The 57,671-nt window shown below is 58.7% G+C and carries 53 protein-coding genes (2 of these 53 running past the window's edge); 41 read left to right on the top strand and 12 right to left on the bottom strand.

The window, feature by feature from the left end; all coding sequences use genetic code 11:
• From cheA to ACUW6V_RS02945, 18 genes are all read left to right on the top strand, one after another.
• On the top strand, window positions 1-1,224 hold the 3' portion of the coding sequence (gene cheA, locus ACUW6V_RS03030) for a chemotaxis protein CheA (RefSeq protein WP_007868792.1). It extends 780 nt beyond the left edge of the window; the window shows 1,224 of its 2,004 coding nt (coding positions 781-2,004); its start codon lies off the left edge, out of view; the stop codon is at window positions 1,222-1,224.
• Between the two features lie 28 nt (window positions 1,225-1,252).
• Entirely contained in the window at window positions 1,253-1,756 is a 504-nt protein-coding gene (cheW, locus tag ACUW6V_RS03025) for a chemotaxis protein CheW (RefSeq protein WP_004384891.1), read from the top strand.
• 396 nt (window positions 1,757-2,152) lie between these two features.
• Window positions 2,153-2,719 (top strand): Csu type fimbrial protein, encoded by a 567-nt coding sequence (locus ACUW6V_RS03020; protein ID WP_004384892.1) that lies wholly within the window; start codon window positions 2,153-2,155, stop codon window positions 2,717-2,719.
• A gap of 62 nt (window positions 2,720-2,781) precedes the next feature.
• Window positions 2,782-3,291, top strand: a complete 510-nt coding sequence (locus tag ACUW6V_RS03015) for a Csu type fimbrial protein (protein WP_007900802.1) — start codon at window positions 2,782-2,784, stop codon at window positions 3,289-3,291.
• 16 nt (window positions 3,292-3,307) lie between these two features.
• Complete coding sequence (locus tag ACUW6V_RS03010) at window positions 3,308-4,066, top strand: fimbrial biogenesis chaperone (RefSeq protein WP_454037981.1); 759 nt, start codon at window positions 3,308-3,310, stop codon at window positions 4,064-4,066.
• Entirely contained in the window at window positions 4,045-6,435 is a 2,391-nt protein-coding gene (locus ACUW6V_RS03005; RefSeq protein WP_454037980.1) for a fimbria/pilus outer membrane usher protein, read from the top strand. Before ACUW6V_RS03010 ends, ACUW6V_RS03005 begins: the two co-directional genes overlap by 22 nt.
• The gene (locus ACUW6V_RS03000; protein WP_069681998.1) at window positions 6,432-7,385 is read left to right on the top strand and encodes a Csu type fimbrial protein; all 954 of its coding nucleotides are present in this window, start codon (window positions 6,432-6,434) and stop codon (window positions 7,383-7,385) included. The genes ACUW6V_RS03005 and ACUW6V_RS03000 overlap by 4 nt, the downstream gene beginning before the upstream one ends.
• 96 nt (window positions 7,386-7,481) lie before the next feature.
• The gene (gene tar, locus ACUW6V_RS02995; RefSeq protein ID WP_038880165.1) at window positions 7,482-9,152 is read left to right on the top strand and encodes a methyl-accepting chemotaxis protein II; all 1,671 of its coding nucleotides are present in this window, start codon (window positions 7,482-7,484) and stop codon (window positions 9,150-9,152) included.
• A 280-nt stretch (window positions 9,153-9,432) separates the two neighbouring features.
• Complete coding sequence (gene cheR, locus ACUW6V_RS02990) at window positions 9,433-10,299, top strand: protein-glutamate O-methyltransferase CheR (RefSeq protein ID WP_004388324.1); 867 nt, start codon at window positions 9,433-9,435, stop codon at window positions 10,297-10,299.
• Entirely contained in the window at window positions 10,296-11,345 is a 1,050-nt protein-coding gene (locus ACUW6V_RS02985; RefSeq protein ID WP_004388325.1) for a protein-glutamate methylesterase/protein-glutamine glutaminase, read from the top strand. Before cheR ends, ACUW6V_RS02985 begins: the two co-directional genes overlap by 4 nt.
• 17 nt (window positions 11,346-11,362) lie before the next feature.
• Window positions 11,363-11,752: a chemotaxis response regulator CheY gene (gene cheY / locus ACUW6V_RS02980; RefSeq protein ID WP_004388326.1), complete on the top strand. Its 390-nt coding sequence runs from the start codon at window positions 11,363-11,365 to the stop codon at window positions 11,750-11,752.
• 10 nt (window positions 11,753-11,762) lie between these two features.
• Window positions 11,763-12,404 carry a protein phosphatase CheZ gene (gene cheZ / locus ACUW6V_RS02975; protein WP_004388327.1) on the top strand — a complete coding sequence of 214 codons (642 nt, stop codon included), beginning with the start codon at window positions 11,763-11,765 and terminating at the stop codon, window positions 12,402-12,404.
• Between the two features lie 132 nt (window positions 12,405-12,536).
• On the top strand, window positions 12,537-13,685 hold the full coding sequence (flhB, locus tag ACUW6V_RS02970) for a flagellar biosynthesis protein FlhB (protein ID WP_015386598.1): 1,149 nt from the start codon (window positions 12,537-12,539) through the stop codon (window positions 13,683-13,685).
• Window positions 13,678-15,756 carry a flagellar biosynthesis protein FlhA gene (gene flhA, locus ACUW6V_RS02965; protein ID WP_004387398.1) on the top strand — a complete coding sequence of 693 codons (2,079 nt, stop codon included), beginning with the start codon at window positions 13,678-13,680 and terminating at the stop codon, window positions 15,754-15,756. The genes flhB and flhA overlap by 8 nt, the downstream gene beginning before the upstream one ends.
• Entirely contained in the window at window positions 15,756-16,157 is a 402-nt protein-coding gene (flhE, locus tag ACUW6V_RS02960) for a flagellar protein FlhE (RefSeq protein ID WP_007900770.1), read from the top strand. Before flhA ends, flhE begins: the two co-directional genes overlap by 1 nt.
• A 274-nt stretch (window positions 16,158-16,431) precedes the next feature.
• Window positions 16,432-18,018: an MFS transporter gene (locus ACUW6V_RS02955; protein WP_032988434.1), complete on the top strand. Its 1,587-nt coding sequence runs from the start codon at window positions 16,432-16,434 to the stop codon at window positions 18,016-18,018.
• Window positions 18,018-19,157 carry a beta-galactosidase BglB gene (bglB, locus tag ACUW6V_RS02950; RefSeq protein ID WP_012124448.1) on the top strand — a complete coding sequence of 380 codons (1,140 nt, stop codon included), beginning with the start codon at window positions 18,018-18,020 and terminating at the stop codon, window positions 19,155-19,157. The genes ACUW6V_RS02955 and bglB overlap by 1 nt, the downstream gene beginning before the upstream one ends.
• A gap of 602 nt (window positions 19,158-19,759) precedes the next feature.
• Window positions 19,760-20,386 carry a helix-turn-helix domain-containing protein gene (locus ACUW6V_RS02945; protein WP_014728628.1) on the top strand — a complete coding sequence of 209 codons (627 nt, stop codon included), beginning with the start codon at window positions 19,760-19,762 and terminating at the stop codon, window positions 20,384-20,386.
• A gap of 66 nt (window positions 20,387-20,452) precedes the next feature.
• On the opposite strand, the gene argS is transcribed toward ACUW6V_RS02945, so the two are convergent.
• Window positions 20,453-22,186, bottom strand: coding sequence for an arginine--tRNA ligase (gene argS, locus ACUW6V_RS02940; RefSeq protein ID WP_454037979.1), 1,734 nt, complete (start codon window positions 22,184-22,186; stop codon window positions 20,453-20,455).
• Between the two features lie 185 nt (window positions 22,187-22,371).
• On the opposite strand from argS, the gene ACUW6V_RS02935 reads away from it, so the two are divergent.
• The 3 genes from ACUW6V_RS02935 (at window position 22,372) to ACUW6V_RS02925 (ending at window position 24,796) form a co-directional block, all read left to right on the top strand.
• A complete protein-coding gene (locus ACUW6V_RS02935) occupies window positions 22,372-22,935 on the top strand; it encodes a VOC family protein (protein ID WP_012124449.1) in 564 nt (187 codons plus the stop codon).
• A 148-nt stretch (window positions 22,936-23,083) separates the two neighbouring features.
• Entirely contained in the window at window positions 23,084-23,626 is a 543-nt protein-coding gene (locus ACUW6V_RS02930) for an SRPBCC family protein (protein ID WP_004387404.1), read from the top strand.
• A 3-nt stretch (window positions 23,627-23,629) separates the two neighbouring features.
• Window positions 23,630-24,796, top strand: a complete 1,167-nt coding sequence (locus ACUW6V_RS02925; protein ID WP_007900750.1) for a zinc-dependent alcohol dehydrogenase — start codon at window positions 23,630-23,632, stop codon at window positions 24,794-24,796.
• Here ACUW6V_RS02925 and ACUW6V_RS02920 read toward each other — a convergent pair.
• Window positions 24,786-25,937, bottom strand: coding sequence for a MalY/PatB family protein (locus tag ACUW6V_RS02920; protein WP_454037978.1), 1,152 nt, complete (start codon window positions 25,935-25,937; stop codon window positions 24,786-24,788). The genes ACUW6V_RS02925 and ACUW6V_RS02920 overlap by 11 nt on opposite strands.
• Before the next feature lie 85 nt (window positions 25,938-26,022).
• Here ACUW6V_RS02920 and cutC point away from each other — a divergent pair, with 85 nt between their 5' ends.
• From cutC to lysM, 4 genes are all read left to right on the top strand, one after another.
• Window positions 26,023-26,763: a copper homeostasis protein CutC gene (gene cutC, locus ACUW6V_RS02915; RefSeq protein WP_454037977.1), complete on the top strand. Its 741-nt coding sequence runs from the start codon at window positions 26,023-26,025 to the stop codon at window positions 26,761-26,763.
• 199 nt (window positions 26,764-26,962) lie between these two features.
• On the top strand, window positions 26,963-28,663 hold the full coding sequence (locus tag ACUW6V_RS02910) for an Hsp70 family protein (RefSeq protein ID WP_454037976.1): 1,701 nt from the start codon (window positions 26,963-26,965) through the stop codon (window positions 28,661-28,663).
• The gene (locus ACUW6V_RS02905) at window positions 28,663-30,312 is read left to right on the top strand and encodes a DnaJ domain-containing protein (protein ID WP_454037975.1); all 1,650 of its coding nucleotides are present in this window, start codon (window positions 28,663-28,665) and stop codon (window positions 30,310-30,312) included. Before ACUW6V_RS02910 ends, ACUW6V_RS02905 begins: the two co-directional genes overlap by 1 nt.
• 136 nt (window positions 30,313-30,448) lie before the next feature.
• The gene (gene lysM, locus ACUW6V_RS02900; protein ID WP_004386298.1) at window positions 30,449-30,895 is read left to right on the top strand and encodes a peptidoglycan-binding protein LysM; all 447 of its coding nucleotides are present in this window, start codon (window positions 30,449-30,451) and stop codon (window positions 30,893-30,895) included.
• A gap of 36 nt (window positions 30,896-30,931) precedes the next feature.
• Here the strand turns inward: lysM and cmoB are convergent, their stop codons facing one another.
• The 5 genes from cmoB to ACUW6V_RS02875 all read right to left on the bottom strand — a co-directional run bounded on the left by cmoB (window position 30,932) and on the right by ACUW6V_RS02875 (window position 34,528).
• Complete coding sequence (gene cmoB / locus ACUW6V_RS02895) at window positions 30,932-31,903, bottom strand: tRNA 5-methoxyuridine(34)/uridine 5-oxyacetic acid(34) synthase CmoB (RefSeq protein ID WP_454037974.1); 972 nt, start codon at window positions 31,901-31,903, stop codon at window positions 30,932-30,934.
• A complete protein-coding gene (cmoA, locus tag ACUW6V_RS02890) occupies window positions 31,900-32,643 on the bottom strand; it encodes a carboxy-S-adenosyl-L-methionine synthase CmoA (protein WP_007794444.1) in 744 nt (247 codons plus the stop codon). Before cmoA ends, cmoB begins: the two co-directional genes overlap by 4 nt.
• Before the next feature lie 40 nt (window positions 32,644-32,683).
• Entirely contained in the window at window positions 32,684-33,079 is a 396-nt protein-coding gene (locus ACUW6V_RS02885) for an MAPEG family protein (protein WP_004386301.1), read from the bottom strand.
• Window positions 33,080-33,146: 67 nt separating this feature from the next.
• Window positions 33,147-33,965, bottom strand: coding sequence for a DUF72 domain-containing protein (locus tag ACUW6V_RS02880; protein WP_097565737.1), 819 nt, complete (start codon window positions 33,963-33,965; stop codon window positions 33,147-33,149).
• Window positions 33,962-34,528: a hydrolase gene (locus ACUW6V_RS02875; RefSeq protein WP_004386303.1), complete on the bottom strand. Its 567-nt coding sequence runs from the start codon at window positions 34,526-34,528 to the stop codon at window positions 33,962-33,964. The genes ACUW6V_RS02880 and ACUW6V_RS02875 overlap by 4 nt, the downstream gene beginning before the upstream one ends.
• A gap of 266 nt (window positions 34,529-34,794) precedes the next feature.
• Here ACUW6V_RS02875 and aspS point away from each other — a divergent pair, with 266 nt between their 5' ends.
• From aspS to ruvB, 6 genes are all read left to right on the top strand, one after another.
• Complete coding sequence (gene aspS, locus ACUW6V_RS02870; RefSeq protein WP_454037973.1) at window positions 34,795-36,573, top strand: aspartate--tRNA ligase; 1,779 nt, start codon at window positions 34,795-34,797, stop codon at window positions 36,571-36,573.
• A 1-nt stretch (window position 36,574) separates the two neighbouring features.
• Window positions 36,575-37,018, top strand: a complete 444-nt coding sequence (gene nudB / locus ACUW6V_RS02865; protein WP_454037972.1) for a dihydroneopterin triphosphate diphosphatase — start codon at window positions 36,575-36,577, stop codon at window positions 37,016-37,018.
• A gap of 27 nt (window positions 37,019-37,045) precedes the next feature.
• On the top strand, window positions 37,046-37,786 hold the full coding sequence (locus tag ACUW6V_RS02860; protein ID WP_004384823.1) for a YebC/PmpR family DNA-binding transcriptional regulator: 741 nt from the start codon (window positions 37,046-37,048) through the stop codon (window positions 37,784-37,786).
• A gap of 88 nt (window positions 37,787-37,874) precedes the next feature.
• Window positions 37,875-38,396 (top strand): crossover junction endodeoxyribonuclease RuvC, encoded by a 522-nt coding sequence (ruvC, locus tag ACUW6V_RS02855; RefSeq protein WP_007900724.1) that lies wholly within the window; start codon window positions 37,875-37,877, stop codon window positions 38,394-38,396.
• A 145-nt stretch (window positions 38,397-38,541) separates the two neighbouring features.
• The gene (gene ruvA, locus ACUW6V_RS02850) at window positions 38,542-39,153 is read left to right on the top strand and encodes a Holliday junction branch migration protein RuvA (RefSeq protein WP_004384824.1); all 612 of its coding nucleotides are present in this window, start codon (window positions 38,542-38,544) and stop codon (window positions 39,151-39,153) included.
• 8 nt (window positions 39,154-39,161) lie between these two features.
• The gene (gene ruvB / locus ACUW6V_RS02845) at window positions 39,162-40,172 is read left to right on the top strand and encodes a Holliday junction branch migration DNA helicase RuvB (protein WP_007794420.1); all 1,011 of its coding nucleotides are present in this window, start codon (window positions 39,162-39,164) and stop codon (window positions 40,170-40,172) included.
• 84 nt (window positions 40,173-40,256) lie between these two features.
• On the opposite strand, the gene znuB is transcribed toward ruvB, so the two are convergent.
• Both znuB and znuC read right to left on the bottom strand, forming a co-directional pair.
• On the bottom strand, window positions 40,257-41,042 hold the full coding sequence (znuB, locus tag ACUW6V_RS02840) for a zinc ABC transporter permease subunit ZnuB (RefSeq protein WP_063264501.1): 786 nt from the start codon (window positions 41,040-41,042) through the stop codon (window positions 40,257-40,259).
• Window positions 41,039-41,794, bottom strand: a complete 756-nt coding sequence (gene znuC / locus ACUW6V_RS02835; RefSeq protein ID WP_007868653.1) for a zinc ABC transporter ATP-binding protein ZnuC — start codon at window positions 41,792-41,794, stop codon at window positions 41,039-41,041. The genes znuB and znuC overlap by 4 nt, the downstream gene beginning before the upstream one ends.
• 78 nt (window positions 41,795-41,872) lie before the next feature.
• Between znuC and znuA the strand changes: the two genes are divergently transcribed.
• The 3 genes from znuA (at window position 41,873) to lpxM (ending at window position 45,258) form a co-directional block, all read left to right on the top strand.
• The gene (gene znuA, locus ACUW6V_RS02830) at window positions 41,873-42,817 is read left to right on the top strand and encodes a zinc ABC transporter substrate-binding protein ZnuA (RefSeq protein WP_134871596.1); all 945 of its coding nucleotides are present in this window, start codon (window positions 41,873-41,875) and stop codon (window positions 42,815-42,817) included.
• Between the two features lie 15 nt (window positions 42,818-42,832).
• Window positions 42,833-44,164: a murein DD-endopeptidase MepM gene (gene mepM / locus ACUW6V_RS02825; RefSeq protein WP_007850827.1), complete on the top strand. Its 1,332-nt coding sequence runs from the start codon at window positions 42,833-42,835 to the stop codon at window positions 44,162-44,164.
• A 125-nt stretch (window positions 44,165-44,289) separates the two neighbouring features.
• The gene (gene lpxM, locus ACUW6V_RS02820; protein WP_454037971.1) at window positions 44,290-45,258 is read left to right on the top strand and encodes a lauroyl-Kdo(2)-lipid IV(A) myristoyltransferase; all 969 of its coding nucleotides are present in this window, start codon (window positions 44,290-44,292) and stop codon (window positions 45,256-45,258) included.
• Between the two features lie 67 nt (window positions 45,259-45,325).
• On the opposite strand, the gene pyk is transcribed toward lpxM, so the two are convergent.
• Both pyk and ACUW6V_RS02810 read right to left on the bottom strand, forming a co-directional pair.
• Complete coding sequence (pyk, locus tag ACUW6V_RS02815) at window positions 45,326-46,768, bottom strand: pyruvate kinase (protein ID WP_007868646.1); 1,443 nt, start codon at window positions 46,766-46,768, stop codon at window positions 45,326-45,328.
• 129 nt (window positions 46,769-46,897) lie between these two features.
• A complete protein-coding gene (locus tag ACUW6V_RS02810) occupies window positions 46,898-47,764 on the bottom strand; it encodes a MurR/RpiR family transcriptional regulator (RefSeq protein ID WP_004384831.1) in 867 nt (288 codons plus the stop codon).
• A gap of 353 nt (window positions 47,765-48,117) precedes the next feature.
• Between ACUW6V_RS02810 and zwf the strand changes: the two genes are divergently transcribed.
• The 3 genes from zwf (at window position 48,118) to ACUW6V_RS02795 (ending at window position 52,336) form a co-directional block, all read left to right on the top strand.
• On the top strand, window positions 48,118-49,593 hold the full coding sequence (gene zwf, locus ACUW6V_RS02805) for a glucose-6-phosphate dehydrogenase (protein ID WP_004384833.1): 1,476 nt from the start codon (window positions 48,118-48,120) through the stop codon (window positions 49,591-49,593).
• 234 nt (window positions 49,594-49,827) lie between these two features.
• Window positions 49,828-51,639, top strand: a complete 1,812-nt coding sequence (gene edd / locus ACUW6V_RS02800) for a phosphogluconate dehydratase (RefSeq protein ID WP_007868644.1) — start codon at window positions 49,828-49,830, stop codon at window positions 51,637-51,639.
• Window positions 51,640-51,697: 58 nt separating this feature from the next.
• Window positions 51,698-52,336, top strand: coding sequence for a bifunctional 4-hydroxy-2-oxoglutarate aldolase/2-dehydro-3-deoxy-phosphogluconate aldolase (locus tag ACUW6V_RS02795; RefSeq protein ID WP_007775914.1), 639 nt, complete (start codon window positions 51,698-51,700; stop codon window positions 52,334-52,336).
• Window positions 52,337-52,389: 53 nt separating this feature from the next.
• Here ACUW6V_RS02795 and purT read toward each other — a convergent pair whose 3' ends face one another.
• The gene (gene purT, locus ACUW6V_RS02790) at window positions 52,390-53,568 is read right to left on the bottom strand and encodes a formate-dependent phosphoribosylglycinamide formyltransferase (protein WP_454037970.1); all 1,179 of its coding nucleotides are present in this window, start codon (window positions 53,566-53,568) and stop codon (window positions 52,390-52,392) included.
• A 132-nt stretch (window positions 53,569-53,700) separates the two neighbouring features.
• Between purT and ACUW6V_RS02785 the strand changes: the two genes are divergently transcribed.
• From ACUW6V_RS02785 to ptrB, 4 genes are all read left to right on the top strand, one after another.
• Window positions 53,701-54,051: a YebG family protein gene (locus ACUW6V_RS02785; protein WP_004386660.1), complete on the top strand. Its 351-nt coding sequence runs from the start codon at window positions 53,701-53,703 to the stop codon at window positions 54,049-54,051.
• Between the two features lie 376 nt (window positions 54,052-54,427).
• Window positions 54,428-54,775: a protein YebF gene (yebF, locus tag ACUW6V_RS02780; RefSeq protein WP_007900694.1), complete on the top strand. Its 348-nt coding sequence runs from the start codon at window positions 54,428-54,430 to the stop codon at window positions 54,773-54,775.
• Window positions 54,776-54,889: 114 nt separating this feature from the next.
• Window positions 54,890-55,570, top strand: a complete 681-nt coding sequence (locus ACUW6V_RS02775) for a tellurite resistance TerB family protein (RefSeq protein WP_012124466.1) — start codon at window positions 54,890-54,892, stop codon at window positions 55,568-55,570.
• Between the two features lie 89 nt (window positions 55,571-55,659).
• Window positions 55,660-57,671, top strand: the 5' portion of a protein-coding gene (gene ptrB, locus ACUW6V_RS02770) for an oligopeptidase B (protein WP_080320613.1). Its footprint extends 52 nt past the window's final position; only the first 2,012 of its 2,064 coding nucleotides appear in the window; the start codon lies at window positions 55,660-55,662; its stop codon lies beyond the right edge, outside the window.

The raw sequence follows: 57,671 nt of genomic DNA, 5'->3' as shown, positions 1-57,671 counted from the left end.
CCACGCGCCGAGCAGAACAAACCGGCCCGCGAAAAAGAAAACACCAGTATTCGTGTAGCGGTGGAGAAAGTTGACCAGCTGATAAACCTGGTGGGCGAGCTGGTTATTACCCAGTCGATGCTCCAGCAGCGCTCCAATGAGCTTGACCCGGTCACCCACGGCGACCTGATCACCAGCATGAGTCAGTTACAACGTAACGCCCGCGATCTGCAGGAATCGGTGATGTCCATCCGTATGATGCCGATGGAATACGTCTTCAGCCGCTTCCCGCGTCTGGTGCGCGATCTGGCGAGCAAACTTGGCAAGCAGGTTGAATTGACCCTGCAGGGCAGCTCCACCGAACTCGACAAGAGCCTGATTGAACGCATTATCGACCCGTTAACGCACCTGGTGCGTAACAGCCTCGACCACGGTATCGAATCGCCGGAAAAACGCGCCGCTGCGGGTAAATCCCCGGTGGGCAACCTGATCCTCTCCGCAGAACATCAGGGCGGCAACATTTGCATTGAAGTGACCGACGACGGCGCTGGCCTCAACCGCGAGCGTATCCTTGCGAAAGCGATGTCTCAGGGCATGGCCGTCAGTGAAAGCATGACCGATGACGAAGTGGGCATGCTCATCTTCGCGCCGGGCTTCTCCACGGCAGAGCAGGTGACCGATGTTTCCGGTCGCGGCGTCGGCATGGACGTGGTGAAACGTAACATTCAGGAGATGGGAGGCCATGTTGAAATCGCCTCCCGTCAGGGCCAGGGCACGACGATTCGTATCCTGCTGCCGCTGACGCTGGCTATCCTCGATGGCATGTCGGTTAAGGTAAACGAAGAAGTCTTTATTCTGCCGTTGAACGCGGTCATGGAGTCGCTGCAGCCGCGTGAAGAAGATCTGCATCCGCTGGCAGGCGGCGAGCGCGTACTGGAAGTGCGTGGCGAATATCTGCCGCTGGTGGAGTTGTGGAAAGTCTTTGATGTGCAAGGGGCGAAAACCGAAGCGACGCAGGGCATTGTCGTTATCCTGCAAAGCGCCGGTCGCCGTTATGCACTGCTGGTCGATCAGCTGATTGGTCAGCACCAGGTCGTCGTGAAAAACCTTGAGAGTAACTATCGCAAGGTGCCGGGTATTTCGGCCGCCACGATCCTGGGCGATGGTAGCGTGGCGCTGATTGTTGATGTATCCGCGCTGCAAAGTTTAAACCGTGAGCAACGTCTGGCGCCGACCGCCGCCTGAAGCCACTATCGTAGAAAAGGTAAGTAATATGACCGGTATGAGCAACGTCACTAAACTGGCCGGCGAGCCGTCTGGCCAGGAGTTCCTGGTATTCACTCTGGGCGACGAAGAATATGGTATCGATATTCTGAAAGTGCAGGAGATCCGCGGTTACGATCAGGTAACCCGTATCGCCAACACGCCGTCTTTCATTAAAGGCGTCACCAACCTGCGCGGTGTTATCGTGCCTATCGTTGACCTGCGCGTGAAGTTTGAGCAGGGCGATGTGGAATATAATGAAAACACCGTGGTTATCGTACTGAACTTCGGCCAGCGCGTGGTCGGTATCGTGGTGGATGGCGTCTCTGACGTGCTGTCTCTCACGGCCGAGCAGATCCGCCCGGCACCGGAATTCGCTGTGACGCTCTCCACAGAATACCTGACAGGCCTCGGCGCTATTGGCGAACGCATGCTGATTCTGGTACACATTGAGAAGCTGCTCAACAGCGAAGAGATGGAGCTGATTGACAGCGCAACCGCCCGCGTGGCGTGACAACAAGAAAAGCAGTGGCACGGGGCGCGAAAGCGCCCCTTTTTTTCGCCTGTTCACAGGCGAAGGAGGAGCCTGACGACATCGCACCGACAGAGAAAAGAGCCGCACTACCCGCTAAGCAGGGGGGCTTATAATGTGACGTAAATCACATACCAATTAATATATCATTTACCGTTTACATTCTGAAACGTTCAATAAAATCTAAATCTCTGTAATAAAAGGTTTTTCTCTTCTCCTCAGACGCCTCGTTGATGTTTTTAACAACTTTTGTGATGTTTTGAAACATAAACTAAATTTCAGATTAGCGTCTCGTCTGACGCGCTGCGCTTTATGGCTAAGGCCACTTGCCCGGCCTGCCAGCGCGTCACTTCCGTTTTGAGTTTGAGGGGATCCACGATGAAAACACGTCTGTTAGCGGTTATCTTCGGTGCCGGTGTCATGCTGAGCGCGCCGGCAAGTTATGCGGTCACCAGCAGCGGGACCATCGGCGCAACCTTAACGCTGACTAATGGTTGCCTGATCAACGGCTCCCCAAGCCAGAACGGGATCAACTTCGGTACGCTGAACTTCGGGACCAGCCCGGCGACATTCTCCACGCTGACCACCCAGTTAACGGGCGCGGGTGGCGGCAACACCTTCTCCATTCAGTGCACCACGCCGGAATACACCGTGCAGATAACCGGCAGTACCAACCAGGCACCGGGCACGGTTGTTGGCACGCCGGGCACGCCGGGGCGTTATCTGGTCAATACCACTAACACCGCGCAGGGCGTAGCGTACAGCCTCTACAGCGACAGCGCCTTCCAGAACGTGATCGCGAACAACGCCTCCATTCCGGCCGCGTCGACGACCGGTGGCGTGAGTAACTACACCATCTATGGCCGTATTCAGGGCGGCGGTAACAGCGTGACCGTCGTACCGGGCACCTACACCGACACCATTAACGTCAGCGTCACCTACTAAACGCCAGCAGGGCCGCGATGAGGATGAAGGGCAACCGGCAGCGGTTGCCCCTGGGGAGCGCTGTGCGGCGCATTCTGTGGGGGACGGCTGGCCTGTTAGCGGTGAGCGGCAACGCGCAGGCCGTCACGACGCAGTCGTTTCAGGTAAGCGCCACTGTCGCCGCCGGGTGTTCGGTCACGACCGGCACGGGCGGCGTCATGGGATCGCTCAACTTCGGCACCCATACCGGCGTCGAAAGCACGCGCGTCAGCACCAGTTTTGTGCCGTCTTCCTCGTTATTGCTCGCCTGTACGCCAGGCGTGGCGCTCAGCATGAGCATCAACGGCGGCCAGAACTACGGCTCATCGGTGCGCAACATGGTGCGCGGCGGCGGTACCGAACGGGTGCCGTATCGTCTCTATACGTCGAGCTCGCTCAATGCGGCGAGTGAAATCGGCGTCAACCAGGCGGTTTCCATCGCCTACAGCAACAGCAATAACATTTCGCTGCCTCTCTTTGGCGCAGCGCAGCTCACGGGCTTTAGCCCCGCCGGCAGCTATACCGACACGCTGACGGTGACATTATCATGGTGATACAGGGAGAGCAGACATGATGCAGTGCGCAACGTCTCTCAGGCGGCTCGGACTGGCCGCCGCGTTTTGGCTGACCACAGGCAGCGCCTGGTCGGCCGGCAATATGCTTATCTGGCCCATCGATCCTTACCTCGCGCCCGGCGACAACGCGGCGGAGTTGTGGATTCAAAATCAGGGCGCCACGCCGATGACCATGCAGGTGCGCATTGTGCGCTGGCGGCAGGAGGGCGGCAACGAGCGCTACCAGCAGCAGCAGGATGTGGTGGCAAGCCCACCGATTGTACGTATCGACGGCGGTAAAAAGCAGCTCATCCGCCTGATAAGCCAGGCGCAGATCCCGACGGGCGTCGAGCAGGCGTACCGTATCGTGGTGGATGAGATCCCACAGCCCACCGAGCCTGGCAAACCGCAGCTCGGCCTGAAACTGCAAATGCGCTATTCGATTCCGCTTTTCGCGTACGGCCAGGGCGTCGCCACCGAGCGCGCGGGCACGCATCACGCTTATTTACAGCCGGAAAATCTCTCCTGGCGGGTCGTCAGAGATAACGGCCAGCCCGCGATTGAAATTGCCAACCGGGATCAGATCCACGCGCGCATTAGCAAAGTGACGGTACAGCAGGGCGGCAAATCCCGTGTGCTGGCGGAAGGATTGCTGGGTTATGTGTTGCCAGGCCAGACGCGCATCTTTCCGCTGTCAGCGGGCGTGTCGCAGCCGACGCAGCTTAGCGCCTCCGTCAACGCCCGCGAGGGGACATGGCAGGCCGCCGCCCGGTGAGTCGTCGGGGGGTGATAATCAGCCTGCTGTGTGTCGTCTCTCCCGCCGTTTATGCGCTGGAAGGCGACGACGCGCTGCCGCCGCCGCCGGACGCGCAGGCCATTGACCGCCAGGCGGTGTTTCATCTGTCGGTGGTGGTCAACTATTACGATACCGGGCTGGTGGTGCCGGTAACGCGGCGCGGCGGCGCGATGTGGGTCTCGTCGGCCGATTTGCAGCGCGCCGGGCTGCCGGGCGATAAACTCCCGCAGGGCGAGGTTAACGTTGATGCGCTTCCGCAGGTGAAAAGCCGCTACGACAGCACGGGTCAGCGGCTGTTGCTGACGGTGCCCACCGACTGGGTGCCCGCGCGTACCGTGGCGCTCGGCGAGCAGGAGCGACGGGTGCGCCCGCGCGCCAGCAACGGGGCGGTGCTCAATTACGATTTTTACGCCAGCGACACCAATCACGGTCTGCGTCAGGCATCGCTCTGGCATGAGATGCGTCTGTTTGGCAATGCGGCCTCGTTTTCCACGACCGGGGCGTTACGGGAAGTGTTCCGCGGTTATCCGGGGCAGGATGAAGGCTATATGCGCTACGACACCGTGTTTAACAGCACCAACGATGACAGCGCCTGGAGCTGGTCGCTGGGCGATGTTATCAGCGACAGCCTGAGCTGGAGCAACAGCGTGCGCATGGGCGGCATTTCGGTCGGTCGCGATTTCTCGCTGCGTCCCGATCTCATTACCTATCCGCTGCCCGCATTCTCCGGCGAGGCGGCGGTGCCCACCACGGTAGACGTGTTTATCAACGGCTACCGCTCCGGCTCGACCGATCTCGCCCCCGGCCCCTTTACGCTCACCAATCTGCCTTATATTAACGGCTCGGGTGATGCGGTGCTGGTTACCACCGACGCCCTGGGCCGCCAGGTCTCCACTACGCTGCCGTTTTACGTGGCAAGCGAGCTGCTGAAACCAGGCTTAAGCGATGGCTCGTTCAGCGCGGGCGCGCTTCGCCGCAACTACGGCGTGAAAAATTTCGATTACGGCCCGGCGGCGGCAAGCGGCTCCTGGCGCTACGGGGTGACGGATTTCTGGACGCTGGAAACCCACGGCGAAGCGGCGGAAAAGCTTAAGCTCGGCGGCGTCGGGTCGCTGGTGAAGCTCGGCCGCTTCGGTGTGATCAACGGCGCGGGAAGCTGGAGCAAGATGCGCGATAACAGCGGCCAGCAGTGGAACTGGGGCTATCAGTACAACACGGCGGGTTTCAGCATTTCTACCCAGCAGACCCGCCGCACGCGCGGGTTCGGCAACCTGGCGCTCTACGATCAGCCCGTGCGCTACGATCAGTATCAGGAGCCTATCATCACCTTAAGCCGCTCCAGCGCCCAGTATGCGCTGACGCTTAATATGGGCGCGGCGGGCAGCGTCGGCGCGGCCTGGATTGACGTGCAGTCCTTTAACCGCGACCACACCCGGCTGCTGAACCTCTCGTGGAATAAAACGCTGTGGAATAGCAGCCTTTATCTGGCCGCGAGCCACGATTATGAAGAGCGCGACTGGACGTTCGCGCTCTCGCTGCAAATCCCGCTCGGCGAGCAGAGCTCGGTGGCGCTCAGTGCCGAGACCACGCCGGAGAGCGGCTCAACCCAGCGCGTTAACTTCAACCAGGCGATGCCAAGCGACGGCGGATTCAGCTGGAACCTCGCTTACGCCAGGCAGTCGCGCGATGACAACTATCAGCAGGCGACGCTCGGCTGGCGCAACAACCACATTGAGACGCAGGGCGGGATCTACGGCCAGACGAAAAACCTCACGCGCTGGGCCGAGGCCACCGGGTCTGTGGTGACGATGGACGGTGAACTGTTTGCGGCAAACCAGATCAACGACGCCTTCGCGGTGGTCAGCACTGACGGCCAGCCGGGTGTAACGGTGAACTTTGAAAACCAGCCGGTCGGGGAGACCGACGAGGAAGGCTATCTGCTGGTCAGCGGCGTAACGTCCTATTACCCGGCCACCTACAGCATCGACGCGCTGAATCTGCCTGCCGATACCCGCATCCGTGATACCGAACGACGCATCGCGCTGCGGCGTAACAGCGGTTATCTGGTGACCTTCCCGATGGAGCAGGAGCGGGTGGCGAGCGTGATTTTGCATGACGAAAACGACCAGCCGCTGCCGGTATCAAGCCAGGTGTTTCGTGATGATCGCCCCACAGCGGTGGTGGGGTACGACGGTATCGCCTGGCTTGAGGATATTGGCGGGGTGAATCCGCTGCGCGTCACGAAACCCGATGGCAGCACTTGCCGCGTCACGCTGACGGTGAGCTCGTCACGCTCGCATCGTCTGGAAACCTATGGTCCGCTCATTTGTCGCGAGGGTACGCCATGATTCGTCTGCTGCTGATGATTCTCCTTGTTGTGGCAAGCCTGCCTGCGCTGGCGGATTGTCGCGTCAGCGGCACCGGCGCAGCCTACGGCAGCCAGACGTCATTTGTGATTAACAGCACCGTCCAGACCACAACGGCGACGCTGACGCTGGACTGCGACTCGGTGTTGAACGTGCTCAATAATGACTTCGTGACCCTGACGCTGACCGGTGCCACCACAACCGCCGGCACCCGCGCCACGCTCGGGCGTAGCGGTGATACCACCGACCGCATTCCCGTTCAGGTTTGCGCCCAGAGCGGCTGCCCGTCCGGCAGTGAGCTTGCCATTAACGGCAGCTACCGCTGGACCGGGCAGTCGCTGCTGAATCTCTTAACCAGTAAACGTTACACCTTCCCGATCTATATCCGCACGTTACAAGGGCAGAACGTCGCGGCGGGTGCCTATCAGGTGACGCTCAATTTCAGCGTGAACTACAGCATCTGCGCGGTCGGCATTGCGGTCTGCCTGACGCCGCAGAACGGCACGTCAGCCTTCACAAGCCTGGTGACGCTCACCGTCACCAACGATTGCAGTACGATCACCGCGCCGAATCTGAATTTCGCCAGCGCGCCGCTGGTGAAAGACTTCGCGCCAGTCTCGCAAACCATCGCCATCACCTGCACCAAAGGCAGCACCTATACCGTTGGCATCAATAACGGCAACTATGCTGTCGGCAGCGTGCGCAATATGGCGAGCGGCACTAACCGTCTCAGCTATGAGATTTATAAAGGCAGCACCGCGAACCGCTGGGGCGTCAGCGGCACCGAACGCTGGGCCAGCGACACGCCCACGCAGGTCAGCAGCGATGGCCTGCTGAAATCCTATCAATACACGGCGCGTATCCTTGCGACCCAGAACACGCCGCCCGCAGGCAGTTACACCGATACGCTGGTGGTGGACGTGGCGTTCTGAGTCCGCCGCCGACTAACGCAAATTTCCTTTACACAACGATAAAGTTCCCCCAGGCCATGCCGATAACCCCTTCAGGAACCAGAAGGAAGGTGTCGCATGTTGAATCGTATCCGCGTTGTCTCACTGTTGATGATGGTGCTGGTGGTCTTCGCACTGCTGCAATTCATTTCCGGTGGGATGTTTTTTTCGTCACTGAATGAAAACCAGCAAAGTTTCGCCGCGTCGCACCAGCTGCGACTGCAACAGGCGCAGCTCAACCAGTCGTGGAACCTGCTGCTGCAGACCCGCATCAACTTAAGCCGCTCAGCGGCGCGGATGATGATGAATGCGAACAACCAGCAGAGCAGCGCGAAAACCGATCTGCTCAACACGGCGAAAAAAGTGCTGGCTGAAGCGGATACCCACTTTAACGCCTTTAAAGCCGTGACGGTGGATGTACCGGAGATTAACGCCGCCGCGGGCGACGTCGAGCAGAGCTATCGCGATTACTACCAGGCGCTGAGCGAACTGGTGCAGTACCTGGAAACCGGCAACATGGACGCCTACTTCGCGCAGGCGACGCAGGGCAAACAGAACGCGCTGGAAAAAGCCGTTATGCGCTATGACGACGTCAACGTGCGTCTGGCACAGCAGGCCTGGGACGAGAGCCGCAGCGATTTCCGTGTGGCCCAGTGGCAGACCGGCATTCTGGCGGTTCTGGTGGTGCTGGTTATCGCGCTGGTGTGGTACGGCATCCGTCACGTTCTGCTCAAACCGCTGGCAGGGGTTATCCACCATATTCGCGAGATTGCGGGCGGCAACCTGACCGAAACCATTACGGTTACCGGGCGTAACGAGATGACGGAGCTTTCCGCGAGCGTTCAGCATATGCAACAGGCGCTGATCCAGACGGTAAGCACCGTGCGTGAAGGCACCGATGCGATTTACAGCGGCACCAGCGAAATCGCCGCGGGCAATACCGATCTCTCTTCACGTACCGAAGAGCAGGCGTCCGCGCTGGAGCAGACCGCCGCCAGTATGGAAGAGCTGACCGCGACGGTGAAACAGAACGCCGAAAACGCCCGTCAGGCATCGCAGCTGGCACTGAGCGCGTCGGAAACCGCGCAGCGCGGCGGCAAAGTGGTGGATGGCGTGGTTAATACCATGCATGACATCGCCGCCAGCTCGAAAAAGATTTCAGACATTACCAGCGTCATTGATGGCATCGCCTTCCAGACCAACATTCTGGCGCTGAACGCCGCCGTGGAAGCGGCGCGGGCAGGGGAGCAGGGCCGCGGGTTCGCGGTGGTGGCAGGCGAAGTGCGCAACCTCGCGAGCCGCAGCGCTCAGGCGGCCAAAGAGATTAAGGCGCTGATTGAAGATTCCGTTTCGCGCGTCGATTCCGGCTCGGTGCTGGTGGAGAGCGCAGGTGAAACGATGCAGGAGATTGTCGGGGCGGTAACGCGCGTGACCGACATCATGGGCGAGATAGCCTCTGCGTCCGATGAACAGAGCCGCGGCATCGATCAGGTGGCGCTGGCGGTCTCCGAAATGGATCGCGTGACGCAGCAAAACGCCTCGCTGGTGCAGCAGTCCGCCGCTGCCGCGAGCGCGCTGGAAGACCAGGCAAGCCGCCTGTCACAGGCGGTCGCCGCCTTCCGTCTCGCGGCATCGCGTGCCAGCGCCCCGCGCAGCGTCCAGACGGCCGCGCCGGTGAGCGCCAGCCTGACGCCCGTAACGGCAAGTCAACCGGCCGTTGCAAGCCAGGACAACTGGGAAACGTTCTGAACAGGCTCCGGTCTTTGACCGGCTAAGGAAACAAGGATGGGGTACCGAAGGGCAACGCTGTCGGCCGTTTTTGGGGCAAGGGCGCATGGCGCTACAGCGTGGGATGCACCGCACAGTGCATCGGCACAACCGAACCGTATCGGCCGCGTGCAGCATGGCGCGTCCGATAAGAAAAACGTTTCAGTCTTAAACCTTGAACACGGCTTTTGTAAGCGTAACAAGATGGCCGCACCCCCGTAAGGGGTGCCAGTAACACTCTGACTGTGAAGAAGAAGGCAACATGACATCATCCATGCCTGCTGGGCAAACGTCATTATTAGTACAGATGACACAGCGCCTTGCGCTGTCCGACACCCACTTCCGTCGGATATGTCAATTGATATACCAGCGCGCCGGGATCGTGCTGGCCGAACATAAGCGGGACATGGTTTACAACCGTCTGGTTCGTCGTCTGCGCACGCTCGGGCTGGATGATTTCGGACGCTATCTCAGCATGCTGGAGGCCAATGCCAACAGCGCCGAGTGGCAGGCGTTTATCAACTCGCTGACCACCAACCTGACGGCGTTTTTCCGCGAGGCGCACCACTTCCCGGTGCTGGCGGAGCACGCGCGTAAGCGTTCGGGCGAGTACCGCGTCTGGAGCGCCGCGGCGTCGACGGGCGAGGAGCCTTACTCCATCGCCATTACGCTTGCCGATACGCTCGGCACCGCGCCTGGCCGCTGGAAAGTCTACGGCACGGATATCGATACCGAAGTGCTGCAAAAAGCACAGAGCGGAATTTACCGGCAGGAGGAGCTGAAAACCCTCTCGCCGCAGCAGATGCAACGCTATTTTATGCGCGGCACCGGGCCTCACCAGGGGCTGGTGCGCGTGCGTAACGAACTGGCGAACCAGATTGAGTTCGCCTCGCTGAACCTGCTTGATAAGCAGTACAACGTACCGGGGCCATTTGACGCGATTTTCTGCCGCAACGTGATGATTTATTTCGATAAAGAAACACAGCAGGAGATCCTCAAACGCTTTGTTCCGCTGCTGAAGCCAGGCGGTCTGCTGTTTGCAGGCCACTCGGAAAACTTCAGTAACCTCAGTCGGGAGTTCTCGCTGCGCGGTCAGACGGTGTATGCCCTGAGTAAGGAAAAAGAATGAGTAAAATCAGAGTGTTGTCAGTAGATGATTCGGCGCTGATGCGTCAAATCATGACCGAAATTATCAACAGCCACAGCGATATGGAGATGGTGGCGACGGCGCCGGACCCGCTGGTGGCGCGCGATCTGATTAAGCAGTTCAACCCGGATGTCTTAACGCTGGATGTTGAAATGCCGCGCATGGATGGCCTCGATTTCCTGGAAAAACTGATGCGTCTGCGTCCGATGCCGGTGGTCATGGTCTCTTCGCTGACGGGAAAAGGCTCTGAAGTGACGCTGCGCGCGCTGGAGCTGGGCGCGGTGGATTTCGTGACCAAGCCGCAGCTTGGCATTCGTGAAGGGATGCTGGCCTACAGCGAACTGATTGCCGATAAAGTGCGTACCGCCTCGCGTGCGCGGATTTCCGCCCGCCTGCCGGACGCGGTGCCGAAAACGCTGAAAGCAGGCCCGCTGTTGAGTTCGGAAAAACTGATTGCCATTGGTGCCTCCACGGGCGGCACCGAAGCGATTCGCCATGTGCTCCAGCCGCTGCCGCTCTCAAGCCCGGCGGTACTGATTACCCAGCACATGCCGCCTGGATTTACCCGTTCTTTCGCCGAGCGACTGAACAAGCTGTGCCAGATTAGCGTGAAAGAAGCCGAAGACGGCGAGCGCGTGCTGCCGGGCCATGCCTATATCGCGCCAGGCGATAAGCATATGGAGCTCGCGCGCAGCGGCGCTAACTACCAGATAAAAATCCACGACGGGCCGCCAGTTAACCGGCACCGTCCGGCCGTGGATGTGTTGTTTCACTCCGTAGCCAAACATGCGGGGCGCAACGCGGTGGGCGTGATCCTCACCGGGATGGGCAACGATGGCGCGGCGGGAATGCTGGCGATGCACCAGGCGGGCGCCTGGACCATCGCCCAAAACGAAGCGAGTTGTGTGGTGTTCGGCATGCCGCGTGAGGCCATCAATATGGGTGGCGTCAGCGAAGTCGTCGATCTAAGCCAGGTCAGCCAGCAGATGCTGGCGAAAATCAGTGCCGGACAGGCAATACGTATTTAACGAGGAGTACAGTTTTTATGGCGGATAAAGATCTCAAGTTTCTGGTTGTGGATGATTTCTCCACCATGCGCCGCATTGTACGTAACCTGCTCAAAGAGCTGGGTTTTAACAACGTAGAAGAAGCGGAAGATGGTGTGGATGCCCTCAACAAACTGCAGACCGGTGGTTTCGGTTTCGTGATTTCCGACTGGAACATGCCCAACATGGATGGTCTTGAGCTGCTCAAAACCATTCGCGCCGACGGTGCTATGGCGTCCATGCCGGTACTGATGGTGACGGCGGAAGCCAAGAAAGAGAACATCATCGCGGCAGCGCAGGCAGGCGCCAGCGGCTACGTGGTGAAACCGTTCACGGCGGCGACGCTTGAAGAAAAACTGAGCAAGATTTTCGAAAAACTCGGCATGTGAGGACAGGCAGATGACGGCATCGATAAAACCGACTGACGAGCATTCGACTGGCGACATTATTGTCCGTATCGGCAGTCTTACCCGCATGCTGCGTGACAGTCTGCGCGAGCTGGGGCTTGATCAGGCGATTGCGGAAGCGGCGGAAGCTATCCCGGACGCGCGCGACCGTCTGGATTACGTGGTGCAGATGACAGCGCAGGCCGCCGAACGCGCCCTGAACTGCGTCGAGGCTTCGCAGCCTCACCAGAACAAACTGGAAAGCGACGCGAAAGCGCTGAGCGGCCGCTGGGACGAATGGTTCGAAAACCCGATCGAACTGAGCGACGCGCGCGAACTCGTGACCGACACCCGCCAGTATCTGGCCGAGGTGCCGGACCATACGAGCTTCACCAACGCCCAGCTTCTGGAAATCATGATGGCACAGGATTTCCAGGATCTGACCGGTCAGGTGATCAAGCGCATGATGGATGTTATCCAGGAGATTGAGCGCCAGCTTCTGATGGTGCTGCTGGAGAACATGCCGGAGCCGAACGCGCGCGCCAAGCGCCCGAACGACAGCCTGCTCAACGGCCCGCAGCTGGACGCCACCGCCGCAGGCGTCGTGGCAAGCCAGGATCAGGTCGACGACCTGCTCGACAGTCTGGGGTTCTGATCCCCGCTAACCCTCCCTTCGGGGAGGGCAGTAAAGCGCGAAACAACCACCGGTTTTGCGCTTTTCTCTTCCCATTAGCTTTTCCCGCCTCTGGCATGCTAGCTGCGTAATAGTAGCTGCGAGAATCGAATCGTGTCAGACGATAGCGACGACAAAACAGAAGCCCCCACACCCCACCGACGAGAAAAGGCGCGAGAAGAAGGGCAGATCCCCCGTTCCCGTGAACTGACCTCCATGCTGATGCTGCTGGTCGGCGTCGCGGTGATTTGGGTAGGTGGTTCGCTGCTGGCACGTCAGCTGGCGGCCATGCTCTCTCACGGCCTCCATTTCGATCACAGCATTATTAACGACCCTAAACTTGTGGTCGGGCAGATCAGTTTTTTGATAAAGCAGGCGCTGATGGCGCTGGTTCCGCTGATTATGGGCGTGGTGATTGTGGCGCTGTTTGCCCCGATGCTGTTAGGTGGCCTGCTGTTTAACCCGAAAGCGGTGGCGTTTAAGCCAGAAAAACTGAACCCGCTGCCGGGCATCAAACGCATTTTTTCATCGCAGTCGCTGGCGGAGTTGCTGAAAGCCATTCTGAAGTCGGTCCTGGTGGGCATCGTGACGGGCTGTTTCCTCTGGTACAACTGGCCAGACATTATGCGTCTTATCAGCGAATCGCCGATAGCCGCCATGCGCAACGCCCTGAATCTGGTCGCGCTGTGCTGCATTCTTATCGTGATGGGCCTGGTGCCGATGGTGGGCTTTGACGTGTTCTGGCAGATAGTCAGCCACACCAAAAAATTACGCATGTCGCGCCAGGATATCCGCGATGAATTCAAGAACCAGGAAGGCGATCCGCACGTGAAAGGGCGCATTCGCCAGCAGCAGCGCGAAGCCGCCCGTCGCCGCATGATGGCGGACATACCGAAAGCCGACGTTATCGTCAACAACCCGACGCACTACTCGGTAGCGTTGCAGTATGACGAGAACAAGATGAGCGCCCCGAAAGTGGTGGCCAAAGGCGCAGGGCTGGTGGCGCTGCGTATTCGCGAAATTGGTAATGAACATCGAATTCCGATGCTGGAAGCGCCGCCGCTGGCGCGCGCGTTATACCGGCATGCGGAAATCGGTCAGCAGATCCCAGGGCAGCTTTACGCTGCCGTCGCGGAAGTGCTGGCATGGGTATGGCAACTCAAGCGCTGGCGTCTGGCTGGCGGCTTGATTCCGAAGAAACCTGAAAACCTTCCGGTGCCTGAGGCGCTGGATTTTTTGAACGAGAAGGACACTGATGGCTAATCTGGTGGCAATGCTGCGCCTGCCTGGCAATTTGAAATCGACCCAATGGCAGATACTCGCCGGGCCGGTTATCATCCTGATGATCCTGTCGATGATGGTGCTGCCATTACCGGCCTTCATCCTGGATTTGCTGTTCACCTTTAACATCGCGCTTTCCATTATGGTGCTGCTGGTGGCGATGTTCACCCAGCGCACGCTGGAGTTCGCGGCGTTCCCGACCATTCTGCTGTTTACCACGTTGCTGCGTCTGGCGCTGAACATTGCGTCCACGCGTATCATTCTGATGGACGGCCACACGGGTGCGGCGGCGGCGGGGAAAGTGGTGGAGGCGTTCGGCCACTTCCTGGTCGGCGGCAACTTCGCCATCGGTATCGTGGTGTTCATCATTCTCGTCATCATTAACTTCATGGTTATCACCAAGGGGGCGGGGCGTATCGCGGAAGTGGGCGCGCGCTTTGTCCTTGACGGGATGCCAGGCAAACAGATGGCTATCGACGCCGACCTTAACGCCGGGCTTATCGGTGAAGAGGAAGCGAAAAAACGCCGTACTGAAGTGACCCAGGAAGCCGACTTTTACGGCTCGATGGACGGTGCGAGTAAGTTCGTGCGCGGTGACGCCGTCGCGGGCTTGCTGATTATGGCTATCAACATTATCGGCGGCCTGCTGGTGGGTGTGGTGCAGCACGGTATGCCGGTCGGCCAGGCGGCGGAGAGCTATACGCTTTTGACCATCGGTGACGGCCTGGTGGCACAGATCCCGGCGCTGGTGATTTCGACCGCGGCGGGCGTTATCGTGACCCGCGTCGCCACCGATCAGGACGTTGGCGAGCAGATGGTCGGCCAGCTGTTCAATAACCCGCGCGTGATGGTGCTGAGCGCCGCCGTCCTCGGCCTGCTCGGTATGGTGCCGGGGATGCCTAACTTTGTGTTCCTGCTGTTTACCGCCGCGCTGCTGGGGCTCGCCTGGTGGATGCGCGGCCGCGAACAGCAGGCGCCAGCCGCGCCCGCGCCGGTTATCCAGCAGGATAATCCGCAGGCCGTGGAAGCGACCTGGAACGACGTGCAGCTGGAAGATTCGCTCGGGATGGAAGTGGGCTACCGCCTGATCCCGATGGTGGATATGCAGCAGGACGGCGAACTGCTGGGCCGCATCCGCAGTATCCGTAAGAAATTCGCGCAGGATCTCGGCTTTCTGCCGCCGGTGGTGCATATCCGCGACAACATGGATCTGCCGCCGGCTCGTTATCGTATTCTGATGAAAGGCGTGGAAATCGGCAGCGGTGAAGCCTATCCGGGCCGCTGGCTGGCGATTAACCCCGGCACCGCCGCAGGCTCTCTGCCGGGCGAGCCGACGGTCGATCCGGCGTTTGGTCTGGCCGCTATCTGGATTGAAAGCGCGCTGAAAGAGCAGGCGCAAATCCAGGGCTTTACAGTGGTTGAGGCCAGCACCGTGGTGGCAACGCACCTGAACCATCTGATCGCGCAATACTCCGCTGAGCTGTTTGGCCGTCAGGAAGCGCAGCAGCTTCTCGATCGCGTGAGCAAAGAGCTGCCGAAACTGACCGAAGATCTGGTGCCGGGCGTCGTGACGCTCACCACGCTGCATAAAGTGCTGCAAAACCTGCTTGCCGAGAAAGTGCCAATCCGCGACATGCGCACCATTCTGGAAACGCTTGCCGAGCACGCGCCGGTTCAGAACGATCCAAACGAACTGACCGCCGTGGTGCGTGTGGCGCTGGGCCGCGCGATTACCCAGCAGTGGTTCCCTGGCAACGACGAAGTGCAGGTGATTGGGCTTGATACGTCGCTTGAGCGTCTGCTGCTGCAGGCGTTGCAGGGCGGCGGTGGCCTGGAGCCTGGCCTTGCGGATCGCCTGCTTGAGCAGGCGCAAGAGGCGCTGTCGCGCCAGGAGATGCTCGGCGCGCCGCCGGTACTGCTGGTGAACCACGCGCTGCGTCCGTTGCTCGCGCGTTTCCTGCGCCGCAATCTGCCGCAGCTGGTGGTGCTCTCGAACCTTGAGCTCTCCGATAACCGCAATATCCGCATGACGTCCAGCATCGGAGGTAAATAATGCGCGCGCGCTTGTTAATGGCGTTGCTGACGCTGCCTGTGCTGGCGAACGCCGCAGGAGAGGGCGCCTGGCAGGCGAGCGCGATGGGGCCGGTAGTGAGCCAGCGCGGCATGGCGGCCTCGTCACCGCTGCTGGCACCGGATTCCCCGCCGCCGCAGGGCGTGATGACGGTCGTGGTCTGGCGCTATGAGCTGGCAGGCCCGACGCCCGCAGGCATGGTGGCGCGGCTCTGCTCGCAGACCCGCTGTGTGGACGTGGACGACCAGACCGGCACCACGCGCGCCTTTACCAACGTTTCCGCCGCCGAGCCGCTGCGCTTTATCTTTGAAGTGCCGGGCGGCGGCAGGCTGTGGCCTGCGCTGGAAGTGCGCAGCAGCCAGGTCATCGTCAATTACCGTTAACCATCTTCTGTAAAACGCGCCGCCGCGCGTTTTCTTTCTCCGGCCGTCCGATTTTTGGCGGCTGGCTCGCAGTTCTGAACTCCCGCTTTGAACACTTCGAAACGCTGTTTTATAAATCAGTGAAGCCGGTGGCGGCGCTCTTTGTATTTTTGCCAGTATTGCGTTTCAGGTGGCAGAAAAGGAAAGGTTTCCCACCCGCCATACTTTTACTTTAGCCCTGATAGCTCTGCGCCTGGCCGCAGGACTCCACATAAAAACACACAGGGTGACGGCGATGAAAACGCGTAAACCAGGACTGGCAAATTACCTTGCCTACGGGTCAGGAGACTTCCTCGGCGCAGGAACGACCGCCCTCACGGCAGCGTGGCTTCTCTATTTCTACACGACCTTCTGTGGCTTAAGCCCGATTGAGGCGACCTTCATTTTCGCGGCGGCGAGGGTCGCCGATGCGGTGGTCAGCCCGCTGATGGGCTTTCTTACTGACAACTTCGGCACCACCTGGCTCGGCCGCCGGTTTGGCCGCCGGAAATTCTTTATCCTGCTCGGCATTCCCTGTGTCTTTAGCTACTCGCTGATGTGGGTGGGAGATATGGGATTCTGGTACTACCTGCTCACCTACCTGCTGTTTGATATCGTCTACACCATGATTCTGGTGCCTTACGAGACGCTGGTGCCGGAAATGACCGATGATTTCAAACAGAAAACCAAATTCTCCGGCGCGCGTATTTCGATGGCCCAGATGTCCGCCATTCTGGCGTCGTTCCTGCCGGGCGTGCTGCTGACGCACTTCGGTAAAGACAATGCAGTCTCCTTCTTCTATGCAAGCCTGGTCTTCTCGGTGCTCTGCGCGATCATGCTGACGCTGGTGTGGATCTTCACCTGGGAGCGCCCGCGCGAAGAATGGTCACAGGCCGCGCTGCGCGCCGAAGAAGAGAAGAAACACCTGACGCTCGGCCAGAGCCTGCGCCGTCTGGTGGTTGAACTCTCCTCCACGCTGCGTATCCGTATTTTCCGCCAGCATCTTGGCATGTATCTCGGCGGCTATATCGCCCAGGACGTCTTCAACGCGGTGTTTACTTACTACGTGGTGTTTGTGCTGATGCAGGAAGCGTCTGTCGCCTCTAATCTGCTCGGCACGATGGCGGTATTCCAGTTTATCGCTGTTATCGCGATGATCCCGCTTTGCATCCGCTTCGGGCCTGCGCCGTCTTATCGCATGGTGGTGGTGCTGTTTGGCCTGAGCTCGCTCTCTTACGCGCTGCTCTATTATACCGGCATGAGCGATATTTACTCGCTGCTGTTGTTGGTCTCGGCGCTGGCGGGCCTCGGGCGCGGCGGCATTAACTATGTGCCGTGGAATACCTACACCTATATCGCCGATGTCGATGAAGTGGTTACCGGGCAGCGCCGCGAGGGCATTTTTGCGGGGATAATGACGCTCACCCGTAAAGCCTCGCAGGCGGGCGCGGTGATGCTGGTGGGAATTGTGATGCAGATGTCCGGGTTTGTCTCCGGCCAGAGCACCCAGGCACCCGCGGTGAGCCATACCATTCTGACCATTTTAAGCGTCGGCACGATAGCCGTGCTGGCCTGCGGTTTCCTGATTTCCCTGCGCTTTAAGCTCAACCTGAAAACCCACAGCATCCTGCGTGAAGAGACCGCGAAGATGCGCGCCAGCGGCCGTGTGATGCCGGAGAGCATCAGCCCCGCGAACCGCGCGACGGTCGAGATGCTGGCGGGCATGCCTTATGAAAGCCTGTGGGGGAATAACAACATTGGCTATCTGAACCGCAATAAGCCAGCGGCACCCCCGCTGAAAACGGTCACTCCCGAATTTGATACGACACAGAGGTTAAGTTAATGATTGTCTGGCCCGTAAAACACAGCCCGCTGCTGCGTCAGCCGGAGCGTTTCATTGCCCGTGATGAACTGAAGGCGATGATCCACAAAATTACCGACAACCTGATCAACATTAAAGATGAAACCGGGCAGTTCCTCCTGCGCCTCGATGACGGGCGCGTGATTGATACCAAAGGCTGGGCAGGCTGGGAGTGGACGCACGGGGTAGGGCTGTACGGCATTTATCAATATTACCGCCAGACCGGTGATGAGCGGATGCGCGCGGTGATTGACGACTGGTTCGCGGCGCGCTTTGCCGAAGGCGCCACCACCAAAAACGTCAACACGATGGCCCCGTTCCTGACGCTGGCGTACCGCTATGAAGAGACGCGCGACCCCGCGCTGTTACCCTGGCTTGAAACCTGGGCCGAATGGGCCATGTATGAAATGCCGCGCACCGACCAGGGCGGGATGCAGCACATCACGCTCGCTGAAGAGAATCATCAGCAGATGTGGGACGACACGCTGATGATGACGGTTCTGCCGCTCGCTAAAATCGGCAAGCTGCTCGGGCGTCAGGCGTACGTTGATGAGGCGATCTATCAGTTCCTGCTGCATATGCAGAACCTGATGGACCGGAAAACCGGGCTGTGGTTCCACGGCTGGAATTACGAAGGTTGCCATAATTTTGCGAACGCTCGCTGGGCGCGCGGCAATAGCTGGGTGACGATTGTTATCCCCGATTTTCTTGAGCTGATGGACTGGCCGGAGCAGCATCCGGTGCGCCGCTATCTGACGCAGGTATTGGCGCGCCAGGCGGCGGCGCTGGCAGAGTGTCAGGATGAGAGCGGGTTGTGGCACACCCTTCTTGACGATCCCAGTTCCTACCTGGAAGCGTCCGCCACGGCCGGGTTCGCCTGCGGCCTGCTGAAGGCGGTGCGCAAGCGCTATATCGGCAAGGAGTACGGCCTGGTGGCGGAGAAGGCTATCAAAGGCGTAGTGGCGAACGTTTCGCCGCAGGGCGAGCTGTTGCAGGTATCGTTCGGCACCGGCATGGGAAGCGATCTCGACTTTTACCGGCAGATCCCGCTTACGTCGATGCCTTATGGTCAGGCAATGGCTATTCTGTGTCTGACGGAATACCTGCGCACTTATCTGTAACGATATGCGCCGCGTGCCAAATCCCGTCACGCGGCGTACATTTGATTGTTCTTACACTGCTTAAAATGTTTAATTCCGCACCGTCCCGCTCATCACGCTTATCGTATTAGCCGGAAAGCATTTAAGCTATTAGTATTAGCTTATTTATACAGTATGCCTCTTGTTATGGCTCTGATAATATTAATACCGCGCTTATCCAGCTAATATTATATTTTCAATATTAAATTCCTCCAAAAAAGTAATTCATTGTATCTTGTTTCTTTGTTGTCAGTCTTTAAAATGCCAGCCGCACTGCCATTATTGTTGGTTTATTTTTTACAGTAACAATAACCAGGTAAATCCAGCAATGTCGCTGCTATGACGCCGTGATTCTTTGCTATGCGCAAAGAGTATTATTTCGGATGTATTTTATAAATGCATTACGCGACATGTCGTTCTGTCGCCTTAATGTCTCTAAGGTATTAATCAGACATGAAGGTACGGTTTCGTCTGGCTACGCGGTTGCACAATTGATAATGCATTCGCATATCTGCCTGAATTCCGGAGTGCTGCCGGCAGGGATCACCGATCTGCGAAGCCGTTAATTCTGATGGATCATATAAATGAACCACTATCCTTTACCCCCACGGCCGGACGCTCAGATTAATGCGCTGATTAACGCCTTTCATTGTCACGGTACGATTAAAGAATATCCGCGCGGCTCGTGCCTGGCGCAAAATGAAGAGTCTGTAAATATTCTGTTGTCAGGCAGCCTTGCTCTGACGCGGGATTGGGATAACCTCATTTTCTTTGAAACGAATCGGTCGAATATTTTTGGTATTTCATTGCAACCTAATAATGCCCGGTTTGAACATTTTCGATTAATAATAAAAGAAGACAGTCTTGTAAAAAGGATCAGCCGTGCTGATTTTCTTGCTGTTATTGAAGAGCAAAAACTCTGGAAGGAACTGAGTCATGTAATCTCGTTTTATTATTACGTTTTGCTCTGGAAAAATTACCATTTTTACGCCGCCGATTCGTATATGCTGGTGCGGAAATCACTCATTACGCTTGGCGAAATGCCGTTGGAGTCGCGCATCAATATAAACGCAAGCCAGTACATTACCAGTACCACCAATTTATCAAAAAGCTATGTGATGAAAGTCATTCAGGAGTTACGCAAAGGCGGGTATATCGAAATCCAGCGCGGCCGTTTGATCACCATCGGCAAGCTCCCGCAAAAATATTAAGCCGCCAGAGAATGCCAATAAAAAGGCCCGTCAGTGACGGGCCTTTTTTATGCCTGAGCGCAGCGTTTACATACGTTCGACGGTTTCGATACCGAGCGTATCCAGACCGAGCTTCAGCGTTTTCGCGGTCAGCAGCGCCAGCTTCAGGCGGCTCTGGCGCAGCGCCTCGGTTTCAGCGGTGAGAATAGGGCAGTGCTCGTAGAAGCCGGAGAACAGACCCGCCAGATCGTAGAGATACGCGCACATAACGTGTGGCGTACCGTCACGAGCCACCACGCCCAGCGTCTCTTCGAACTGCAACAGGCGCGCGGCGAGCTGTGCTTCGCGGTCGTCCTGAATCACCACCGGTGCCGTCAGTTCGCTCTCTTTAACGCCCGCTTTGCGGAACACCGACAGCACGCGGGTATAGGCGTACTGCATATACGGCGCAGTGTTGCCTTCGAAGGCCAGCATGTTATCCCAGTCGAAAATGTAATCGGTGGTGCGGCTCTTCGAGAGATCCGCATATTTCACCGCGCCGATGCCGACGGCGTTCGCCAGTTTCTCAAGCTCGTCGGCCGGCATATCCGGGTTTTTGCCGGCAACCAGGCGACGTGCGCGATCCAGCGCTTCGTCCAGCAGTTCGGACAGCTTAATGGTGCCGCCCGCGCGGGTTTTAAACGGTTTGCCATCTTTGCCAAGCATCATGCCGAACATGTGGTGTTCCAGCGGGACGGATTCCGGCACGTAGCCCGCTTTACGCACGATGGTCCACGCCTGCATCAGATGCTGGTGCTGACGGGAGTCGATGTAGTAGAGCACGCGGTCGGCATGCAGCGTTTCGTAGCGGTACTTCGCGCAGGCGATATCGGTTGTGGTGTAGAGGTAGCCGCCATCCTTTTTCTGGATGATGACGCCCATCGGCTCGCCTTCTTTATTTTTGAACTCGTCCAGGAAGACCACGGTAGCGCCTTCGCTCTCCACCGCCAGACCTTTGGCTTTCAGATCGGCGACAATGCCAGGCAGCATCGGGTTGTAAAGACTTTCGCCCATCACGTCGTCGCGCGTCAGGGTGACATTAAGACGCTGATAGGTTATCTGATTCTGCGTCATGGTGATGTCAACGAGCTTGCGCCACATCTCGCGGCAATATTCATCGCCGCCCTGCAGTTTCACCACGTAGCTGCGCGCGCGCTCGGCGAACGCTTCATCTTCGTCGTAATGCTTTTTGGCTTCGCGATAGAACCCTTCGAGATCCGAGAGCGCCATCTCGCCGGCGTTTTCCTGCTGCTGTTTCTCAAGATAAGCAATCAGCATACCGAACTGGGTGCCCCAGTCACCGACGTGGTTGGCGCGAATAACTTTGTGGCCGAGAAACTCCAGGGTACGAACGGACGCATCGCCGATAATGGTGGAGCGAACGTGGCCCACGTGCATCTCTTTAGCAACGTTTGGGGCGGAGTAATCCACCACGATGGTCTGCGGCGCGCTGACTTTTTCCACGCCCGCGCGATCGGAGGCGACAGCCGCCTCGATGTTTTTCGCAAGGAATGCCGGATCGAGGAAAATATTGATAAAGCCAGGGCCTGCGATTTCGGTCTTCGCGGCGATCCCGGTGAGATCCAGATGGGCCAGTGCCTGCTCGGCGAATTGTCGCGGCGGCATGCCCAGTTTTTTCGCGATAGCCATCACGCCGTTAGCCTGATAGTCGCCGAACTGCGCTTTGGCTGACTGACGAACCTGCGGTTCGCAATCCGCAGGCGCACCTGCGGCAATCAGCGCCTGACTGACTTTTTCTGAGAGAAGAGCCTGAATATTCACCGGGATACCTTACGTTAATAACGCTGCCAGTCGAAGGCGGCAGCGTGCGGTCTTAAGAAAAAAGAGGGCAAAAGTATACTGCATTTAGGCGGCGGCGTCAGCACCGGCGGGCAGGGTGGTACGTGCTGGAGCGCGGGCTTCAAACAGGGTAGATTAGCGCCTTTGTCACCGTACGGGAAAAGCCAATGACCCACTGGCACACACCAGAAGAACTCCAGGATATCCGCGCGGATCTGCCGCGTTTTGAAGCGGCGTTACAGACGCTCGCCGGGCGTCTTGCGCTCAATATTAACGGCCTGCACGCCGATCATATTTCGCTGCGCTGCCACCAGAACGCCACCGCCGAGCGCTGGCGTAAAGGGTTTGAGCAGTGCGGCACGCTGCTTAGCGAAAACATCATTAATGGCCGCCCCATTTGCCTTTTTCGCCTTGATGAGCCGGTCTGCGTCGGACCATGGCGCTTTACGATTGTCGAACTGCCGTGGCCTGGCGAAAAACGCTACCCGCATGAAGGCTGGGAACATATTGAAATCGTGCTGCCCGGCGCGCCGGAATCGCTCAACCAGCGCGCGCTGGCGCTGCTGGGCGACGAAGGGCTGATGGCACCGGATATTTCGGTGAAAACCAGTTCACCTGCAGGTGAGCATGAGCGGTTGCCGAACCCGACGCTCGCCGTCACCGACCGCATCGTCACCATCAAATTTCACCCGTATTCCATCGAAGAGATCGTCGCGAGCGAACAGCAATAGCGGTTCGCCTGACGCTGCGGGGCCAGACTGGCGCAAAGTCTGGCCCTTTTTTTGTCTATAGTATTCAGGGGACCATTTCCCGCACGCCCCCGCATGAAAAGAGTAAGGAGAGACCCGACGCCTGTTTTCGACCCGATGGGAGAGACTCATGCAACAAACCGTAAAACGTACCGATCTCTGGATTAACCGCGATGAGCCGGGGCTGCGCCGCTCCCTGCTTATCCATCGCTCCGCCGAGGAGCTGTTTGATTTATGGCGCGCGCCGTCCACCCTGCCACGCATCATGGGACATTTCGCCCACATTACCATTCTCAGCAACACCGCGTCCCACTGGGCCGTGCGAATGCCGCTTGGCAAAACCGTTGAGTGGGATGCCTATATCACCGATGAAGAGCGCGGCCACTACATCAGCTGGGCGTCTGAGAAAAAGGCCACGGTGCCTAACGCCGGCAGGCTGACGTTTCGTCATATTTCGGAGGAGCGCGGCACGGAAGTGACGCTTTCGCTGCACTTCGATCCTCCCGGCGGCTTTTTTGGCGAGTGGCTGTCGAAAAAAATCGATCTGGTGCCGGAGGCGATGCTAAGCCAGGCGCTGCGGCGTTTTAAAAGCCTCGCCGAGACGGGCGAAATCGCGACCAATAAACCGCAACCGGCGGGCCGTCACGACGGTATGGACAAGGTGGAGGAATAACCGATGCGAGCACTCTGCTGGAACGGCGTCAACGATCTGCGCGTCGAGACCGTGGGCGATCCGACAATCGTCAATCCGCATGATGTCATCCTTAAAGTGGGCCTGACCACGACCTGCGGCTCCGATTTACACGTCATCGACGGACTTATTCCGAGCATGGAAGAGGGCGATATCCTCGGCCATGAATTTATGGGCGAAGTGGTGGAAGTGGGCCCGGAGGTCAAAAACATCCGCCGCGGCGACCGCGTCGTGGTGCCGTCGTTTATCTCGTGCGGCTCCTGCTGGTACTGCAATCACGGCCTGACTTCGTGTTGCGATAACACCAACCCGAACGCGCATCTGCAGGAAAAAATCCTCGGCTACCCGACGGCAGGAATTTACGCCTACAGCCATGCGTTCGGCGGCTATGCCGGGTCGCATGCCGAATATGTGCGTGTGCCGTTCGCCGATAACGACTGCTTTATCGTGCCGGAAAATGTCTCTGACGAGCAGGCACTGTTTCTCTCTGACGCCGCGCCGACAGGCTATATGGGCGCGGATTTTTGCAATATTCACCCCGGCGACACGGTGGCGGTATGGGGCTGCGGCGGTGTCGGGCTGATGGCGGCCCAGAGCGCGTTCCTGCTGGGCGCTGAAAGAGTCATTGCCATTGACCGTTTCCCGGAGCGGCTGGCGATGGCGCGCGACATCGTGGGTGCTATTCCGCTGGATTACACGAACGTGGATATTTACGAAGCGTTGCTTGAGATAACCGGCGGTCGCGGCCCGGACAGCTGCATTGACGCTGTTGGGATGGAGGCGCACGGCGAAGGGCTGGAATATGCCTATGACCGCACCAAACAGGCGCTCAAAATGCATACTGATATTGGCGCCGCGCTGCGTCAGGCGATCCGCGCCTGCCGTAAAGGCGGCACGCTCGCCATTCTCGGCGTTTACGGCATGATGGATAAATTCCCGCTCGGCGTGGCGATGAATAAAGGCTTAACCATTCGCACCGCCCAGCAGCACGGCCAGGCCTATATGAAACGCCTGCTGGATCACGCCTCGCGCGGCGAACTGCGCACCGATTTCCTCGCCACGCACCGCTTCTCGCTGGAAGACGCGCCGCGTGGCTATGAAATGTTTAAAAACAAAGAGGACGGCTGCGTGCGGGCAGTGTTTAAGCCCTGACGTTCGCCGCACTGACCGCCTGTGTCAGACGCGTAATGGCCGTCTCCAGCGTGGCGGCGGTACATCCGAAATTAATCCGCACGTGTTGCGGCGCGCCGAAATCCGCGCCGGGGGAGAAGCCGAGCCCCTGGCGCTTAAAGAAGCGCGTCGGGTTCTCAACGCCAAGCCCGGACGCATCCACCCACGCCAGATACGTCGCCTCCGGCACTACCATCTCAAGCCCCGACAGCCCGCTAATGGCGGCGTATAACCGGTCGCGGTTGCGGCGCAGATACGCAATTTGCTCAGTAAGCCACGGCTCACCGCCGCGCCATGCCGCTTCGGCGGCCGTCAGCGCCAGTACGTCCACATGCGGCACAATGCCTTCACGCGCGGCGCAAAAACGCTGGCGCAGCGCGGCATCCGGGATCACCGCCACCGACGCGCCAAGCCCGGCGATATTAAACGTTTTCGACGGCGACATGAGCGTAATGGAGCGCCGCGCGGCGTCCTCGCTGAGCGAGGCGAACGGAATGTGTTGTACGCCGGGCGTGAGGATCAGATCGCAGTGGATCTCATCAGAACAGACGATAAGGTCATGCTCCTGCGCAAACGCGAGCTGCGCTTCGAGTTCGTCACGGCGGTATGCGGTGCCGCCAGGATTTTGCGGGTTACAGAGCATCAGGAGTTTTTCGCGCCCGGTAAGCTGCGCACGAAGGCTTTCCAGATCCAGCACCAGTCGTTCGCCGCGCGGCTGCAACGGCGCGTTAAGTTGCGCGCGTCCGGCAAGGGCGGCGGATTTGCGAAACGGCGGGTAGATGGGCGTCGGCGCAAGCGTGGTTTCTTCCGGCGAGGTAAACGCGCGCACCGAGAGATTCAGCCCCGCCACAATCCCTGGCAAAAAGACCAGCCACTCCGGTTCAACGCGCCACTGGTAACGGCGCAGGCACCATTCAATAAAGGCTTCAGCCAGCCCCTGCGGATGCGCGCCGTAGCCAAACACGCCGTGCTGCACGCGCGCTATCAGCGCATCCGTAATACAGGCGGGCGAGCGGAAATCGGTGTCGGCCACCCACATCGGCAATACCGATTCGTCATGGGCGTTCCACTTAATGCTGTCGCTGTGACGGCGGTTGATCTCTTCGTCGAAATTGAATGCCATGATACGTTGTCCTGCGGCTAAGGGGTTTTCAGACTAAGACGTTTGCCCACAGCTGACCACTACTTTCATTTACAGGGAGTTACCCATGGCGTTACTGGAAATCTGCTGTTACAGCCAGGCCTGCGCAATGACCGCACAGGCGGCGGGCGCTGACCGCATTGAGCTGTGTTCGGCGGTTAACGAGGGCGGCCTGACGCCGTCAGCGGGCGTGCTCAAAGGCGTGCGTGCGCAGATAACGATCCCCATTCATCCTATCGTGCGTCCGCGCGGCGGCGATTTTTGCTACAACGAGAGCGAGTTTGCGGCAATGCTGGACGATATCACGTTTATCCGTGAACTGGGCTTTCCGGGGCTTGTGACCGGCGTGCTGAATGAGGACGGTGGGGTGGATCTCGCCCGAATGCGTAAAATAATGCGCGCCGCCGACGGTATGGCGGTGACGTTTCACCGGGCCTTCGACATGTGCGCCAGCCCGTTGAAAGCGCTGGAAGAATTAACCGATCTCGGCGTGGCGCGCATTCTGACTTCCGGCCAGCAGGCGAGCGCGGAAAAAGGAATTTCATTAATTACGGAACTAAAACAGAAATCCCGTGCTCCAATCATTATGGCCGGTGCAGGGGTACGGCTTAGCAACCTTAACCTGTTCCTGGCGCAGGGGATAGACGAGCTTCACAGCTCGGCGGGCATCCATGTAGCCTCTCCCATGCGTTATCGCAATACCGGCGTCTCGATGTCCTCGGACGCAAGCGTTGACGAATATTCCCGTTACCAGGTGGATGGCGACGCGGTAGCCGCCATGAAGGCGGCGCTTACGTCAGTGCAATGATTTTTGCCCTCAGTTTTTACCGCGCATCATGTCGCCCAATATGATGCTTGCTCGTACCAGGCCCCGGTCTTTTGCCGGGGCTTTTTTTATGCCCACGCGCTCCTACCAAATCTGGTCACTGTCTTGTCTTTACCGGGCCGCTCAGAGAAGATGCCACGCATCGTCAGCGTCTTTCGCAGACCTGTAAAGGGAGAGCAGGATGATTGTCGGCATCGATCTCGGTACCACCAATAGCCTCGCCGCCGTCTGGCAGGAGGGCAATCCGCGGCTTATCGCTAACGCGCTGGGCGAATGTCTCACGCCGAGCGTCGTCGGCCTGGATGACGAAGGGCGCGTGCTGGTCGGCAAAGCCGCCCGCGAGCGTCTGCACACGCATCCGCATCTCACCACCGCACTTTTCAAACGCCATATGGGCACCGCCTGGACCGTCCGGCTCGGGGGCAAACTGTTTCGCGCTGAAGAACTCTCGGCGCTGGTTTTAAAAAGCCTGAAAGAAGATATCGAGCGCGCCTGCGGCGAGACGGTCACCGAAGCGGTGATAAGCGTGCCGGCGTATTTCAGCGATGCCCAGCGTAAAGCCACGCGTGTCGCGGGCGAACTGGCCGGGCTTCACGTTGAAAAACTGATTAACGAACCGACCGCGGCGGCGCTGGCTTACGGCCTGCATCGCGGCGCAGAAGAGGGCACCTTTCTGGTGTTCGATCTCGGCGGCGGCACGTTTGACGTTTCGGTGCTGGAGCTGTTCGAAGGCGTGATGGAAGTACGCGCCAGCGCTGGCGATAACTTTCTCGGCGGCGAAGATTTCGATCAGGCGCTGATTGACGCCTTCGTGGCGCGCCAGATGGCGGCAGGCGGCATGCCCGACCCGGCGGCGCACACGCATGCCCTGCGCCGCGAGGCCGAGCGGGTGCGCCATGCGCTTGGCGATCGCCCTGTCGCTACCTTTACGCTGCGTGCCGAAAACCAGACCTGGAGCCAGGATTTTCATCAGGGCGAGCTGAACGATATTTTCGCGCCGCTCCTTACCCGCCTGCGCCTGCCCATTGAGCGCGCGCTGCGCGATGCCCGCATTCGCGTTGCGGATCTCGACGAGATCCTGCTGGTCGGCGGTGCGAGCCGTATGCCTCTGGTTCGCCGCCTGGCCGCCGGGCTGTTTGGCCGCTTCCCGTCGGTGTCGATAAATCCTGACGAGGCGGTCGCGCTTGGTGCGGCCGTGCAGGCGGCGCTGAAAAAACGCGACGCGGCGCTGGAAGAAGTGGTGCTGACGGATGTCTGCCCTTATACGCTTGGCATTGAAACCGTCAAAGCCTTTGGCCGCCATCTTGACGACGGTCACTATCTGCCGGTGATTGAGCGTAACGTGGTGGTGCCGGTGAGCCGGGTAAAAACAGTCTGTACGCTTGCCGATAATCAGACGATGGTAGAGTTTACGCTTTACCAGGGCGAAAGCCGTCTGGTGAAAGACAACATTGCGCTTGGCAAAATGCGCGTGCCGGTGCCGCCGAGACCGGCGGGCGAGGTGTCGCTGGATGTGCGGTTCACCTATGACATCAACGGTATTCTTGAAGCCGAAGTCACGGTGCCGCTCACCGGCGAGCGCCATCAGCTCATTATTGAAAACAACCCTGGCATGCTAACGCCGCAAGAGATTGCCGAACGGCTGGCGCAACTGAGCGCGCTGAAAATTCATCCGCGCGAACGCCAGCCCAACACGCATCTGATGGCGCGTCTCGACCGACTGTATCAGGAGACTACCGGCGAGATGCGCGAGGAGATTAGCTATCTCGGGGCGCGCTTCCAGCAGGCGCTGGAGAGCCAGGACGACGCGCGCATCGATAAAGCCCGTCAGGAAATAACGCAGCAGGCGGACGCAATCGAAGCCGGGATGTGGCTTTTCTGATGCGCGCACTGGAGATCCTCGGGCTTGAGCCCGGCGCGGACGAACGCGCCATCAAACGTGCCTACGCCAGGCTTCTGAAAGAGTGTCGCCCGGATGACGATCCGCAAGGCTTTCAGCAACTGCGAGATGCCTACGAAACGGCGCTGGAAGAGGCGCGTCGCGGCGTGGCGGACGGCGATGACGACGCATTCGGCGATGACGATGAGCACGATGACGACAACGACATGGCGGCAGTCGCGCCAGACGTGTACAGGCAAATTGATGACCCGCTACTGGCGCAGCCTGTAAACGAGCCCGAACCTGCCCCGGCGGAAAGCGCGCCAGCGCCTCCCGCACCGTTGTACACGCCGCCACGCACGACGGCGTTGCTCGACGGGTTAAACGAGGAAAATCTCAACGTCCGCTGGCTGGAGGCGCGCGCGATGGGGGAGTCGCGCGAGTTTGAAGAGGCGGTACTGACGCGCTGCCTGTGGCATCTCGCGCCTGACGAATACGCCTTCGTCGCACAGGCGCAGGCGTGCTTTGAGTGGCTGACGCCGGGCCAGCGCGTGGCGACTGACGAATCGCAGCAGAACCGGTTACGCCATGTGCTGCTCACCCCTTACGCCGAAGAGATGCGGGCGGCGCTGGAAGAGGGGAACGATGCCCGCTATCTGGCCTGCCTGCGCGCGCTGGCGAATTCCCCGTGGCTGCAAAGCTATGACGGACAGCGCCAGTTGCAGCGCCTTGCGCTGTCGCTGCTGGACGCGCAGCCTGAGTGGTCGCCAGAGCGCTTTGCCGCACTTTGCAGGCTGTTTCACTGGGATGAGACGCGCGGCGAGCGGCCGGATCTGCCGGAGCTGTGGGCGCAGGTTATCGCCCGCGACGAAGACGAAGCGCTTTTTGCGCAGCTTACTGCGCAGCGCGACGCACCAGGCGATTCCCCTGCGCTCCGGGCGGCGCACATGGTATTGCGCGTGCAGGATGAAGACGCCCGCATGCTGGCTGGCCTCGATTACACCGATGAAGACTGGCAGGCCTGCGGCAGGCTCACCGACCAGCTGGCGATTGGCCATCCTGCGCTTATTCCGCGCTTTGCGGGCGCGGATATCCACGCGTGGCAACAGACGTACCACAAACTTAATGAAGCGCACGGACCGATGATGCGTAGCCTCTGGCTGGTCGGCATGATGATGGCGACGTTTGGCTGGATGCTGCCCGCGGTGTATGACGGCACCATCACCCCGTTGGGCGTGGTGCTCCGTGTGCTGGTGGCGCCCGTGGTGGCGATGGTGGTGGGTATTTTCCCGCTGGTTTTATGGCGGGGACTGGCCCGGCCCTTTCTGAACAGAGACGCAGCGCTGAGCGAGCGGCTGCTGCCGCGGTTTATCTACTCCCGGCGGCGCAAGCGCTGGCGGCTGTTCGCGCATGTGATCCCATTTTGCGTGGTCAGCGTCGTTATCGCGCTGGTCTGCGGCAGGCTGGCGATGTGGATTTTCGTGGCCGTGACGCTGTTGCTGGCCTGGACCGATCTCTGGCGTTATCCCGGCGCGCTGCGGCGGTTTCGCCAGCAACGTGCGCCTCTGCGCGGCGGACGCCTGAAGTTTGTCCTGCTGGCGCTGCTGTTTTTCACCCTCATTACCGGCGTGCGCGCGTTGTTGCAAGCGTGACACTCAAAACGACCCGCGCTGCGATAGCCCGGCCTCGCCGGGCTGTTCGCTTTTCAGGCAACCGGCGCGCTGCCGCCTGGCTTATTTCTTGATTTGTTTGCCAGACTTCTCAGGTGACTTTTTTTGAGGAGGAACTATGGGCTTACTGAATTTTGTAAAAGAAGCGGGCGAGAAAATCTGGGACAGCGTTTCCGGGCATAACGACGCGGCGGCACAGAACGCCAAAGTGCAGGAACACCTCAAGAAAACCGGTATCCCGGACGCCGATAAAGTACAGGTGCAGGTGGATGACGGCAAAGCGACCGTGACCGGTCAGGGCTTAAGCCAGGAAGCGAAAGAGAAAATTCTGGTGGCTGTTGGCAACATCGCGGGCATCGGACATGTCGATGACAACGTCGCGGTGGCGACCCCGGCACCGGAAAGCCAGTTCTACACGGTGAAAAAAGGCGACACCCTCAGCGCTATCTCGAAAGAAGTTTATGGCGACGCGAACCAATATCCTAAAATCTTTGAAGCCAATAAACCGATGCTGACCAGCCCGGAAAAAATCTATCCGGGCCAGGTGTTGCGTATTCCGAAGTAAAAAACGTCTCCCGCACGTCAGGTGCGGGAGAACACATCAGGGTTTGCGTGCGATAAGCACGGCGCGCAGCGGGGCGGGGTAGCCTTCGCGGGTTTTGGTGGCGTCATGCGGATCGAGGAAATCCGCCAGCGACTCCGTTTCCATCCAGGCGGTGCGGCGCTGCTCTTCCACGGTCGTGACCGAGAAATCAGCGATTTTCACATCCACAAAACCGCACTTCTCCAGCCAGTTTTTCAGCGCGGGCGCGGAGGGAATAAAGTAGACGTTGCGCATCTGCGCGTAGCGCTCGCCCGGCACCAGCACGGTGTTTTCATCGCCTTCCACCACCAGCGTTTCCAGCACCAGTTCGCCGTCTTTCACCAGCTGATCTTTAAGCTGCCAGAGGTGCTCCAGTGGCGAGCGGCGGTGGTAAAGCACGCCCATCGAAAAGACGGTGTCAAACGCATTCAGCGCGGGCATCTGCTCAATGCCAAGCGGCAGCACGTGGGCGCGATTGTCACCGCCTAAAAGCTTACGCACCGCCTCAAACTGGCACAGGAAAAGCTGCGTCGGGTCGATGCCGACCGCGAGCTGCGCGCCCGCACCGACCATACGCCACAGGTGATAACCGCTGCCGCAGCCGACATCCAGAATGGTGCGCCCGGCAAGCGGCGTGATGTGCGGCAGCACGCGGTCCCATTTGAGATCGGAGCGCCACTCGGTGTCGATGTCGATACCGTAGAGCGAGAACGGCCCTTTACGCCACGGCATCAGCGTGCGCAGCAGCTGTTCGATGCGCTTGCGCTGGCCGTCGCTGAGCGGCTCAGTGCTCTGCGCGCTAACGCTGTGCAGCAGATCAAGCTGGTCCGGCACCAGCGCAGGCAGATTATCGAGGGAATTTTTCCACTGTTTAAACTGGCCGTGCAGGGCGTCGCGCTGCCAGGCGGCAACCTGAGCGGGCAGCGTTTCCAGCCAGTGGGCAAGCGGCCCGCAGGCGATCTGCTGATAAAATTTACCGAAATCGATCATGCCGCGCTCCCGCCTTTTACCGCCACCAGCGAGCCGAAGTTAAAGCACTGGAACCACAGCTCGCTGTGTTCAAACCCGGCCTTGCGCAGGCGCGCTTTGTGGGTTTCCACGGAGTCGGTAAGCATCACGTTTTCCAGCATGCTGCGTTTCTGGCTGATCTCCAGCTCGCTGTAGCCGTTGGCGCGCTTGAAGTCGTGATGCATATTGAACAGCAGTTCGCCCACCACGCTGTCTTCAAAGCTGAATTTCTCCGACAGCACCAGCGCGCCGCCAGGATTCAGGCCCTGATAGATCTTATTGAGCAGCAGCTGGCGATCGTCCGGGTTCAGGAACTGGAGCGTGAAGTTCAGCACCACCATAGAGGCGTTCTCAATGGTGATATTGCGGATATCGTCCTCAATCACCTCGACCGGCGTCTGCGCTTTGAACGCGTCAATATGGCGGCGGCAGCGCTCCACCATGGCGGGCGAATTATCCACCGCGATGATTTTGCAGCCGTCGTGATGCACGTTGCGGCGCACCGAGAGCGTGGCGGCACCGAGCGAACAGCCGAGGTCGTAAACCTGGCTTGCGGGCTGGACAAAGCGCTCCGCCAGCATGCCAATCATAGAGATGATATTGGAGTAGCCCGGCACGGAACGCTGGATCATATCGGGGAAGACTTCAGCCACCCGCTCATCGAAAGTCCAGTCGCCCAGACGGGCGATGGGCGCGGAGAACAGCGTGTCGCGATTTGACATAGCGTAAATCCTGGGGAAAACGAAAGGGGCGTATTTTGCGCTAATGAAACGAGAAAACCAACTCCCAGGGCATATACCAGATGTTGGCCAGTACCATCATCAGCAGGGCGATATAGGTCGCGCTCATGCCGCTACGCCGCCAGCGCAGCAGGCGATGATGATAGCCGTAGTAATGCATCAGACGACCAACCAGCAGCAACAGGCCGCAGACGTGCAGCATCCAGTTCTGCGCGCCGTTCATCTCCATAAACAGCAGCAGTAACAGGCCGATGGGCAGATACTCCACCGCGTTGCCGTGAATGCGGATAGCGCTTTGCAGCTCGCTGAAACCGCCATCGCCATAGGCGACGCGGTACTGCATACGCAGACGAACCACATCGAAAGAGAACTTCATCAACAACAACGCACCCAGAACCGCATAAAGCGCGCTTACCATAGAAACTCCGTTTAACGCTGTTAATGGCGCCTTTATGATAGCGTGGCGCGGCCCGGTTGTCGCTGCTCTAAAAGAGGGTGTCCTGGTGCGGGATAGCGGGTTCGTCGCCAAGCGTCGGCAGCGCCTCGCGAAGCGCGGGCCAGAGCGTGTGTACCAGCTCCGGCGCATGTTCGATATCCGGCGTGTGAAGAAAGAGGTAAGGCGTCGTGGTCTGCTGCCACTGCGCGAGTTTGGCAAGCCAGACCGCGAAAAATTCTGCGTTTTGCGCCATATCGTCGCTGCCGATAAACCGCACCATTGGATGCTGCGCCGTGACGAGCGCATGCACCGGCACTTTGGGTTTTTTCCGCTGCGCGTCGATGACCGCCGGGCTGTGCGGAAGGGCGGCATGTACCGGACGGCTGTCGAGCATCACGCGGTTAACGCCGCGCGCGATAAGCCCGCGGTTGAGCGAAAGCTCCGCCTCGCCTTTAGCGAAGAAATCGGGGTGGCGTACTTCTACGCCATACGTAAAGTTACCCGGCAGGGTATCGAGAAACGCCCATAACGCAGGCAGATCGCGCGGGCCGAACGCCGCGGGCAGTTGCAGCCAGTACTGGCCGATACGGCCTTCCAGCGGCGCCATGCGCGCGAAAAACTCGGCGGTTAAATCGTCGCAGTGGCGCAGCGCGGCGTTATGCGAAATGGTGGCCGGGAATTTAAAACAGAAGCGGAAATCATCGTGGGTCTGCGCGTGCCAGCGCTCGACGATCTCCGCTTTCGGCAGCGCGTACAGCGTGGTGTTGCCTTCGACACAGTTAAAGTGGCGGGCGTAATCCTCAAGCGATGTAATGCCAAGCCGCACCCATTTCGGGTGCGACCATTGCGGCAGACCAAGATAAATCATAGGGCTGCGAGGATCTCCTCAGTGGAACGCACCCGTCCGAGGCGCGGGAAAATATGCGTCATGCTGCCGTTGTGCTGGTCGGCGTCGGCGGCGGAGCAGGCGTCTTCGGCGACCACCAGCTCAAAGCCCATCTCCCAGGCGTTGCGCGCGGTGGATTCCACGCCGATGTTGGTGGAGATGCCGCACAGAATAATCGTCGTGATGCCGCGACGACGTAATTGTAGCTCCAGATCGGTGCCGTAGAAGGCGCCCCACTGGCGTTTGGTCACTTCGATGTCGGTGTCGCGTTTGCCAAGCGCCACCGGATAGTGCCACCACTCGTCCGGCAACGTATGCCCGGCAATCGGCGCGTCGACAGGCTGCTTCAACGCTTCGCTGAAATCTTTCGACCAGCCGACACGCACCATGACGACCGGCGCGCCGACCGCGCGGCATTTCTCGGCAAGCCTTGCGGCGCGGGCCACAACGTCGTCGGCGCTGTGCGGGCCGCCGGCAAAGGGCAGGATCCCTTCCTGTAAATCAATGACCACCAGCGCGGTCGTCGCGGGATTAAGCGTTAACATAGAGACTCCCCTTGATTGTTGGTTTTGGATGAGTACCTTACTGGCGTCGTGAGCCGGACGGTTGTCTATTTTTGTTAAATTTTGTGAGAAGCGCCAGTTTACGCACAGCAATCGCGCGGGCGCGCGGCTTCGGGCTTATCGCGGCGCGGAATTTCCAGTATAATAGCCCCCTTTTTTCATCCAGTAGTGACATTCAGCCAAAGCTGCGACAGTGGTGCCTGCAGGGCAGGCGACAAACGGCCTGCGGCTAAATTAAGGGATATCTCATGCGTACAGAATATTGCGGGCAGCTCAATCTGTCCCACGTCGGACAGCAAGTGACTCTGTGTGGTTGGGTCAACCGTCGTCGCGATCTCGGCAGTCTGATTTTTATCGACATGCGCGATCGTGAAGGCATCGTTCAGGTGTTTTTCGACCCGGATCGCGCCGACGCCTTCAGCCTCGCCTCTGAACTGCGTAATGAGTTCTGCATTCAAATCACCGGCGCCGTGCGCGCGCGCGACGAGAAAAACGTCAACCGCGATATGGCGACCGGCGAAGTGGAAGTGTTCGCCACCGAACTGACCATCATCAACCGCGCCGAGCCGCTGCCGCTCGACTCCAATCAGGTCAACAGCGAAGAAGCGCGTCTGAAATACCGCTATCTCGACCTGCGTCGCCCGGAAATGGCCCAGCGCCTGAAAACCCGCGCGAAAATCACAAGCTTCGTGCGCCGCTTTATGGATGACCACGGCTTCCTCGACATCGAAACCCCGATGCTGACCAAAGCCACGCCGGAAGGCGCGCGCGACTATCTCGTGCCGTCTCGCGTGCATAAAGGCAAGTTCTACGCGCTGCCGCAGTCTCCGCAGCTTTTCAAACAGCTGCTGATGATGTCCGGCTTCGATCGCTACTATCAGATCGTTAAATGCTTCCGCGACGAAGACCTGCGCGCTGACCGTCAGCCTGAATTTACCCAGATCGACGTCGAAACCTCCTTCATGACCGCGCCGCAGGTGCGTGAAGTGATGGAGAAACTGATTCGTCAGCTGTGGCTTGATGTGAAAGGCGTGGATCTGGGCGAGTTCCCTGTCATGACCTTCGCCGAAGCCGAGCGCCGCTACGGCTCCGATAAACCGGACCTGCGTAACCCGATGGAGCTGGTGGACGTGGCCGATCTGCTGAAAAGCGTAGAGTTCGCGGTCTTCGCGGGCCCGGCTAACGATCCGAAAGGCCGCGTCGCCGCGCTGCGCGTACCGGGCGGTGCCCAGCTCAGCCGCAAGCAGATTGACGACTACGGCAACTTCGTCAAAATTTACGGGGCTAAAGGGCTTGCGTATATCAAAGTCAACGAGCGCGCGAAGGGCCTCGACGGCATTAACAGCCCGGTCGCTAAATTCCTGAACGCGGAGATCGTTGAAGCCATTCTTGAGCGCACCGGTGCGCAGGACGGCGACATGATTTTCTTCGGTGCCGACAACAAAAAAGTGGTGGCCGACGCGCTGGGCGCGCTGCGCCTGAAGCTTGGTAAAGACCTGAGCCTGACCGACGAAGCCAAATGGGCACCGCTGTGGGTTATCGACTTCCCGATGTTTGAAGACGACGGCGAAGGCGGCCTGAGCGCGATGCACCATCCGTTTACCGCGCCGAAAGACATGACAGCGGAAGAGCTTAAAGCGGCACCGGAAGACGCGGTGGCGAACGCCTACGATATGGTTATCAACGGTTATGAAGTAGGCGGCGGCTCGGTGCGTATCCACCGTGGCGAAATGCAGCAGACCGTGTTTGGCATTCTGGGCATCAACGAGCATGAGCAGCGCGAGAAATTCGGCTTCCTGCTGGACGCGCTGAAATTCGGTACGCCGCCGCACGCGGGCCTGGCGTTCGGCCTTGACCGTCTGACCATGCTGCTGACCGGCACGGATAACATCCGCGATGTCATCGCCTTCCCGAAAACCACGGCGGCGGCCTGTCTGATGACCGAAGCGCCGAGCTTCGCAAACCCGACAGCGCTGGCTGAACTGGGCATCGAAGTCGTGAAAAAAGCGTCGCCGGAGAATAAGTAATATGCATTATAAGCGCCCTGTTTCTGTACTGGTGGTGATCTACGCCCTGGACACGAAACGGGTGCTCATGTTGCAGCGGCGCGACGATCCTGATTTCTGGCAGTCGGTCACCGGCAGCCTGGAAGAGGGGGAAACCGCGCCGCAGGCCGCCACGCGCGAAGTAAAGGAAGAGGTCTCCATTGACGTTGCTTCTGAGCAACTGACCTTGATGGACTGTCAGCGCACGGTGGAGTTTGAAATTTTCAGTCATTTACGTCATCGCTATGCGCCGGGGATTATGCGTAATACGGAGTCCTGGTTCTGTCTGGCGCTGCCGACGGAGCGGGAGATCGTGTTCACTGAACACCTGACCTACCGCTGGGTGGACGCCCCCGAGGCGGCCGCGCTCACCAAGTCCTGGAGCAACCGGCAGGCGATTGAAGAATTTGTTATTAACGCCGCCTGAAAAGGCGCGCTTTCTGGAGATATTTTTATGGCAGGTCATAGTAAATGGGCCAACACCAAACACCGCAAAGCGGCACAGGATGCCAAGCGCGGTAAAATCTTCACTAAAATTATTCGCGAGCTGGTGACCGCGGCGCGTCTGGGCGGCGGCGATCCGGGCTCTAACCCGCGTCTGCGTGCGGCTATCGATAAAGCGCTGTCCAATAACATGACGCGCGACACCCTGAACCGCGCTATCGCGCGCGGCGTTGGCGGTGACGAAGACGCGAACATGGAAACCATCATTTATGAAGGTTACGGCCCTGGCGGCACCGCGGTGATGGTGGAATGTCTCTCTGATAACCGTAACCGTACCGTTGCCGAAGTGCGTCACGCCTTCAGCAAATGCGGCGGCAACCTCGGCACCGATGGTTCCGTGGCGTACCTGTTCAGCAAAAAAGGCGTTATCTCCTTCGAAGCGGGCGATGAAGACACCATTATGGAAGCCGCGCTGGAAGCGGGCGCTGAAGATGTCGTGACCTATGACGACGGCGCTATCGACGTCTACACCGCCTGGGAAGAGATGGGCGCGGTACGTGACGCGCTGGAAGCGGCGGGCCTGAAGGCCGACAACGCGGAAGTCTCTATGATCCCGTCCACCAAAGCGGATATGGACGCGGAAACCGCGCCGAAACTGCTGCGTCTTATCGACATGCTGGAAGACTGCGACGACGTGCAGGAGGTTTACCACAACGGTGAGATCTCCGACGAGGTTGCGGCGACCCTGTGATACCCGCCATGTTTCAGACTGCGGGCGGCCACGTCCGCAGCCTGATATCTTCTTGTATTCCCGCAGGCTTTTTCTCAGGAGACGCGCCATGAGTATTATTCTGGGCATCGACCCGGGGTCGCGCGTTACCGGTTACGGCGTGATTCGCCAGACCGGACGTCAGCTGACCTATCTTGGCAGCGGCTGTATCCGCACCAGCGTCACGGATTTGCCTTCCCGCCTGAAGCTTATCTACGCGGGCGTCAGCGAAATCATCACGCAGTTTCGTCCTGACTATTTCGCCATCGAACAGGTCTTTATGGCGAAAAACGCCGATTCGGCGTTAAAACTCGGGCAGGCCCGCGGCGCGGCGATTGTCGCGGCGGTGAATCACGATCTGCCGGTGTTTGAGTACGCGGCGCGACAGGTGAAGCAAACGGTGGTGGGCATCGGCAGCGCTGAAAAAAGCCAGGTGCAGCATATGGTGCGCACGCTGCTGAAACTCTCCGCCAACCCGCAGGCGGATGCGGCGGATGCGCTCGCTATCGCTATTACCCATTGTCACGTCAGCCAGAACGCGACGCAGGTCAGCGAATCGCGCCTGAACCTGGCGCGCGGGCGGCTTCGTTAACGGTAACTGACGTTACCGTTCCTTTGCGAGACGTCTCGCAACTGTCAGTTCTCTCATTGCCACGGCGATTTCTCGACTGGATATCTGTCCAGCTTTTTTTATATTATAGCCAGCAACTTTCTTAAGCCCCACGCAGGAGCGCAACGTGATAGGCAGACTCAGAGGCATCGTACTGGAAAAACAGCCCCCGCTGGTGTTACTGGAGGCGGGCGGCGTCGGTTATGAAGTCCATATGCCGATGACCTGCTTTTATGAATTGCCGGAAACCGGCAAAGAGGCGGTGGTCTTCACCCATTTTGTCGTGCGTGAAGACGCGCAATTACTGTTCGGCTTTAATAACAAACAAGAGCGCACGCTGTTTCGCGAGCTGATCAAAGTGAACGGCGTCGGCCCGAAGCTGGCGCTGGCGATCCTCTCCGGTATGTCGGCCCAGCAGTTCGTGAACGCGGTTGAGCGCGAAGAGCCTGCCGCGCTGGTCAAACTGCCGGGCATCGGCAAGAAAACCGCCGAACGTCTGGTGGTGGAGATGAAAGACCGCTTCAAAGGCCTGCATGGCGATCTCTTCACGCCAGCGGCGGATCTGGTGCTGACGTCGCCTGCAAGCCCAGCGGTGGATGACGCTGAGGCGGAAGCCGTTGCCGCGCTGGTGTCGCTGGGTTATAAACCTCAGGAAGCCAGCCGTATGGTCAGTAAAGTCGCACAGGCGGATGCGAGCAGCGAAACGCTGATTCGCGAAGCGCTGCGCGCGGCATTGTGAGGTAGAGGATGATTGAAGCAGACCGCCTGGTGGCGCCGGGCAGCATCGTGGCGGAAGAGGTGGCCGATCGCGCCATTCGCCCCAAATTACTCGAAGAGTACATCGGCCAGCCGCAGGTGCGTTCCCAGATGGAGATTTTTATCCAGGCGGCGAAGCTGCGTGGCGATGCGCTCGATCATCTGCTGATTTTCGGCCCGCCCGGGCTTGGGAAAACCACGCTCGCCAATATCGTCGCCAACGAAATGGGCGTCAACCTGCGCACCACCTCCGGGCCGGTGCTGGAAAAGGCGGGCGATCTGGCGGCGATGCTCACTAACCTTGAGCCGCACGACGTTCTGTTTATCGATGAAATCCATCGTCTCTCGCCCGTGGTTGAAGAGGTGCTCTATCCGGCGATGGAAGATTACCAGCTCGATATCATGATTGGCGAAGGCCCGGCGGCGCGCTCGATCAAAATCGATTTGCCGCCGTTTACGCTGATTGGGGCCACGACACGCGCCGGCTCGCTTACCTCGCCGCTGCGCGACCGCTTCGGGATCGTGCAGCGCCTGGAGTTCTATCAGGTCGCCGATTTGCAGCATATTGTGAGCCGCAGCGCGCGTCATATGGGGCTTGAGATGAATGACGAAGCCTCGCTGGAAGTGGCGAAGCGTTCGCGCGGCACGCCGCGTATCGCCAACCGCCTGCTGCGTCGCGTGCGCGATTTCGCCGAGGTGCGCCACGATGGCGTTATCAACCAGCACGTGGCGTCTCAGGCGCTGGATATGCTTAACGTCGATGCGGAAGGCTTTGACTATATGGACCGCAAGCTGCTGCTGGCGGTGATCGACAAATTCTTTGGTGGCCCGGTGGGACTCGACAACCTGGCGGCAGCCATCGGCGAAGAGCGCGAAACTATCGAAGACGTACTGGAGCCGTTCCTCATCCAACAGGGCTTTTTGCAGCGCACGCCGCGCGGAAGAATGGCGACGACCCGCGCCTGGAACCATTTCGGCATTACGCCGCCGCAGATGCCGTGACATCGCTGATGTGAGTGAACGCCGTGCATAAAAAAAGCGCCCTCAGGGCGCTTTTTTGTTAACCGGTTCACCGGGCAGCCCGAGTCAGGCTGGCGGTCGCTTCGCCATACTGAAAATAAACAGCAGCGCGGCGCACAGCACCACCGAAGGGCCGGCAGGCGTGTCGTAAAACGCGGAGAACGTCAGGCCGCCCGTGACCGCCACCATGCCAAGCACGACGGCAATGCCCGCCATCTGCTCCGGCGTGCGGGCAAAGCGACGTGCCGTGGCAGCCGGGATAATCAGCAGCGACGTAATAATCAGCGCGCCGACAAACTTCATCGCCACGCCAATGGTCAGCGCCGTTACCATCATCAGCAGGATTTTGACGCGCTGTAACGGCACGCCGTCCACAAACGCGAGATCGGGACTGATAGTCATCGAGAGCAAATTGCGCCACTGCCAGCACAGCACGCCGAGCACGACGGCGACACCCAGCCCGACGGAGACCAGATCGGCAGGCGTCACCGCCAGCAGATCGCCGAACAGATACGCCATTAAATCGACGCGGATATTACCCATCAGGCTCACCACGACAAGACCGAGCGACAGCGCGCTGTGCGCCATAATGCCGAGCAGCGTGTCTATCGCCAGATGCGGGCGTTTCTCAAGCCATACCAGACCGCCTGCCAGCAGCAGCGTGACCACAATAACCGCGTAAAACGGGTTTACATCCAGCAGAAGCCCGAACGCCACGCCAAGCAGCGAGGCGTGCGCCAGCGTATCGCCAAAATAAGACATCCGACGCCAGACCACGAACGAGCCCAGCGGGCCTGCGGCACAGGCCAGCAGCATACCGGCCATCCAGCCGGGAAGCAGAAGTTCAATCATAACGAGCCATTTCCCTTGCGCAGAATAATCCGTCCCTGCAAATCGTGACGGTGGTTATGGTGATGACGGTAAATTCCCAGTTGTTCTGCGCCGCGCGGGCCAAACATCGAGATAAATTCGGGGTGCATGGAAACCACTTCCGGCGTGCCGGAGCAGCAAATGTGATGATTCAGACACAACACTTCGTCTGTTTTGGCCATCACCAGATGCAAATCGTGCGACACCATCAGCACGCCGCAATTGAGTTCATTACGCAACTGGTTGATTAAATCATACAGCGCCACCTGGCCGTTGACGTCCACGCCCTGGGTGGGTTCATCAAGCACCAGCAATTGTGGCGCATTCAGCAGCGCGCGCGCCAGCAGCACGCGCTGGGTTTCACCGCCGGAGAGTTTTTGCATCGGCGCGTCGATAAGATGCCCGGCCTGGACGCGCTTGAGCGCAGGCAGGATATCCGCTTTACGTGTGCCGGGGCGCAGACGCATGAAACGACTGACCGTGAGCGGCAGCGTGGCGTCGAGATGCAACTTTTGCGGCACATAACCGATGCGCAGCTGGCGCTCGCGCTTGATAACCCCTTCATCGGGTGCTACCAGCCCGAGAACCACTCTGACCAGCGTCGATTTTCCGGCACCATTCGGGCCAAGCAGCGTCAGGATGCGCCCGCCGGTAAGGGTTAAAGAAATGTCAGATAAAACGCGGCGTTGCCCGAAGGAGACGCTAACATTCTGAAGCGATACAAGATTAGTCATGGCAATTTAGTGATTGCAGAAGTTTTCGAATGTTATAATATCACACTTCCAACATTCATAACGATGATAAGTCGCATTATGTTACATAAAAATACGCTTCTTTGCGCTGCACTCAGTGCAGCAATCCTGGGTGGTGCAGCCAGCAGCGCTCAGGCCGCCGTAGTCGCTTCGCTTAAGCCGGTAGGCTTTATCGCTTCCGCCATCGCAGATGGCGTTACGCCCACCGAAGTTCTGCTGCCAGACGGTGCTTCAGAGCATGATTATGCGCTGCGTCCTTCCGATGTTAAACGCTTACAGAAAGCGGATTTAGTGGTCTGGATCGGGCCCGATATGGAAGCCTTTATGGATAAATCCGTGAAGGCGTTGCCGGCGCAAAAAAATCTGGCGCTAAGCGAGCTTGCGTCTGTGAAACCGCTTCTGATGAAAGGCGCTGATGATGACGATGATGATCATGACGAACATGCGCATCATGGCGCAGAAAGTGACGAACATCACCATCATGGCGATTATAACATGCACATCTGGCTGTCGCCGGAAATCGCCCGGGCGTCGGCGGTTGCAATCCACGAAAAATTAGTGGAACTTATGCCGCAAAGCAAAGCCAAACTGGACGCCAACCTCCAGCGCTTCGAGGCCGAACTGGCCCGGACAGACAAACAGGTGGCGAACGAGCTGGCACCGCTGAAAGGGAAAGGATACTTCGTTTTTCATGACGCTTACGGCTATTACGAAAAACATTACGGCCTGACATCGCTCGGCCATTTTACCGTGAATCCCGAAATCCAGCCCGGTGCGCAGCGTTTACATGAAATAAGAACAGAGTTGGTTGAGCAAAAAGCCGAGTGCGTTTTTGCTGAGCCACAGTTCAGGCCGGCGGTGATTGAAGCCGTTGCCAGGGGTACGAAAGTTCGAATGGGAACGCTCGACCCGCTGGGAACGTCTGTCAGCCTGGGTAAGGACAGCTACATGCAGTTTCTGACTCAGTTATCTAACCAATATGCCAGCTGCCTGAAAGGAGATTAACGAGGAAGTGGATACGTGCAACAGATAGCCCGCTCTGTCGCCCTGGCATTTAACAACCTGCCACGACCCCATCGCGTTATGCTGGGGTCTCTTACAGTTCTCACACTCGCGGTCGCCGTCTGGCGGCCGTACATTTATCACCCCGAATCGGAATCAGCGCCCGTCGTAAAAACCATCGAGCTGCGCAAGAGCGAGATCCGCTCTCTGCTGCCGGAGGCGAGCGAGCCTATCGATCAGGCAGCGCCAGAAGATGACGAAGCTATCCCGCAGGATGAGCTTGACGATAAAACCGCCGGTGAAGCCGGGGTGCATGAATATGTGGTTTCCACTGGCGATACCTTAAGCAGCGTACTGAACCAGTACGGTATCGATATGGGGGATATCAGCCAGCTCGCATCGGTCGATAAAGACCTGCGTAATCTGAAAATCGGCCAGCAGATCTCCTGGACGCTCACCGACAGCGGTGAGTTACAGCGCCTGACCTGGGAGATGTCGCGCCGCGAAACCCGCACCTATGACCGCACGCCTGCAGGCGGCTTCAAAATGAGTAGCGAAGTGCAGCAGGGCGACTGGGTGAACAACGTGCTGAAAGGCACCGTGGGCGGCAGCTTTGTTGCCAGCGCCAAAGAGGCGGGCCTCACCAGCGCGGAAATCAGCGCCGTCATCAAAGCGATGCAGTGGCAGATGGACTTCCGTAAGCTGAAAAAAGGCGATGAGTTCTCGGTGCTGATGTCGCGCGAAATGCTCGACGGCAAGCGTGAGCAGAGCCAGTTGCTCGGCGTTCGCCTGCGTTCCTCCGGCAAAGATTATTATGCGATCCGCGCTGAAGACGGCAAATTCTACGACCGCAACGGCTCCGGGCTTGCCAAAGGCTTTATGCGCTTCCCGACGTCGCGTCAGTTCCGTGTTTCATCGAACTTCAACCCGCGTCGTCTGAACCCGGTAACGGGGCGCGTGGCACCGCATAAAGGTGTCGATTTCGCGATGCCGCAGGGTACGCCGGTACTGGCGGTGGGCGATGGCGAAGTGGTGATGGCCAAGCGTAGCGGGGCGGCGGGCTATTATGTCGCTATCCGTCACGGCCGCACCTATACCACCCGCTATATGCACCTGAAAAAGCTGCTGGTGAAACCGGGCCAGAAAGTGAAACGCGGCGATCGCATCGCGCTTTCCGGTAACACCGGGCGTTCCACCGGCCCGCATCTCCATTATGAAATCTGGATCAACCAGCAGGCCGTTAACCCGCTGACCGCCAAGCTGCCGCGCTCTGAAGGCCTGACTGGCTCCGATCGCAGCGACTTCCTGGCGAAGGTCAAAGAAGTGGTGCCGCAACTGACGCTTGATTAAAAGCGCGGCAATTAACAGCCGGTGCCTTCGCGCGCCGGCTTTTTATTTTGTCTGGCGGTCCTGCCGCCGCTAAACTCCTTCATTATTTTCTCTTTTGATTACCTGGCTCTGGCCTGAGAACCGTCATGGACACAAAAAAAACAAAAAGTGAATACATTCCCGAATTCGAGCGCGCCTTCCTGCACCCGCGCTACTGGGGCGCCTGGCTCGGAATTGGCGCCTGTGCGGCACTCGCTCTGACGCCGCCGTCTTTTCGCGATCCGCTGCTCGGTAAACTCGGTCGGCTGGCGGGAAAATTCGGTAAAAGTGCCCGTCGTCGTGCGCGCATCAACCTGTTTTACTGCTTCCCTGAGCTCTCCGAGGCGCAGCGCGAAGCGATTATTGATAACATGTTCGCCACCGCGCCGCAGGCGATGGTGTTTATGGCAGAGCTGGCGCTGCGTGGCCCGGAAAAAGTCTTAAACCGCGTTGACTGGCACGGTGAAGCCATTCTTAACGAGCTGTTGGCGCACAAAGAAAATGTCATTTTGCTCGTCCCTCACGGTTGGGGCGTTGATATTCCGGCGATGCTGCTGGCCTCGCGCGGCGTGCGCATGGCGGCGATGTTCCATCATCAGGGTAACCGGCTGTTAGATTATGTCTGGAACACCGTGCGCAGGCGTTTTGGCGGGCGTTTACATCCCCGCCAGGACGGCATCAAACCGTTTATTAAATCGGTCCGCGAAGGCTACTGGGGTTACTATCTGCCGGATGAAGATCACGGCCCGGAGCAGAGCGAATTTGTTGATTTCTTCGCAACCTATAAAGCAACGCTCCCGGCAGTGGGTCGCCTGATGAAAGTCTGTAACGCGCGAGTGATCCCGCTCTTCCCGGTTTATAACGCCAAAACGCACCGTCTTGATGTGTTGATACGTCCGCCAATGGATGATCTCGCAAACGCCAATGACGTGACGCTGGCGCGCCGTATGAACGAAGAGGTGGAACATTTCGTCGGCCCGCACCCTGAGCAATACACCTGGATCCTTAAGCTTCTGAAAACGCGTAAAGCAGGTGAGACTGAGCCGTATCGCCGCAAGGATCTCTACCCGAAATAAAAAAGCCGCTCAGAGCGAGCGGCTTAAATAGTGAGAAAAGGGGCACCGGCCCCTTTTTTTACGGCGTTTAGTCAACCGTCAGCACGCGTGTGGTGTTGGTGCTGCCGGTGGTGCCCATCATGTCACCCTGGGTAACGATAACCAGATCGCCAGTCACCAGATAGCCTTTGTCACGCAGCAGGTTAACGGCATCTTGCGCCGCCGCCACGCCGTCGTTGGCGCTGTCGAAATAAACCGGCGTCACGCCGCGATAAAGCGCGGTCAGGTTCAGGGTGCGTTCATGGCGGGACATCGCGAAAATCGGCAGGCCGGAGCTGATACGCGAGGTCATCAGTGCGGTGCGACCTGATTCAGTCATGGTGATAATCGCGCTTACGCCTTTCAGGTGGTTGGCCGCGTACATGGCCGACATCGCAATCGCTTCTTCAACGTTATCAAACTCCACATCCAGGCGGTGTTTAGAAACGTTGATGCTCGGGATTTTCTCCGCCCCGAGGCAGACGCGCGCCATCGCGGAAACGGTTTCTGCCGGGTACTGGCCTGCGGCGGTTTCCGCAGACAGCATCACGGCGTCGGTGCCATCCAGCACGGCGTTCGCCACGTCCATGACTTCAGCACGGGTTGGCATCGGGTTGGTAATCATCGACTCCATCATCTGGGTCGCGGTGATGACGGCACGATTCAGCTTACGGGCACGACGAATAAGGGTTTTCTGGATGCCGACCAGCTCCGGATCGCCGATTTCAACGCCCAGGTCGCCACGCGCAACCATCACGACGTCAGACGCCAGAATAATGTCATCCATCGCTTCGTTGCTGCATACCGCTTCGGCGCGCTCGACCTTGGCGCAAATTTTCGCGTCACAGCCCGCGTCGCGTGCGAGACGGCGAGCGTAGTTCAGATCTTCGCCGCAGCGCGGGAAGGAGACGGCCAGGTAATCCACGCCGATTTTCGCCGCGGTGATGATGTCGGCTTTATCTTTTTCGGTCAGCGCTTCAGCGGAAAGCCCGCCACCCAGCTTGTTGATACCTTTGTTGTTCGACAACGGGCCGCCGACGGTGACTTCGGTGAAGACTTTCATGCCCTGGACTTCAAGGACTTTCAGCTGTACGCGGCCGTCGTCCAGCAGGAGGATATCGCCTGGCACCACGTCCGCCGGCAGGCCTTTATAGTCGATACCGACTTTTTCTTTATCGCCTTCGCCTTTGCCGAGGTTGGCGTCGAGCAGGAATTTATCGCCAATGTTGAGGAAAACTTTGCCTTCTTTAAAGGTAGAGACGCGAATTTTCGGCCCCTGTAAGTCGCCGAGAATAGCGACGTGACGTCCCAGTTTGGCCGCGATCTCGCGGACTTTATCAGCGCGAAGCTGATGATCTTCCGGCGTCCCGTGCGAGAAGTTCATACGCACTACGTTCGCGCCAGCGGCGATAATTTTTTCGAGGTTATTATCGCGGTCAGTAGCCGGGCCTAACGTGGTCACGATTTTGGTTCTGCGAAGCCGTCTGGACATGTATTACTCCGTTGACTGAAACAACTTTGGTGTTGCGTGAACATAAATTCGGCGCGGTGGCCTGTTTCGAATAGAGACACAAACCATAACCGAATGGCTTTGTAAGTTACAACTTTGTTATAAAAATGATTACTGGTCGTCAGAAACCAGTAAGCTCTTATCAAAACGCGATTCCTTGAGCGCTTCTTTGACTCGCTTCAAGTTATCCCGGAATTTTGCCCCGCGACGCAGCGTAAACCCCGTCGCCAGCACATCGATGACGGTCAGCTGCGCAAGCCGTGAAACCATCGGCATATAGATGTCGGTATCTTCCGGCACGTCCAGCAGCAGAGCGAGACTCGCTTCCCGGGCAAGCGGCGACCCACGAGAAGTGATGGCCAGCACCAGCGCGTCGTTGTCGCGGGCAAGACGCGCCAGCTCCACCAGACTTTTGGTACGCCCGGTGTGAGAAATCAGCACCACCACGTCATCGGCGCCGCCATTCATGCAGCTCATACGCTGCACGACAATATCGTCGGAATAGACGACAGGCACATTAAAACGGAAGAACTTATTCATCGCGTCATGCGCCACGGCCGCCGACGATCCCAGACCAAAAAACGCGATTTTCTTCGCCTGGGTGAGCATATCCACGGCCCGGTTCACCGTCGCCATATCGAGCGACTGGCGCACGTGATCGAGGCTTGCCATCGCGGATTCAAAAATTTTCGTGGTATAGGCTTCGACACTGTCATCTTCATCGACGTTGCGATTCACATACGGCGTGCCGTTGGCGAGACTCTGGGCCAGATGCAGTTTAAAATCAGGAAAGCCTTTGGTCTCAAGGCTCCGGCAGAAGCGGTTGACGGTCGGCTCGCTGACGCCCGCTTCGCTTGCAAGCGTCGCGATACTCGAATGCATCGCCTGTGCAGGCGATTCCAGAATCACTTCAGCGACTTTGCGTTCAGATTTACTCAGATGTTCCAGTTGCGACTGGATCTTTTCCAGCATGTTCATTGCTAACATGAGACCCGCAGAGAGCGTCATTTCACACGATTGGGAAACGACGATGAGTTTTATCGAGAATATACTCCTGATAGTACAGGTGCAGGCTGGCTGAAAAAGACAATGTTGTTGTTTTTTTTCATAACATGATCGCGGTCTGATTTTGTTATGGCATCGGTGGCGGAAAAAGCGCCAGCCGGGCGCAGTGGGCCACTTTCAGAGCGATCGCCGGGTTGCATGATGCTTTAGTCATCAACGCCAGACGCTTAGGAGTATCCTGAAAGACCTAAAAGCAGTAGAGTGCAGTGTAAGAAAATTACAATGATGACCTGTCCCGACAGGGATTCCGAAACGAGGAGAAAGACATGGCGGTAACGCAAACAGCGCAGGCGTGCGACTTAGTGATTTTCGGCGCCAAAGGCGATCTGGCGCGCCGAAAACTGTTGCCTTCCCTGTATCAGCTGGAAAAAGCGGGCCAAATCCATCCGGATACCCGCATTCTGGGGGTAGGCCGCGCGGACTGGGATAAAGCAGCCTATACCAAAGTCGTCCGTGAAGCGCTTGAAACCTTCATGAAAGAAAAAATCGACGAAGCCCTGTGGGACACCTTAAGCGGCCGTCTCGATTTTTGTAATCTGGATGTCAACGACACCGCCGCGTTTACTCGTCTCGGCAAAATGCTGGATCAGAAAAACCGCGTCACCATTAACTACTTCGCCATGCCACCAAGCACTTTTGGCGCGATTTGCGAAGGCCTGGGGGCGGCGAAACTTAACGCCAAACCGGCGCGTGTGGTAATGGAAAAACCGCTCGGCACCTCGCTTGAAACCTCCCGCGAGATCAACGACCAGGTCGGTAAATTCTTCGAAGAGTGCCAGGTCTACCGTATCGACCACTACCTCGGTAAAGAGACGGTGCTGAACCTGCTGGCGCTGCGCTTCGCCAACTCGCTGTTCGTCAATAACTGGGACAACCGCACTATCGATCACGTGGAAATCACCGTGGCCGAAGAAGTGGGCATCGAAGGCCGCTGGGGCTATTTCGATCAGGCGGGCCAGATGCGCGACATGATCCAGAACCACCTGCTGCAAATCCTCTGCATGATTGCGATGTCGCCGCCGTCTGACCTGACTGCCGACAGCATTCGCGACGAAAAAGTGAAAGTGCTGCGCTCGCTGCGCCGTATCGACCGCTCCAACGTGCGTGAGAAAACCGTGCGTGGCCAGTACACCGCGGGTTTCGCGCAGGGCAAAAAAGTGCCGGGTTATCTGGAAGAAGAGGGCGCTAACAAAACCAGCCATACGGAAACGTTTGTGGCTATCCGCGTGGATATTGACAACTGGCGCTGGGCGGGCGTGCCGTTCTACCTGCGTACCGGTAAACGTCTTCCGACCAAATGCTCTGAAGTCGTGGTCTATTTCAAAACGCCGGAGCTGAACCTGTTTAAAGACTCCTGGCAGGATCTTCCGCAGAACAAGCTGACTATCCGTCTGCAGCCGGACGAAGGCGTGGATATCCAGGTGCTGAACAAAGTGCCGGGGCTTGATCACAAGCACAACCTGCAAACCACCAAGCTGGATCTGAGCTACTCCGAGACCTTTAACGAAAGCCACCTGGCCGATGCCTACGAGCGTCTGCTGCTCGAAACCATGCGCGGTATTCAGGCGCTGTTCGTGCGTCGCGATGAAGTGGAAGAGGCCTGGAAATGGGTCGACTCCATCACCGAAGCCTGGGCGGCGGACAACGACGCGCCAAAACCGTATCAGGCCGGCACCTGGGGCCCTGTCGCCTCGGTCGCGATGATTACCCGCGACGGTCGTTCCTGGAACGAGTTCGAGTAATCGACCGGTACGGAGGAGTGTTACTTTACCGGTAACATGATCCGAAACAGGTGTTGTGTAAAAAATTCTTTTTTAAAGCCCCGTCTGGATTCACCAGCGGGGCTTTTTTTATTACACTGGCTGAAGCGATTTTGCTCTTGTGAGGCGCGGCTGGCGCGTATACGTGATAACCCCGCGGCGTTGCGCAACGCCTGAAAAGGCGGCCTCAGGCAGACATAACAGAGAGGACTTTTTATGCATCCTGAATTGTTACGGGTAACAAAACGTATTGCCGAACGCTCTCGTGCCACGCGAGAAGCTTATCTTGCCCGCATTGAGCAGGCGAAGAGCCAGACGGTCCATCGTGCGAGCCTCGCCTGCGGTAATCTGGCGCACGGCTTCGCCGCCTGCCAGCCGGATGACAAAGCGGCGCTGAAAAGCATGCTGCGTAACAATATCGGCATCATTACCTCCTATAACGACATGCTCTCCGCGCATCAGCCTTACGAAAATTATCCGCAGCAGATCCGCGAGGCGCTGCACAGCGTCGGCGCGGTGGCGCAGGTGGCGGGCGGCGTGCCTGCCATGTGCGATGGCGTGACGCAGGGGCAGGACGGTATGGAGCTGTCGCTGCTGAGCCGTGAAGTCATCGCGATGTCGGCGGCGGTGGGGCTCTCGCATAACATGTTCGACGGCGCGCTCTATCTCGGCGTGTGCGACAAAATCGTGCCGGGGCTGGTGATGGCGGCGCTCTCTTTCGGACATCTGCCCGCCGTGTTTATCCCGTCCGGACCGATGTCGAGCGGTCTGCCGAACAAAGAGAAAGTGCGCATTCGCCAGCTTTATGCCGAAGGCAAAGTAGACCGCGCGGCGCTGCTGGAATCCGAAGCCGCGTCCTATCATGAGCCGGGCACCTGCACATTTTACGGCACCGCCAACACCAACCAGATGGTCATTGAATTTATGGGGATGCAACTGCCGGGCTCCTCGTTTGTTCACCCGGACGCGCCGCTGCGCCACGCACTGACCGCCGCGGCCGCGCGCCAGGTGACGCGCCTTACCGGCAACGGTAACGAGTGGATGCCGCTTGGCAAACTGGTGGATGAAAAAGTGGTGGTCAACGGTATCGTGGCGCTACTCGCCACCGGCGGTTCCACTAACCATACGATGCATCTGGTGGCGATGGCGCGCGCGGCGGGCATCATCATCAACTGGGATGACTTCTCCGAGATCTCAGACGTCGTGCCGCTGCTGGCGCGTCTCTACCCGAATGGCCCGGCGGATATCAACCATTTCCAGGCCGCGGGCGGCGTACCGGTGCTGATGCGCGAGCTGCTGAAAGGCGGTCTGCTGCATGAAGATGTCAACACCGTAGCGGGCTTTGGCCTTACGCGCTACACCCAGGAGCCGTGGCTTGATAACGGCGAACTCGCGTGGCGCGACGGGGCACAGGCTTCGCTGGATGACGCCATCATCGCCACTATCGATAAACCGTTCTCGAAGCATGGCGGCACCAAAGTGCTGAGCGGCAATCTGGGCCGCGCGGTGATGAAAACCTCTGCGGTGCCGGTGGAAAACCAGGTGGTGGAAGCGCCCGCCGTGGTGTTCGAAAGCCAGCACGACGTGCTCCCTGCCTTTGAAGCCGGTCTGCTGGATCGTGACTGCGTGATAGTCGTGCGCCACCAGGGGCCAAAAGCGAACGGTATGCCAGAATTACATAAACTTATGCCGCCGCTTGGTGTATTATTGGACCGCTGTTTCAAAATTGCATTGGTCACGGACGGTCGCCTTTCCGGCGCGTCGGGGAAAGTGCCTTCGGCCATCCACGTGACGCCCGAAGCATACGATGGCGGGCTGCTCGCGAAAGTGCGCGACGGCGACCTTATTCGCGTCAACGGCCAGACCGGCGAACTGACGCTGCTGGTGGATGACGCCGAACTGGCGCAGCGTGAGCCGCACCATCCGGATCTCAGCGCCCAGCGCGTGGGAACGGGGCGCGAGCTGTTCGGCGCGCTGCGTGAAAACCTGTCCGGGGCCGAGCAGGGCGCGACCTGCATCGAATTTTAACTGTCAGGTGCGCACAGTCGCACCACACCTTTTTAAAAATGGCGGGAGAGATCCACAGATGAAAAACTGGAAAACGAGTGCCGAACAGATCCTGAAAAGCGGTCCGGTTGTGCCGGTGATTGTGATTAACAAGCTGGAGCACGCGGTCCCGATGGCGAAGGCGCTGCTGGCGGGCGGCGTGCGCGTGCTGGAAGTGACCCTGCGCACGCCGTGCGCGCTGGATGCTATCCGCGCTATCGCTAAAGAAGTGCCGGACGCCATCATCGGCGCGGGCACCGTACTGAACGCGCAGCAGCTCAAAGACGTCACCGAGGCTGGCGCGCAGTTTGCCATCAGTCCGGGCCTCACCGAGCCGCTGCTGAAGGCCGCGACCGAAGGCACTATCCCGCTCATCCCGGGCATCAGCACCGTGTCTGAACTGATGCTGGGCATGGATTACGGCCTGAAAGAGTTCAAATTCTTCCCGGCGGAAGCCAATGGCGGCACCAAAGCGTTGCAGGCCATCGCAGGGCCGTTCTCCCAGGTGCGTTTCTGCCCGACCGGCGGCATTTCGCCTGCCAACTACCGTGACTACCTGGCGCTGAAAAGCGTGCTGTGCATCGGCGGCTCCTGGCTGGTACCGGCGGACGCGATGGAAGCGGGCGACTGGGATCGCATTACCGAACTTGCCCGCGAAGCGGTGGAAGGCGCGCAGTAATTTTTGCGCGAGATAAAACGCAGCGCGCCGCCTTCACGGGCGGCGCGTTTTTTTTAGCCTTTAACGCTCACGGCCGCGGCGGATGCTTTCGCGCGCGCGATGGCGTCATCGGCCGTTTCGCCGGTGGCGAGCGCCACGCCGAGGCGGCGCGAACCGTCGATTTCCGGCTTGCCGAACAGCCGCAGTTGCAAACCCGCGCCCAGCGCCCCGGAGAGCTCGCCAAATTTGACGTCATCACTTGTTAGCGTTGGCAGGATCACCGCCGAGGCGGCCGGGCCGTACTGGCGAATGCCCCCGACCGGCAGGCCGAGAAACGCGCGCGCATGCAGCGCAAACTCTGAAAGATCCTGCGAGATGAGCGTCACCATCCCGGTGTCGTGCGGGCGCGGCGACACTTCACTGAATATCACTTCATCGCCGCGGACAAACAGCTCCACGCCAAACAGGCCGTAACCGCCGAGCGCTTCTACCACCTTCTGCGCAATCTCCTGCGCGCGAGAGAGTGCCACATCGCTCATCTGCTGCGGCTGCCAGGATTCGCGGTAATCGCCATCTTCCTGGCGATGGCCGATGGGCGCGCAGAAATGCACGCCATCCACGGCGCTGATGGTCAGCAGGGTGATCTCAAAATCAAACTTCACCACGCCTTCAACGATGACTTTCCCCGCGCCTGCGCGTCCGCCCTGTTGCGCGTACTGCCAGGCGCTCTCCAGCATCTCTTCGCTGCGGATAAAGCTCTGGCCCTTGCCGGAAGAGCTCATGACCGGTTTGACGATGCACGGCAGACCAATTTTCGCCACCGCCTCGCCAAATTCCGCTTCGTTTTCGGCGAAGCGATAGGCGGAGGTCGGCAGGCCAAGCTCTTCAGCGGCGAGACGGCGAATACCTTCACGGTTCATCGTGAGACGCGCGGCGCGGGCGGTGGGCACCACGCGCTGGCCTTGTTGTTCAAGCTCCACAAGCGCGTCGGTCGCGATGGCTTCAATCTCCGGCACGATGAAATCCGGCATCTCCTGCGCCACCAGTTTTTTCAGCGCCGCGCCATCGAGCATATTGATGACGTGGCTGCGGTGCGCCACCTGCATGGCGGGCGCATCGGCGTAGCGGTCGACGGCGATCACTTCAATGCCCAGACGCTGGCATTCGATCGCCACTTCTTTTCCGAGTTCTCCTGAGCCAAGCAGCATCACGCGGGTTGCTGACGGGCGTAGTGCGGTTCCTAACATAGCCATAGCGGTATTCCTGCTGTGTGAAATTCTGGCGGCAGTATATACGAAAACGTTTGCCTTGCGCAGCGCGCGCCGTTTGCATTTCCCGTTTCACAGCGTTATACTGTATATAAATACAGTAACGGGAGTTGCAACATGGCGGTAGAAATCAAATACGTCGTAATCCGTGAGGGTGTGGAAAAAATGTCATTTGCCAGTAAGAAGGAAGCCGACGCCTGGGACAAAATGCTGGATTTAGCCGAAGCGCTGGAAGGCTGGTTGGGTCAGGCGCCTGTCGGTTTTGCGGAAGGTCAGGTTGAGCAACTGGCGTTGTGGATGGCGGAGCAGAAAGACAACCTCAGCACCATCGTGCGCACCGGTCGTCTGCCGCAGGAAACCAGCGAGCAGACTGACGGCACAGCCGAGGCTTCGACTGAAGAATCAGCTGAAAGCGAAGAGGGCACCGTCGCGCTGCACAGCGCGCGTAAACGCACCAAAGCGGCCTGATAGCTTTCTCTCTGTGTCGCTGGCGGGTTTACCTCGCCAGCGGTGCGGTTTCCTGCGGTTTCCTGCGGTGCCGCTTTGGCGCACCAGTGGCGTATGCTGCGTTCGCAAAATGCGGGCGCTGTGGCTACAGGCGAATTCCTCTCTGTTATATTTTCCTGCGGTCTGCGGTCTGCGGTCTGCGGTCTGCGGTCTGCGGTCTGCGGTCTGCGGTCTGCGGTCTGCGGTCTGCGGTCTGCGGTCCAGGATATATAACGCAACGCTTTTTGCTCTTCTGCTGATATTCCCCTTCGTTTAATCCCTTCCTTTTGTGTGGTTCGCTTGCGCTTCGCTGGTTTTGTACCAGGCTTTTTTCATCACCCGTCTTCGGAGAAGTACGATGAAAAAAGCAGCAGGAGCCCTGATTTCTTTTTTGTTACTCACCGCGGCAAGCGCCGTACACGCTGACGATCCGCGTAAGGTGCATTTCCCTAAATGCGAAGCGATGACGGCGGAAGGCATTGCCGCGAGCGTGAAGCGCGACTATCTGCAAAACCGTATCGTGAAATGGGCGGACGACCAGAAAACGTTAGGGCAGGCCGATCCGGTCGCCTGGATCAACAGTAAAGAGATCGTCGGCAAAGACGATAAATGGACTGTTCCGCTGACCGTGCGCGGTAAAAATACCGACATTCACTATAAAGTGATGGTCGACTGCGCGGCAGGCGAGGCGCATTACCAGCACTGATCCTCTGCGGCCCTTTCCGGGGCCGCGTCTTTTCCCTTCCTTGCGGTTCCCCGACACATCTTGACGTCCGCTCGCTTACGCTTGGGTTATGACTCATCAGCGCAGAGGAACATAATGAGCAACTGGTTAACACAGCTTCAGTCGATGCTGGGGCAGAGCGGCGGCATGTCATCCGGTAAACCGGGTATTCAGGACGCGTTGCGCTCTAAAGGGTTGAGCAGCCTGATAACCCCTGGCGCGCTCGGCGGTCTCGCGGGCTTACTGGTCGCCAGTAAATCGTCGCGCAAGCTGCTCGCGAAATATGGCGGCGGCGCGCTGCTGGTGGGCGGCGGAGCCGTGGCGGGCACGGTGCTGTGGAACAAGTACAAAGATAAAATCCGCGCGGCGCACCAGGATGAGCCGCAATACGGGCAACAGCAGACGCCGCTGGATCGCCGCGCCGAGCGTCTTGTGCTGGCGCTGGTCTTCGCCGCCAAAAGCGACGGGCATATCGATGACAGTGAGCGTGCGGCCATTGAGCGTCAGCTACGCGAAGCGGGCATCGAAGAGCAGGGGCGCGTGCTGGTGGAACAGGCGATTAATCAGCCGCTCGACCCGATGCGCCTTGCCGCCGACGTGAAAAACGAAGAAGAAGCGCTGGAGCTCTATTTCCTGAGCTGTGCCGCAATAGACATCGATCACTTTATGGAGCGCAGCTATCTGCAGGCGCTTGGCGACGCTCTTAAAATCCCGCAGGAGGTGCGTGAGGAGATTGAGCGCGACATCCAGCAGGAGAAAAAAGCGCTGCCGGGATAAGCAGATAATGTCATAAACACGCATGTTTCGCTTGCAACGCGCGCGGGTTTTGCCACCCTTACAGGGTGTTAAACAAAAAGAACAGCGACATGCCACCGAAAGCGAAACAGATCCCCTACGCCATCACACAGCATGGCGACACCCGCATCGACAACTATTACTGGCTGCGGGACGACACGCGCTCGCAGCCGGACGTGCTGGATTATTTACGCCAGGAGAATGACTACGGGCGACGCGTGATGTCCACGCAGAGCGCGCTGGAAGAGCGGCTGCTCTCTGAAATGGTCAGCCGTATTCCGCCGCGTGACGTCTCGGCACCTTACGTCAAAAATGGCTATCGCTACCGGCAGATTTACGACACCGGCTGCGAATACGCCATCTACCAGCGCCAGTCGGTTGTCCTTAGCGAGTGGGAAGCCTGGGAAGAACTGCTGGATGGCAATAAACGCGCCGCCCGCAGCGAATTCTATACGCTTGGTGGGATGGATATTGCGCCAGATAACACCGTGATGGCGGTGGCGGAGGATTTTCTCTCACGCCGCCAGTACGGGCTGCGCTTTCGCAATCTCGAAACCGGGCAGTGGTACCCGGAAGTACTGGAGAATGTCTCCGCGAGTTTCGTCTGGGCCAACGACTCCCGCACGCTCTATTACGTGCGTAAACATCCGGTGACGCTGCTGCCGTACCAGATCTGGCGGCACACCCTCGACACCGCCGCCGATCAGGATGAGCTGGTTTATGAAGAAAAAGACGAGACGTTTTACGTCAGCCTCTACAAAACCACCTCGCAGAATTTCATTCTGATTTTCCTCGGCAGCGCCACCACGACAGAAGTGCTGCTGGTGAACGCCGATCTCCCGGACGCGCCGCCGCTAAGCTTTCTGCCGCGCCGTAAAGATCACGAATACAGCGTCGATCACTTCCAGCATATGTTTTACATCCGCTCCAACCGCGCCGGGAAAAACTTCGGCCTGTACCGCAGCCGCGTGCGCGACGAAGCGCGCTGGGAAGAGATAATCCCGGCACGCGAGAACGTAATGCTGGAGGGCTTTACGCTGTTTGCCGACTGGCTGGTGGTAGAGGAGCGCCAGCGCGGCCTCACCAGCCTGCGGCAAATCAACCGCAAAACGCATGAATCTACGGGCATCGCTTTTGACGATCCGGCATATGTCACCTGGGTTGCCTACAACCCGGAGCCGGAAACCTGCAAGCTGCGTTACGGCTACTCGTCAATGACGATGCCGGACACGCTCTTTGAACTGAACATGGAAACCGGCGAGCGCCGTGTGCTGAAGCAAACGGAAGTGGCGGGGTTTGACGCAGCCAACTACCGGAGCGAACACCTGTGGATCACCGCGCGCGACGGCGTCGAAGTGCCGGTGTCGCTTGTTTATCACAAAGACCATTTCCGCGAAGGGAAAAACCCGCTGCTGGTGTACGGTTACGGCTCTTATGGCACCTGTATCGATGCCGATTTCAGCGCCAGCCGTTTGAGTCTGCTGGATCGCGGCTTCGTCTATGCTATCGCCCATGTGCGCGGCGGCGGCGAACTTGGCCAGCAGTGGTATGAAGAAGGCAAATTTCTGAAGAAGAAAAATACCTTCAACGATTATCTCGACGTGTGCGACGCGCTGCTGGCGCAGGGCTATGGCGATCCGGCGTACCTGTTCGGCATGGGCGGCAGCGCAGGCGGGATGCTGATGGGCACGGCGATTAACGAGCGTCCGGAGCTCTTTCGCGGCGTGATTGCGCAGGTGCCGTTTGTCGATGTTGTCACCACCATGCTCGACGAATCCATTCCGCTGACCACCGGTGAATTTGAAGAGTGGGGCAACCCGGCGGACAAGGAATACTATTTCTACATGAAAAGCTACAGTCCTTATGACTGCGTGAGCGCGCAGCGTTATCCGCACCTGCTGGTGACCACCGGCCTGCACGATTCGCAGGTGCAATACTGGGAACCGGCAAAATGGGTGGCGAAACTGCGTGAGCTTAAAACCGATGACAATTTGCTGCTGCTTTGTACCGATATGGATTCCGGTCACGGCGGGAAATCGGGGCGTTTTAAATCGTACGAGGGCGTGGCGATGGAATACGCGTT

This window comes from Cronobacter sp. 153480017-3, from assembly GCF_053627815.1.
This window is presented reverse-complemented; position numbering and strand designations above follow the sequence as displayed.

Coding starts and splice junctions, on each gene's coding strand:
- cheW (WP_004384891.1), top strand. CDS start 1,253: ATGACCGGTATGAGCAACGTCACTAAACTGGCCGGCGAGCCGTCTGGC.
- ACUW6V_RS03020 (WP_004384892.1), top strand. CDS start 2,153: ATGAAAACACGTCTGTTAGCGGTTATCTTCGGTGCCGGTGTCATGCTG.
- ACUW6V_RS03010 (WP_454037981.1), top strand. CDS start 3,308: ATGATGCAGTGCGCAACGTCTCTCAGGCGGCTCGGACTGGCCGCCGCG.
- ACUW6V_RS03005 (WP_454037980.1), top strand. CDS start 4,045: ATGGCAGGCCGCCGCCCGGTGAGTCGTCGGGGGGTGATAATCAGCCTG.
- ACUW6V_RS03000 (WP_069681998.1), top strand. CDS start 6,432: ATGATTCGTCTGCTGCTGATGATTCTCCTTGTTGTGGCAAGCCTGCCT.
- tar (WP_038880165.1), top strand. CDS start 7,482: ATGTTGAATCGTATCCGCGTTGTCTCACTGTTGATGATGGTGCTGGTG.
- cheR (WP_004388324.1), top strand. CDS start 9,433: ATGACATCATCCATGCCTGCTGGGCAAACGTCATTATTAGTACAGATG.
- ACUW6V_RS02985 (WP_004388325.1), top strand. CDS start 10,296: ATGAGTAAAATCAGAGTGTTGTCAGTAGATGATTCGGCGCTGATGCGT.
- cheY (WP_004388326.1), top strand. CDS start 11,363: ATGGCGGATAAAGATCTCAAGTTTCTGGTTGTGGATGATTTCTCCACC.
- cheZ (WP_004388327.1), top strand. CDS start 11,763: ATGACGGCATCGATAAAACCGACTGACGAGCATTCGACTGGCGACATT.
- flhA (WP_004387398.1), top strand. CDS start 13,678: ATGGCTAATCTGGTGGCAATGCTGCGCCTGCCTGGCAATTTGAAATCG.
- flhE (WP_007900770.1), top strand. CDS start 15,756: ATGCGCGCGCGCTTGTTAATGGCGTTGCTGACGCTGCCTGTGCTGGCG.
- ACUW6V_RS02955 (WP_032988434.1), top strand. CDS start 16,432: ATGAAAACGCGTAAACCAGGACTGGCAAATTACCTTGCCTACGGGTCA.
- bglB (WP_012124448.1), top strand. CDS start 18,018: ATGATTGTCTGGCCCGTAAAACACAGCCCGCTGCTGCGTCAGCCGGAG.
- ACUW6V_RS02945 (WP_014728628.1), top strand. CDS start 19,760: ATGAACCACTATCCTTTACCCCCACGGCCGGACGCTCAGATTAATGCG.
- ACUW6V_RS02935 (WP_012124449.1), top strand. CDS start 22,372: ATGACCCACTGGCACACACCAGAAGAACTCCAGGATATCCGCGCGGAT.
- ACUW6V_RS02930 (WP_004387404.1), top strand. CDS start 23,084: ATGCAACAAACCGTAAAACGTACCGATCTCTGGATTAACCGCGATGAG.
- ACUW6V_RS02925 (WP_007900750.1), top strand. CDS start 23,630: ATGCGAGCACTCTGCTGGAACGGCGTCAACGATCTGCGCGTCGAGACC.
- ACUW6V_RS02920 (WP_454037978.1), bottom strand. CDS start 25,937: ATGGCATTCAATTTCGACGAAGAGATCAACCGCCGTCACAGCGACAGC.
- cutC (WP_454037977.1), top strand. CDS start 26,023: ATGGCGTTACTGGAAATCTGCTGTTACAGCCAGGCCTGCGCAATGACC.
- ACUW6V_RS02910 (WP_454037976.1), top strand. CDS start 26,963: ATGATTGTCGGCATCGATCTCGGTACCACCAATAGCCTCGCCGCCGTC.
- ACUW6V_RS02905 (WP_454037975.1), top strand. CDS start 28,663: ATGCGCGCACTGGAGATCCTCGGGCTTGAGCCCGGCGCGGACGAACGC.
- lysM (WP_004386298.1), top strand. CDS start 30,449: ATGGGCTTACTGAATTTTGTAAAAGAAGCGGGCGAGAAAATCTGGGAC.
- cmoB (WP_454037974.1), bottom strand. CDS start 31,903: ATGATCGATTTCGGTAAATTTTATCAGCAGATCGCCTGCGGGCCGCTT.
- cmoA (WP_007794444.1), bottom strand. CDS start 32,643: ATGTCAAATCGCGACACGCTGTTCTCCGCGCCCATCGCCCGTCTGGGC.
- ACUW6V_RS02885 (WP_004386301.1), bottom strand. CDS start 33,079: ATGGTAAGCGCGCTTTATGCGGTTCTGGGTGCGTTGTTGTTGATGAAG.
- ACUW6V_RS02880 (WP_097565737.1), bottom strand. CDS start 33,965: ATGATTTATCTTGGTCTGCCGCAATGGTCGCACCCGAAATGGGTGCGG.
- ACUW6V_RS02875 (WP_004386303.1), bottom strand. CDS start 34,528: ATGTTAACGCTTAATCCCGCGACGACCGCGCTGGTGGTCATTGATTTA.
- aspS (WP_454037973.1), top strand. CDS start 34,795: ATGCGTACAGAATATTGCGGGCAGCTCAATCTGTCCCACGTCGGACAG.
- nudB (WP_454037972.1), top strand. CDS start 36,575: ATGCATTATAAGCGCCCTGTTTCTGTACTGGTGGTGATCTACGCCCTG.
- ACUW6V_RS02860 (WP_004384823.1), top strand. CDS start 37,046: ATGGCAGGTCATAGTAAATGGGCCAACACCAAACACCGCAAAGCGGCA.
- ruvC (WP_007900724.1), top strand. CDS start 37,875: ATGAGTATTATTCTGGGCATCGACCCGGGGTCGCGCGTTACCGGTTAC.
- ruvB (WP_007794420.1), top strand. CDS start 39,162: ATGATTGAAGCAGACCGCCTGGTGGCGCCGGGCAGCATCGTGGCGGAA.
- znuB (WP_063264501.1), bottom strand. CDS start 41,042: ATGATTGAACTTCTGCTTCCCGGCTGGATGGCCGGTATGCTGCTGGCC.
- znuC (WP_007868653.1), bottom strand. CDS start 41,794: ATGACTAATCTTGTATCGCTTCAGAATGTTAGCGTCTCCTTCGGGCAA.
- znuA (WP_134871596.1), top strand. CDS start 41,873: ATGTTACATAAAAATACGCTTCTTTGCGCTGCACTCAGTGCAGCAATC.
- lpxM (WP_454037971.1), top strand. CDS start 44,290: ATGGACACAAAAAAAACAAAAAGTGAATACATTCCCGAATTCGAGCGC.
- pyk (WP_007868646.1), bottom strand. CDS start 46,768: ATGTCCAGACGGCTTCGCAGAACCAAAATCGTGACCACGTTAGGCCCG.
- ACUW6V_RS02810 (WP_004384831.1), bottom strand. CDS start 47,764: ATGAACATGCTGGAAAAGATCCAGTCGCAACTGGAACATCTGAGTAAA.
- zwf (WP_004384833.1), top strand. CDS start 48,118: ATGGCGGTAACGCAAACAGCGCAGGCGTGCGACTTAGTGATTTTCGGC.
- edd (WP_007868644.1), top strand. CDS start 49,828: ATGCATCCTGAATTGTTACGGGTAACAAAACGTATTGCCGAACGCTCT.
- ACUW6V_RS02795 (WP_007775914.1), top strand. CDS start 51,698: ATGAAAAACTGGAAAACGAGTGCCGAACAGATCCTGAAAAGCGGTCCG.
- purT (WP_454037970.1), bottom strand. CDS start 53,568: ATGGCTATGTTAGGAACCGCACTACGCCCGTCAGCAACCCGCGTGATG.
- ACUW6V_RS02785 (WP_004386660.1), top strand. CDS start 53,701: ATGGCGGTAGAAATCAAATACGTCGTAATCCGTGAGGGTGTGGAAAAA.
- yebF (WP_007900694.1), top strand. CDS start 54,428: ATGAAAAAAGCAGCAGGAGCCCTGATTTCTTTTTTGTTACTCACCGCG.
- ACUW6V_RS02775 (WP_012124466.1), top strand. CDS start 54,890: ATGAGCAACTGGTTAACACAGCTTCAGTCGATGCTGGGGCAGAGCGGC.